The following is a 57,671-nucleotide window of genomic DNA, read 5'->3' on the forward strand; positions in this document are numbered from 1 at the left end:
CACGCAGCCAGGACTCAAGCACCTCCAGGTCACCCTCACGCACAACCAGTCCAGGAGCAGGTCTATTCGCCATACCCCCATCATCCTAAGCACCAACCACAAAACAACTAACGACACGCGACACTAGTTGGGACCGGAGTGGGGCAGGGGGTCTGGTGACATCAATTCGGCTGCGTGAGCTCCGCTGGAAATCTGGCAGATCACCTCACGTGAATCCCTCTGGGGTCGACCTGTTGCGTTAACCGCGGGATGTCGGGGGAGGCCGGCGATCTCAGACTGTGGATAAAGAATGTTATCCACAAGGTGGAAAGGTCGGGTGTGCTTGAATGGCGGTATTCTTGCATGATGATCGCATGGGAATCCGATACTACGCATATGCAGTTGAGGCGGACAGGATCGACGACGCTATCGAGTGTCCCTCGATGTTCCTGTCCTGCGATCCTCTTGCCGACGCCTGGGGAATGGAGGCTGGTGTGATGTCCGGGCCGGCCACCATGAAGCAAGTGGTCCCGAAGAGGGACATGCTCTATCTGGACAAGGCCTGGGATGGGCTGCAAGAACTTACTCGAGCTGAGAATAATGGTGGAGAGCGTCGCCCTTCTTATCGCATGTTTGAAGGGAGGGTGCGCATGGTCGGGCCGGAGTGGGAGCCGTGGATCAGAGTGCTGAGGCCTGAGGAGATGAGGGGGATCAGCTGGGATCTGAAGTTGTTGTGCCAGGAGGAGGGGGCGTCGATATCGAAGCGCAGTCACGGGGGAGGATCTGAAAAGAGCATGTCATACCTCGGCAGATATCTTCAGGAGGCCTGCCGATTTGCTGAGGGACTTGTCGAGGACGGGCGCGGTATGGTCTACATGATTGGCTGACAAGTGTCGCGTGGGCCAGTGGCCACTGGTGTTGCTGCCAACAGTTGTGGGTGGCTGGTTGTGTCGACGCCTGCTTGACTCGTGCCAGCTCAGTTAACGGGTTGTGAGTTGAGGTGACGTACGCGAATTGATGTATCTGTTGAGGTGGAGGTGGAGTCTGGGTGGGCTGGAAGGTAGGTTGCCGGTGAACTCGTATCAGGCGTGTCCGCGCTTATTCTTGCGCTTCGACAGGTATCGGCGTTTCCTGCGGCGGTAACGCCGGTGCGTTTCGGTGAGCAGGGTGAACAGCTCCTTGTGGGGGACGGAGAGTCTCTGCGGAATCGCGATCGTCCATCTCTTTCGAGAAGGGAAGATCATGTACCTTTGGCGGGCGATCGGGTTCGAGTGAAGAAACTCGTCGTGCTGCTCCTTGCCGAAGGATGTGAGGTGATATGCGAGAACTTCGGGATGGTATATGCCGCCACTCGAAAGTGTCCGACTCTCGATCTTCTCGATGTCGGGCCACTCGGTTCGCTCGATGATGCCGCCGTCCTTGTTCTCGATCCTCAGTTCCTGGAATGTGAGGACCAGCCGAATCCCCTGGGAGAGCTGTCGGTAGGCTACTAATGTGGTCAGGCCGAAGAATCCTGTGCATACGATGCCGCAGATCGCAAGAGTGACTCCCTCTTCGGGGTTGCTGCTTTCTGATGCGGAAGTGATGATCATGGCGAGGCTGATCAGAAAGAATGCGAGAAAAAGTGTGATGAGTAAGGTGAGTCGGGTCTTCGAGGAGGGGGTGATGAGGGTGCCGTCGCGCTCCAGCCTCTCGATGAGCTGTGCCACGCGGTCCTCTCTGCGCTCTCGTGGTGACAGCATCCGTCCGGCTTCTCCTCTGTGCTCCGACGTCGGAACCGATGCTGCCACCCCGGGCGGGCGGTGCCCCGGCGCCCACCAAAAAGTGATCTAGATTACGATCCAGGCTGTCTAATGTCCGTTCCGACGGACGAAAGTCGCACCTGCCTATAGTCTTCCCGCCACTGGACATCAGATGTCAACGATGACGTCGGCCGTGGCACGTGTCAACGAAGAAGGTGCACAACCCCATGACCACCACAGCCTCCCCGGGCAGCAAGGTCTCCTCCCCGGGCAAGCAGCCCAGCCCGCAGGCGCGCGCCGCAGCCCGACGCTACGCCACGGTCCTGGCTCTCATCGCCACCCTCGGCCCGTTCTTCTACGGCTTCGAGGGCATGGTCCTCAACGGCGCCATCAAGGCCGTCGGCAGCGAGTTCCACCTCGGTGAGCTCGCCAAGGGCGTCGCCGGCAGCGCCGGCATCATCGGCGGTCTCATCGGCGCCGTCCTGGCCGGCCGTATCTCGGACAAGATCGGCCGCAAGACCACCCTCATGTGGGTCGGCCCCTTCCTCGCCTTCGAGGCGATCTGCGGTGTCTTCAGCCCCATGCTCGGCTCCTACGGCTACCCCTTCCTGCTCCTGTGCCGCGTCATCGGCGGCATCGGCTTCGGCGCCGCCACCACCGTGGCCCCCGGCTACGTCGCCGAGATCGCCCCGGCCGACATCCGCGGCCGCCTCATCGGCTTCCGCCAGCTGTCCATCATCCTGGGCCTGTTCTTCGCCGGCCTCATCAACGTGGCCGTCACCCGCGCCGCCGGCGGCGCCGGCAAGGAGCTGGCCCTGGGCCTGCAGGCCTGGCAGTGGATGTTCGCCTGCCTCATCATCCCGGCCGCCTTCTACATCATCTTCACCACCTTCATCCCCGAGTCGCCCCGCTACCTGGTCTCGGTGGGCCGCCGCGAGGAGGCAGAGAAGATCCTCGTCAAGGTCACGGCCGACCCCGACCCCGCCGCCCGCGTCCAGGCCATCGCCGACTCCATGGGCGCCGACGGCGCCGTCAAGATGAGCGTCGGCCAGATCTGGGCCTCCCAGTGGCGCGGCCTGGTCCTGGTCGGCATGGCCATCGCCGCCTTCCAGCAGCTCACCGGCATCAACGGCGTCTTCTTCTACTCCAACACCCTCTTCGGCGCCGTCGGCTTCACCGAGGACATGGCCCTCCAGCAGACCCTCATCATCACCGCCTTCAAGGTCGTCGGCGTCGTCAGCGGCATCCTCCTGGTGGACAGGATCGGCCGCAAGCGCATGCTCATCTACGGAGGGACCCTCATCTTCCTGTCCCTGGCCGTCGTCGCCACCGTCTTCACCATCGCCCCGATCGTGGACGGCAAGCCCGACATCGCCGCCAACCCGACCCTCGGCTTCGTGGCCGTCGCGGCCCTGTGCACCTTCATCCTCGGCTTCACCTCCTCCTGGGGCCCCATCTTCTCCATCGTCATGGGCGAGATGTTCCCCAACCAGATCCGCGGCGGCGCCATGTCCCTGGCCTCGGGGGCCGACTTCCTGGTCAACTTCCTCGTCGTCCTGTTCTTCCCCTACCTCATCGTCTGGTCGCCGGCCGGCACGTACTGGATCTACTGCGCCTTCGGCGTCCTGGCCGTCATCTTCACCGCCCGCTACCTCCACGAGACCACCGGCACCCAGCTCGAGGACGTCGACAAGGTCGTCTCCAAGTGACCCGCCCGGTCACCCAAGGACCACGAAGACAGAAAGGAACTCTCATGACGACGACGTCGAGCCCTCAGGCAGCTCAACCCGCTCAGCCCGCCGAGTCCGCCGAGCCCGCAGGGCCGGTCGAGGGCGCCCAGCCGGCTCGCCCGGCCCGGGACATCCCCGACAACGTCCGCAACGTCCTGGTCATCATGACCGACCAGCACCGCACCGACACCATCGGCTGCCTGGGCAACCCCCACGCCCGGACCCCGGTCATCGACGCCATGGGCGAGAACGGATTCGCCTTCACCAACTGCTACACGCCCACGGCCATCTGCACCCCGGCGCGCGCCTCCCTGCTGACCGGCAAGCTGCCGCGCAAGCACCAGGTCCTGGCCAACCCGGAGTGGAACATCGCCTACCAGACCGCCATCCCGCTGGGCACCTGGACCTACACCCAGGCCCTGCGCGACCACGGCTACAACGTCGGCATCGTCGGCAAGTACCACTGCGGCCCCAACCTGCCCGACCAGTTCGGCATGGACGACGACTCCTACTGGGGCGCCGAGAACCCCGTGGGCAACGAGAAGTACGTGGCCTGGCTGGAGAGGAACAATCTCCCCCCGGTCAAGGCCCACGACCTGTGGCGCGGCAAGCTTCCCGGCAACCGCGACGGGCACATCATCGCCGCCCGCCTCGACCAGCCCGAGGAGGCCACCTTCGAGCGCTTCCTGGCCGACCGCGCCATCGAGAAGCTGCGCGAGTACGCCGCCGACTGGAGGAAGGACTCCAAGCCCTTCAGCCTCGACGTGCACTTCTTCGGGCCCCACCTGCCCTACTTCCTGCCCGACGAGTGGTTCGACCTCATCGACCCCGAGACCGTCACCCTGCCGGAGAACTTCGGGGACTCCCTCATCGGCAAGCCCCCGATCCAGCAGAACTACGCCACCTACTGGTCGACGTCGTCGTTCACCAATGAGCAGTGGAAGAAGCTCATCGCCGTCTACTGGGGCTACGTGGCCATGATCGACTTCGAGATCGGCCGCATCATGGACGTGGCCCGCGAGCTCGGCGTCCTGGACGACACCGCCGTCTTCTTCTGCGCCGACCACGGCGAGTTCACCGGATCCCACCGGATGAACGACAAGGGCCCGGCCATGTACGACGACATCTACAACGTCCCCTTCATCGCCCACATCCCGGGCGTGTCCACGGTGGGGCGCTCGGACGCCTTCACCTCGCTCATCGACCTTCCGGCCACCGTCCTGGACATCGCGGGACTCGACCCCTCCCTGGTGGAGGACGGCCGCTCGATCGTCGACCTCACCCGGGGCCAGGAGGTGCCCGGCTGGCGCGAGAACATCGTCTGCGAGTTCCACGGCCACCACTTCCCCCTCCAGCAGCGCATGCTGCGCACCCGGGACTTCAAGCTCGTGGTCAACCACGAGTCCATCAACGAGCTCTACGACCTGCGCGTGGACCCCGCCGAGATGAACAACGTCTACACGGTGCCCGTCTACGACCAGATCCGCCGCGAGCTGGCCACCGAGCTCTACCGACAGCTCCGCGAGCGCGGAGACCACTCCTTCGCCAAGTGGATGGCGGCGATGACGGACTTCGACATCCCGCTGGTCAACACCGCGCGAAGCGACCTGGACAAGGTGCTCAGCGACTGAAGGCCGGTCACGGCCGCCCTCAGCCGCCTTGCGGCACCTTCGACGCCGATCCCCGGCGGGCCCACCTCCCTGCACCGGGCCCGCCGGGAACGGTGGAACCGCCGCTGCCGCCCGAGCGGCACTCGATCATCTTGACCATCCCGACCACCACGCCCAGTACGACCTGACCGACACGAGGAGGATGCGACATGGACTACCTGGCCACCCTGGCCCCCTCGAGCCTGGAGGAGAGGATCGTCCAGGCCCTGGCCTCCGGCCCGGCCACGCGCAGCGAGCTGTGCACCCGCCTGGACGTCTCGCGCACCGTGCTGGGGCGCGCCCTGACAGAGCTGCGCCGGGACGGGGCCGTGCGCGTCGTCGCCCACCGCTCCCACGAGGAGGGGCGGGGCCGGCCCGTCGAGCAGCTGGGCCTGGCCGAGCGCATCGCCTGCGCCGTCGGCCTGCACATCTCCCGCACCGCTGCCGGCGGCATCGTCCTGGACCGCAAGGGCGAGGTCCTCGCCTCGGTCCTGACCCCGTTGTCCTTCACCGGCTGGCAGGAGCCGCTGGGCCGGCTGTGCCGGGACCTCAAGGACAGGGCCGACGACGACGGCGTGGACATGTCCTACGTCTCGCGCATCGGCGTCGGCCTGCCCGTCCCCGTGGGGCGGGGGACCGGCCCGGGAACCGCCCTGGGCGAGGACCTGTTCAGCTCCGTGGAGCAGATCGTCTCCCCCTACTGGAGCGGCTCGCTGCTCGTGGACAACACGATCCGCATGACCGCCCTGGCCGAGGCCCGGTGGGGCGCGGGGCAGGGGGCGCCCGAGCAGATCTACGTCCACCTCGGGGGAGGGGAGGGCGCCTGCGTCATCGTCGCCGACCGCATCGGCGGCGGCAGCACCGGGTACGCCGGTGAGCTCGGGCATGCCACCGTCCCCGGCGGGACGCGCCCCTGCCAGTGCGGCAGGACCGGGTGCCTGGAGACCCTGGCCTCGGCCCCCGCCGTCGTCCAGACCGCCGGGGCCACGGACCTGGCCGGGCTGCGCCGGATGCTCGACGACGGCGCCCCCGCCGCGCGCTGCGCCCTGACCGAGGCCAGCCGGGCCGTCGCCCAGGCCTGCGCGACGGCGGTGCTGCTCATGAGCCCCGGACGCATCGTCGTCGGCGGCGAGCTCGTGGCCGCATGCCCCGAGATCGTCCCCCAGATCGCCACCGACATCGCCGACCGGCTCGTTCCGGGGACCGGATGGTCCGTGGAGGTCGTCGCCGCCGGCCTCGACGGGCTCGGCCCGGCCCGCGGCGCCGCCGGGGCCGCCGACTCCTACGTGACGGCCTGCCTGGAGGAGGCCAAGCGCCGCCAGAGGAGCTTCGGATGAGCACCGTGGCCCTCCCGATGCCCACGGTCCGCCCGGCTGGGCGTGACGAGGCCGCGTCGTCGGGGCCACGGCTCGCCCCCACCCCGCACCTGGACGCGACGGCCCTGCCCGGGGCGGGACCCGCAGCGGGGCCACTGAACCGACGCCGCCTGCCCCTGTCCGTCGTCGCCAAGCCGACCGGCGCCGCCTGCAACCTGGACTGCCAGTACTGCTTCTTCCTGTCCAAGGAGCTGCTCTACAACATCCCCCGTCAGCTCATGAGCGAGGAGACCCTGGAGCGCTACGTCGCCGAGTACCTGGCCGCCAGCGCCGACGGCGAGGTCACCATGCTCTGGCAGGGCGGCGAGCCGACCCTGCGCGGGCTGCCGTTCTTCCGCCGGCTCATCGAGCTGTGCGAGACCTACCGGCGCCCCAGCCAGAGGGTGGTCCACGCCCTGCAGACCAACGGCACCCTCATCGATGAGGAGTGGGCGTCCTTCCTGGCGGACAACGACGTCCTCGTGGGCGTGTCCATGGACGGGCCGCCGGCCATGCACGACTCCTACCGGCTCAACCGCGGCGGGCGCGGCACCCACTCCATGGTGCTGCGCGGCTGGAGGCACCTCGTGGCCGCCGGCGTGCGCCGCAACATCCTGTGCACCGTCCACGCCGCCAACCAGGACCACGGCGCCGAGGTCTACCGCTATTTCCGCGACGAGCTGGGCGCCACCCACCTGCAGTTCATCCCGATCGTCGAGCGGGTCGAGCCCGAGCAGCTGGCCGCCGCCGAGGCCGGCTGGCGCACCGACACCGGCGCCCGCCTCCTCTACCGGCAGGCCGGCAGCTCGGTGACCTCCCGCAGCGTCGACCCCCGGGCCTACGGCCGGTTCCTCTCGGAGATCTTCGACGAGTGGGTGGCCGCCGACGTCGGCCGCGTGTTCGTCCAGGACTTCGACTCGGCGCTGTCGGCGATGTTCGGCATCCACCCCACCTGCGTCCACGCCCCCGAGTGCGGCAACAACATGGCCATGGAGTTCAACGGGGACGTCTACGCCTGCGACCACTGGGTCGAGCCCGAATGGAGGCTCGGCAACGTCACCGACGAGCCCTTCGCCGACCTGGCCGGCACCCCCACGATGCGGCGCTTCGCCACCAAGAAGAGCGCCCAGCTGACCGACCAGTGCCGACGCTGCCCCGTGGTGCAGCTGTGCTGGGGAGGGTGCCCCAAGGACCGCTTCACCCGCTCGGTCGACGGCCAGGAGGGCCACAACTACCTGTGCGCCGGGTACGGTGCCTTCTACTCCCACATCACGCCCGACCTGCTCGCCATGGTCCGGCTCCTGGGGGCGGGGCGCGCGCCGGCCGAGATCATGGACCCGGGCACCAGGCGCTCCCTGCGGCCCGAGGAGGAGTAGAGGAACGTGTCCGTGCTCGCCTCTGTGCTCACTGCCCTGGCCGTCGGGGTGCTGGTCGGGGTCGTCGTCGGCGCCCTGGGGGCGGGCGGCGGCATCCTGTCGGTGCCCGCCCTGGTCTACCTGCTGGGACAGGACCCGCACGACGCCTCCGCCGGCTCCCTCGTGGTGGTGGGGCTGACCGCGATCGTCTCCCTCATCGCCCCGGCCCGGGCCGGTCGGGTGCACTGGCGCGACGGGCTGACCTTCGGGCTCATGAGCGTGCTCGGGGCCCTCGTGGGATCCCGGGCCTCCGTGGCCGTGAACGGCACCGTCCTGCTGACCCTGTTCAGCGCGATGCTGGCGGTGGTGGGCGTGATCATGCTCGTGCGCGGGCTGCGCTCACGCAGCGGCCCCGACGGCGGTAGTGGCGACGGCTGCGATGGAGGGGGAGGGGCGGCGGCCCGGCGCGGTCTGCTGGTCATCGCGGGCGCCGCGACCTTCACCGGGTTCCTCACCGGCTTCTTCGGGGTCGGCGGCGGGTTCATCGTCGTGCCGATGCTCGTGCTGGCCCTGGGCTTCCCGATGAAGGAGGCCTCCGGAACCTCGCTGCTGGTCATGATCATCGCCTCCGCGGCCGGCCTGGCGGCGCGGGTGGGGACGCACTCGAACGTGGACTGGCCCGTGGTCCTGGTCTTCGCCGCGGCCTCGATGGCGGGAGGCCTCCTTGGCGGGCCGCTGACGAGGCGTGCCTCGGCGGCGACGCTGACGACCGTCTTCGGCGTCCTGCTCCTGGGCGTGTGCGCCGTGACCGCCTACGACCTCCTGACCGCCTGAAGGCGCTGCGTGTCGTCGTGCTGCGCAGGCCGGTTACCGAGACGAGTCTGTCCTATATGACGCGATACGTTATACACTGAGTGTGTGGTCAGGACGTTCGGCAGCAAGGACACTGAACGGCTCTGGCACAGGGAGCGAGTCCCGTCGATCGACTCTCGGATACAACGGACTGCCTTGAGCAAGTTGCGTCAAATCGCATCTGTGCACTCGGTTGACGAGTTGCGGGTGCCGCCGGGAAATCGGCTCGAGATGCTGAAGGGAGATCGAGCCGGCCAGTACAGCATCAGAATCAATGACCAGTGGCGGATCTGTTTCATGTGGACGAACGCCGGGGCGGAGGAGGTCGAGATCGTTGACTATCACTGACCAGAGCAACAAGCTGGCTCCTATTCATCCGGGGGAGGTTCTCATGGAGGACTTCATCAAGGGGTTCGGCATTACCCAGAATAAGCTGGCCGTCGCTATTGATGTGCCGCCGAGACGTATCAATGAGATCGTGCATGGTAAGCGCGCGGTGACTGCTGATACGGCGTTGCGGCTTGGCAAGTACTTCGGGGTGTCTGCGCAGTTCTGGTTGAACCTGCAGACTCAGTATGACCTCGACGTTGCGGAGGATCGCCTTTCAATGCAGATTGATGCCATCACTCCCTTGCGTGTGGCCTGAGCGTCGACATGTCGCAACCTGTGTGGATCGGCCTATCTGTCGAAAAGGCGTGGCAGCATCGGTGGTGATGCTGACGACCGTCTTCGGCGTCCTGCTCCTGGGCGTGTGCGCCGTGACCGCCTACGACCTCCTGAAGGCGCTGTGAATGGAGGATAAGACGCGTTTGCCGCTACTAGATCCGTGTGTTTGCTAAGCCACTTGAACTCGCTGATCGCCTGTCACATACTCAATCGCCAAATTCCCACCAACCGCCTCCAGGTATCTGCGGATAGTGCCGATCTTCGAGTCGTCAAGGTCGCCGCGTTCGATCTTTGAGACCTGCCGCTGACCGACTCCGATGCGATCCGCTAACTGTGCTTGAGTGAGTCCGGCCTGCTCGCGCAGCTCGCGTAAGCGGTATGCGCGGATCTCGGTGCGCATGCGCTCTTTGTGGGCCTCGATCTGGTCTCGGCTCACCGGGTGGGAGTCTAAGAACTCTGTGATCGTCATGGGCATTGTGGCTACTCTCCTCTCAGTGTGTGCAAGTGCTCGTCGAACAAGTCATCGGCTATGGGGATGTTTTGCTTGTACCAGCGGGCGGCCAAGGCGAGGTCCTTGTTCTTCCAGCAACTCGATGGCCGCGACCACCTGCGCCTGTGAGTTGCTGTCCAGTGAAGCCAGCCACGCTGCAACCAGCTCGATGTCAACACTCCACACGCCGACATCGTAGCACCTGTAGGGTCTAAGAGCGGAGTGCGCTCGGTACGTCTACCTGTTGTCTGGCAGCATCGGTGGCATGAGCAGTGAGTCGGCATCCGAGCGGACCAGCACCTACGACGTCGTCGTCATCGGCGGCGGACCGGCGGGGGAGAACGTCGCCCAGTACGCCACCGAGGGCACCGACCTGACCGCGGTCCTCGTCGAGGGGGAGCTCCTGGGCGGCGAGTGCTCCTACTACGCCTGCATCCCCAGCAAGGCCCTCCTCCTGCCCATCGAGGTCGCGGCGGCCTCCACGCACCTCGGCGGACTGCGCCCCGCCGAGCTGACCGCACCGGATCTGCTCGCGCGCCGAGACGAGTGGGTCTCCCGGTACGACGACGCCGGCCAAGTGCGCTGGGCCGAGAGCTCCGGCATCGACGTCGTCCGCGGATGGGCGCGCCTGGCCGGCCCGCGGCGGGTCGCCGTCCAGACCCCGGAGGGTGAGTGCGTGCTTCAGGCCCGGCGCGCCGTCGTGCTGGCTACCGGAGCGCAGCCCGTCGTGCCCGCGCTCCTCCGGGGCCTCGAGGCCTGGGACTCGCGCGACGCCACCGGCGTGCAGGAGATCCCGCAGCGGCTCATCATCATCGGCGGCGGGGTCGTCGCCTGCGAGGCCGCCACCTGGATGTCCGCCCTGGGCAGCGACGTCACCATGCTGGTACGCGGCCCCCGTCTCCTGTCGGCCGCCGAGCCCTTCGCCTCACAGATCATCGAGGAGGCGCTGGCGGCCCACGGCGTCACCGCCATCACCGATGCCCAGGTGACCGGCGCCGAACGGGTGCAGGCGCGCGAGGCCGGGCTCGGTCGTATCCACGGCGGCCCGGTGACGATCAGCTGCGCCGGCCGAAGCATCGAGGCCGACGAGATCCTCATCGCCACCGGCCGCCGCCCCCTCCTGGACGGCATCGGCCTGGAGACCGTCGGCCTCGAACCCGACGACGTCCTGGCCGGTCGCCTGCCCGACTGGCTCTACGCCGTCGGCGACGCCGGCGGGGAGGCGCAGCTGACCCACACGGGTAAGTACCGGGCGCGCGTCGTGGGGGAGTCCATCGCCGCCCTCGCAGCCGGCCGCGAGCCCGAGCCCGCGGTCGAGGACGTCCCCGTCCCGCAGGTCGTCTTCACCGACCCCCAGGTCGCCGCCAGTGGTCTGACTGAGCAGCAGGCCCGCGACGCCGGACACGACGTCGTCACCGCCCAGGTCGGTTACACCTCGGCCGCCGGTGCGGCGCTCCTGCGCGATGACGCCCACGGCGAGGCCAAGCTGGTCGTCGACCGGCAGACCGGCACCATCCTGGGGGCAACCTTCGTCGGCCCGGGCGCGGGCGAGCTCATCCACGCCGCCACCATCGCCATCACCGCCGACGTTCCGGTCCGCCGGCTGCGCCACGCCGTGCCCGCCTTCCCCACCGCGAGCGAGATCTGGCTACGGCTCATCGAGTCCCTCCCCAGCGAGGTCCTCCACCGTCCCGGTAAGGGGTGACGTCAAGGCCTCAGGGCATGACTGAGGGACAATCGGTGCGTGCGAATCACCGGTATCGACCACGTCGTCCTGACCGTCCGCTCCATCGAGGCGAGCATCGACTTCTACTCGCGGGCCCTGGGTATGGAGGTGGTGACCTTCGGCCAGGGGCGCACGGCACTGCGGCTCGGGGACCAGAAGATCAACCTCCACGCCGCGGACGACCCGATCGCCCCGCATGCCGCGCGGCCCGCCCCCGGAAGCGCGGACCTGTGCCTCGTCGTCGACGGCGCCATCGAGGAGATCCTCGCGCATCTCGTCTCCGAGGCGATTCCTGTCGAGCTCGGTCCCGTCGACCGGACGGGTGCTCGCGGCCCCATCCGCAGCATCTACGTGCGCGACCCCGACCAGAACCTCGTCGAGCTCTCCGTCTACCAGCCCCGTTGAGGCGTGCTCGAGCCCGGTAAGAGCCTATAGGCTGAACCGCTTCGAGCTACCGGGATGATTGAGGCCGAGAGGGAACGGCTCGTACCGGCGGGGAGATCCGGGTGTCGAAGCGTGTGCTCGCCAGCCGACGCTCCGCCCAGGTGATGGTGTCCAGCACCGCGTGGGCCGTGTAGGCCCGCACCCCCGTACCGATCGACTCCGTCGTGAGGATGCCGGCCGCTCTGAGCGTCTCCAGGCCTCGCGTCGCCGCCGTGCGCGATACGCCGTAGACCTGTGACACCGTGGTAATCGTGAGGATCGGGGTGGCAGGCAGCCCATCAAGAATCCGAGCCGCAGCCGAGTCAGCGCGCGGACGGCGGCCCGCGTTCTCCTGCCTCGCCCATGACTCAAGCGCATCTGCCCAGTCGGATCGAACGTCGTCGAGCTCGGATGAGATCTGCTCGGCCTGATCGCATGCCTGTACGGCGGCTTCGAGGAAGAAGGAGATCCAGGTGTCATAGCCTCCCGGCTCGGCGCCTACAAGGCTTCCGAGCCCCCGGTAGGCCGACAGTGCGTCGACGTACTGATCGCTCAGTGTCGACAGGACCAGGCTCACCGGTAATGCCATCGCAGGCAACAGCCCGCGACGCGCAAGCACCGTGTGGATGAGCGCCCGACCTACTCGGCCGTTGCCATCCGTGAACGGGTGGATCGTCTCGAACTGTGCGTGGACGAGCGCCGCCTGAATGAGAGGGGGCGTGTGTGGCTCCATTGAGATACTGCACAAGATCCTCAACCAGGTCTGGAACCAACTCCGGCGGCGGGGGAACGAAGTCGGCCTCAAGGGGGTGGTAGGAGGAGCCTCCCACCCAGTTCTGAGCCGTGCGGATCCCATGGTGCTCCGGCGAGTCGGACAGGAGGCTGCGATGCAGTGTCAACAGCCGACCGGTGGTTACCGGCGGTGCATCGCTCAGATCCTCGACTGCCGCGCGCACGAGAGTCACGTTGTTGGCGACGGCACGTGCCTGCGCGCTCAGCCCCCTGACCTCTTCCCGCTGGCCCAGCTCCGCCAGAGCAACCTTGTGAGCTGACGGCGCGATTCCCTCGATCTGCGATGAAGCGATTGCCTCGCTGCGCAGGAGGAATCTCGATACCGCAGCCATGGCGGGTGATGTATTGACTGCGCGCACCCGAGCCTCGGCCTGAGCGGCCAGCGCCTCAGTGCCCGGGCTTAATGCCAGGCTGGACCCGCTGAGTGGTTCCGGCACGTAGGCCCGGTACTCGCCGGACCTGCGGTCTCGACGCCTCAATCCGCTGCTGTGCGGGTTGTCCCAGTGACGGCTGATCCATGTGCCCACCATGTTCTCCTTAACGTGTCACCCACGCTCTCTCTATGACACCTTAGTCTCTAAGGTGTCATAGGGGTGCGGGAAGTGCAACGTTAGCGACCGGAGAGGGTTTGCTGGTCGAGGTGGAGGCTTGGGCACGGTTGCCGTGAGGAACCTCGCGCAGTTCTGCATTGAGTGCAATGCTGCACTGAGTGCAAGATGGGTCTGTGACCGGAACCGACCTTCGCGCCTCCCATGCGCAGCGCACCCGCGCCGCCATCCGGGCCGCCGCCCTGACCCTGACTCGGGAGCGCGGTTACACCGCCATGACGGTCGACGACGTCGCCTCCCTGGCGGGTGTCTCCCGGCGCACCGTCTTCAACCACTTCTCCTCCAAGGCCGACCTGCTCGTCATCGGTCCTGAGGCTCCCGAGCCCCAGGCCGTCGAGGCCTTCATCAACGGCACCGGTACCCTCCTGGAGGACCTGGGTGCCCTGCTGGCCTCCGGCACCGAGGTCGTCGAGTCCGAGCGCGGCTGGCTTCTGGCCTTCCCGGAGATCGTGCGTGACAACCCCGAGGTCGAGCGCGCCATCCACGAGCGCCTGCGCGCCACCGCCGACTCCTTGGCCTCCGCCGCCTGCCGCCGCCTGGGAACCGGGCCCGGCGACCCGCGCGTCCGCGCCGTCGTCGCCCTGGCCATGGCCATCCAGCGCAGCGCCATGGACCTGTGGTCCGGGCGCACGCACCCCTGGGAACGGGGCGGTCAGGAGTCTCCCGAGACCCCCGAGTCCTCTGAGCCCCCCGCCGTGCCAGGCCGGTGCCCCGAGGGCCGGCTGACCGACGCCGTCCAGGCCATGACCCGGGCCATTGCCGACGTCGTCGCTCAGGCTCCGCCCAGTGGCCCAGCCTCCGGTGTTGCCGGCGCCGCCGGTGGGCCGCCGTCGGACTCGCCGGGTTAGCCGTACGGCGCTCCTTCAGCTTCTTCTCCTGTCAGTCTTACCCGCCTACCTCACCCGTAAAGGCATATCTGTGACGCAATCCGTGACTCGAAGCGCTACGACGCCGGCACCCGCCGGCACCGCCCTCCACGAACCGGGAGCCGACTTCCACCCCGACCACCGCTTCTGGGCGGTCTATGCCTCGCTCCTGGTCGTCATGTTCCTGTCCGCCATGGACCAGACGATCGTGGGCACCGCCCTGCCCACCATTGTGGGTGACCTCGGCGGCGCCGCCCACATGGCCTGGATCCTGACCTCCTACACCCTGGCCATCACTGTCGGCATGCCGGTCTACGGCAAGCTCGGCGACCTCGTGGGCCGCAAGAACCTCTTCCTGGTGGCCATCGCCCTGTTCCTGATCGGCTCGGCCCTGTGCGGCACCGCCACCACGATGACCCAGCTCATCATCTACCGCTTCATCCAGGGTCTTGGCGGCGGCGGCCTCATGATCTCCTCCCAGGCGATCACCGGCGACCTCATCCCGCCGCGCGTGCGCGGCACCTACATGGCCCCCATGGGCGCCATGTTCGGCATCGCCTCGATCCTGGGCCCCATCGTCGGCGGCTGGCTGACCGACTCCGTCTCCTGGCGCTGGACCTTCTGGATCAACCTGCCGCTGGGCATCCTCGCCTTCATCGCCATCGCCCTGGTCCTGCGCCTGCCCAGCAGCCGCCTGGCCAGCCCCATCGACTGGTGGGGGCTCTCCCTCATGAACGCCGGCGCCGTCGCCATCGTGCTCATGGCCACCTGGGGCGGCAACCAGTACGAGTGGACCAGTCCGGTCATCATCGGCCTGGGCGTCGTCGGCCTCGTCTGCTGGGGGCTGTTCGGTCTGGTGGAGATGCGCGCCGTCGACCCGATCCTGCCCTGGTCGATCCTGACCAACCGCACCTTCATCGTCGCCACGGTCGTCGGCATGCTCGCCATGGGCGGGATGATCGGCGTCCTGAGCTACCTGCCCACCTACCTGCAGATGGTCTACGGGTACTCGGCCACCGCCTCCGGCCTGCTCCTGGTGCCCATCACGATCGGGATGCTCCTCTCCTCGATCCTCTCCGGCGTCCTCGTCTCGCGCACCGACCGTTACAAGATCTACCCGGTCCTGGGGCCGCTGATCGCCGCCGGCGCCTCCTTCTGGCTCTCGCGTCTGTCGACGACGTCGCCCGTCTGGGAGGTCTCGGCCGCCACCTTCGTCGTAGGCGCTGGCATCGGTATGTTCTTCCAGCTCCTGGTCACCGTGGTGCAGAATGCCGTCGAGGCCCGGCATCTGGGCACGGCCACCAGCGGCAACAACTTCTTCCGCGAGATCGGGGTGTCCCTGGGCGCTTCGCTCATCGGTGCGGCCTTCTCCTCGGGCCTCACCTCCAACCTCGCCGAGCGGATCGGGGAGCTGGCCCGCAGCGCCGACCCCGCTGTGCTCGCCTCACTGGCCCAGTTCCGCGAGGCGGACACCTCCTCGCTCACACCGGCCTTGGTGAGCCGGCTGCCCACTGCCCTGCACGACGCCGTCGCGAGCTCCTACGCCGACGCCCTCCTGCCGATCTTCGCCTGGATGATCCCCCTGTTCGTGGCCACCTCCGTCATCGCGCTCTTCCTGCCGGAGGTGCCCCTGTCCCAGAAGACCGGGATGGAGCAGATCGCTGAGGCCGAGGGTGACACCGAGATCAAGGCTGAGTCCAGTGAGCTGGCGCAGCAGGGCCCGGAGCCGGCGGGGGAGCAGGTGGATCAGAAGCCGGCGGCCGACGCAGGATGATGAGCCCGTAAGCGGGCGTCAGCACTGCGACGAAGCTGAAGAGGAAGTACTGCGTGAACATCACCGTCGAGAGCGTCATGAAGATCAGGTAGACCATCCCGGCTCCCGCCCCCACCAGCACTTTCGAGGTTCTGTCCCCGGGGAGCCAGACCAGCAGCGTCCAGGCGAGTGCGACGCCGCCGCACAGCGCGGAGACGGGTGCCACCACGAACTCCTCACGCAGCTGCGGCGACCAGGTCGTCGCCGCGAAGCCGATGGCGGAAACCCCTGCCAGGAGCGCAGGCCCGCACGTGCTGATGGTGGTGGAGGGGCGGCGTCCTGAGACCCACAGGGCGACCGCCGCAACCAGGGGGATGAAGGCGATATACGCGCTCGCGGCCCCCGCAGCCCGGTCTGCGACCGCCCAGGCGACCGCCCCCGCCCCGACGACGACGGCGCTGACCGCCAGGAGCCGGATCCACGTGATCCTGCGATCGGACAGTCGCCTCACCCCGTCCGGCAGGCTCAGTACGGGGTGAGGTCCCGGCGGGTACGAGTCCGGTGGAGCCATCGGATACGGGCCGAGAGCGGGTCGAAGGCGCGCGCTGACGATGAGAGGGATGATCATCGCGATCTGCGCAAACCCGAAGAACGTGATGGACAACCAGATGAGAGGCGAGGCCAGTGCCCCGATCACGAGCCCGACGACGGCGCGCAGCCCGGGCTCCATCCTCCTGCAGGCGGACAGGCCGTCGACGAGGACTCCCACAGTGGTTGCTCCCAAGGTGCAGAACACGAGGAGGAACGCCAGCGTGACGTGGTCACTCGACTGGTTCTGGGCGCCCGGGTCCGCAGTGAGCTCATCGATCACGCTCAGGACGGCTACGGCTCCGCCGGAGATCAGCGCGAGCGCCAAGAGGAGAACGGCGCGCACGGCGTGCTGCGGGGTCACTGCGGCCCGTTCCCGTAGAAGGCTGATGAAGCCGACCGCCAGGAGGAAGCCGACCAGGTAGGACAGTGCGGCCTGGATGAAGAACGGAGAGTCCCCCACCCATCTGGGCAAAAGAGCCGAGGCAAGCATGAGAGCTATCGAGCCGATGTAGATCACGGCTGCCAGAATGCCGCACCGCAGCGCCGTTCTGCGGTCGAGCCGGGACCCGAGACGCCCCCTCATGGTGTATTCCTCATGGGTGAAGGCTTCCTGAACGCGGACGGCAGAAAGGATGACGGACGTCGGGCCCTTCCCTGGAGAACGCTCGTGATCCCGGGTGCTCCGGGGAGTCGGCATGACGAGGGCGGCGGGAAAACGGTGATATCGGTTGCGTCGGTGGCCGGCGGGGTCCTCTGCGCCCAAGGACGAGGGACAGGGCTATAAGGACGACGGAGATGACGATGATCGGGATCGGGATGAAGATCGTGATCCCGGTCGCCACCACGGCGGGAGTCCCGGCCACGGCCGCGGCCGCGGCGCGCGGTAACGCGGATAGCCGTGTGCGTAGGCTGAGGACGCCGTCGACCACGACTGCTGCAGCGAGTGCCCCGAGGACGCCGCAGGTCACAAACAGCGGCATATCCAGACGACCGAATGCCGGAACGGGGGCGCCGACGTCGGCGGCCCCGAAGGCGACCGCCCACGCGACTGCCGCGACCGTGGCGACCCCGTAGGCCAGCATCGCTACCACCGCAGCGGTGAAGGCATGAGGTGCCGGAAGCACTCCGCGCTCACGTGCGATCCCCAGGCCGCCGGTGATCGCGATCGCCCAGGGCATGGTTGTCACAGCTGTGTGCACCCAGGTGAGGACGTCAGCGGCGCCGCCACCTTCTACTCCTGCCGAGACTGGGATGATGATGAGTACGAGCCTCGCCAGTTCCAGCAGGCATGCCGCGATCCCGCACCACAGGGCTGTCCGGACTCCCAGTCTGGCCCCCATGACGTGGATGAGTACCATCCATCGCCGCCCTGCTGTCGGGCGGTTGCGCGCTGACGGCTTCCCTTGTGATGAAGGCGAACCTGACACGCTGGGCATTATATGTCCGAGCGGACGATATATCGACGGGGTTATCGACGGGGTTAGGGCGCAACAGCGTGAGACTCTGAAAAGAACGGGGCAGAGAGGTTGGTCCTGCTCCGGTCTTCCTGACAGAATCGGAGCCGTCCCGCGGACCGTCCGACGTCGTTGTCGCAGCCGGGTCCGCGGCCCCGCGACTCCGTCCGCCCTTCCTCAGAGGAGCCTCCATGCCGTCCGAGCACACCCCCGTGCCCTCCATCGACTCGTTCACTGGCTCGTCCGCCGCGCTGTCCACCGACACGGTCTCGCTCAACCCGAACCCGCTGGTCCAGGCCCTGGGCAAGCCGGCCGAGGACTTCACGCGCGCTGACATCATCCGCTTCGTCGCCGAGCAGGGCATCACGATGCTCAACCTGCGCTACGTCGGCGGAGACGGGCGGCTCAAGGAGCTGAACTTCGCGATCCAGTCCGCCGCGCACCTGGACCGGATCCTCACGATGGGGGAACGGGTCGACGGGTCCTCCCTGTTCGACGTCGTCGAGGCCACCAGCTCCGACCTCTACGTGGTTCCCCGGCTGCGCACGGCCTACCTCAACCCCTTCACCGAGCAGCCCACCCTCGACATCATGTGCGGCTTCTACGACGTCGAGGGCAACCCGCTGGCCAGCGCTCCGCAGCAGGTCCTGCGCCGTGCCCAGGAGACCCTCGAGGCCGAGACCGGCTGCCGGCTCGAGGCGCTGGGTGAGCTCGAGTACTACCTCTTCTCCGACGTCGACGAGCTCTTCGGCGTCGAGGAGCAGCGCGGCTACCACGAGGCCGCTCCGTTCTCGAAGTGGTCCCGGGTCCGCAGCGAGGCGCTCGGTCACCTGGTGCGCATGGGCTGCGCGGTCAAGTACGCCCACGCCGAGGTCGGTAACTTTGTGGCCGACGGGCGCCAGATCGTCCAGCAGGAGATCGAGTTCCTGCCCACCGACGTCTCCCGGGCCGCCGACCAGATGGTCCTGGCCAAGTGGGTGGTGCGCGAGGTCGCCCACGCCCACGGCATCGAGGTCTCCTTCTCCCCGAAGATCGCCGTCGGCCAGGCCGGCTCCGGCATGCACTTCCACACCCGTCTCATGAAGGACGGTGTCAACCAGTTCTCCGACGGCTCCTCGCTGACCGATGTCGCCCGCCGCGTCATCGGCGGCTACCTGTCCCACGCGGCCTCACTGACCGCCTTCGGCAACACCGTGCCCGTCTCCTTCCTGCGGCTGGTGCCCCACCAGGAGGCCCCGACGGCGATCTGCTGGGGCGACCGCAACCGCTCGGTCCTCGTGCGGGTGCCGCTGGGATGGCAGAACCTCGACGACCGCATGTTCCGCGACGCCAACCCCGGTGCATCGCCCGTGGGCGAGCTGCCGGGGGACTCCCAGACCGTGGAGCTGCGCTCCCCGGACGGCAGCGCCGCCATCCACCTGCTGCTGGCCGGCATCACCGTCGCGGCGAGGATCGGGCTGACCGAGCCGGGCATGCTGGAGTACGCGGGCGAGCGCTACGTCAGCGGGGACGCCTCCAAGATCGAGGGACTCGACCAGCTGCCGGTCTCCTGCGCCCAGGCGGCCGAGCGCATGCTCGCCCAGCGCGAGGACTATGAGGCCTTCGAGGTCTTCCCCGCGTCTCTCATCGACTCCTGGGCAGCCGGGCTCGTGGCCCTGGGGGACGCCGACCTGCGCGAGGAGATCGCCGACGCCCGCATCCAGGTCGAGGACCTGGTGGCCCGGTACTTCCACGTCGGCTGAGTGCAGTCGGGGCGGGCTGCTGATGGAGAGGGGGGCTCAATCTGTCACGAATGGCGACTTTTAGGTGGTCGCCGCAGGGAGGTACCCCGAGCTTCGCGGTATCTGCGCAGGTAGTGGCTCTGAGGCGGTGGTGCTTGGTCTTGAGCCCCCGAGTAAAAGTCTCCCGGAGGTGACGCGGCTCGCTCGGTCGGACGGAATGATCCGAGAACTCTCATAGTTGAATATTGCATGAAAGCATTCGGGTTCCTCAGCTTCGGACACTACGGACACGGTCGCGGCCCAGGCGACCCCGACGCCGGCCAGGCGCTCAAGGACGCCGTCGAGATAGCGGTCGGCGCCGACGAGATCGGCGTCAACGGCGCCTACTGGCGCGTCCACCACTACGCCCGCCAGGCCGCCGCCCCCATCCCGCTGCTCTCCGCGGCCGGTGCCCGCACCAAGCGCATCGAGGTCGGTACCGGCGTCATCGACATGCGCTACGAGAACCCGCTCTACCTGGCCGAGGAGGTCGCCGCCCTCGACCTGCTCACCGATCAGCGCATCGCCATCGGCATCTCCCGCGGCTCGCCCGAGCAGGCCCGGCGCGGCTGGGAGACCTTCGGCTACGTCGGCAGCGCCGACCCGCGCGGGGCCGACGTCGCCCGTGCCCACACCACCCAGTTCCTCGACGCCGTCCGGGGCGTCCCGCAGGCCGACCTCGACACCTCCGGCGGCATGGCCCCCGGCGCGAGCTCGCGCCTGCGCATCGAGCCTCACGCCCCCGGCGTGGACCGTCGCATCTGGTGGGGCGCCGGCTCGCGCGAGACCGCCGAGTGGACCGCCCGCCAGGGCCTGAACCTCATGAGCTCGACCCTCCTGACCGAGGCCACCGGCGAGGGCTTCTCCCACCTCCAGGCCGAGCAGATCCGCCGCTACCGCGAGACCTGGAAGGAGTCCGGCCACGACTGGACTCCGCGCGTGAGCGTCTCACGCTCCATCTTCCCGATCGTCTCCGACGTCGACCGGAAGTTCTTCGCCCTGCGCGGCGAGGACTCCCGCGACCAGATCGGCATCATCGACGGCCTGCAGTCGACCTTCGGACGCACCTACGCCGCCGAGCCCGATGTCCTCGTCGAGCAGCTGGCTCAGGACGAGGCGCTCCACGCCGCCGACACCGTCATGCTCACCATCCCCAGCCAGCTCGGCGTCGACTTCAACCTCCACATCCTCCAGGCCTTCGCCGAGCACGTCGCACCGGCGCTGGGATGGCAGCCCAACACTGCTGGACCGGTGACGGGCTACTCCCTGGAGGATTAGCGCTCCGACGGCGGTCGGCCGGGACCCTCCGGCCGACCGCGGTACGGTTCCCTCATGGCCAGTTCTGAGGAGGCGTCCCGCCTGATCGCCTGGACGGAGCGCCATCAGGTGGCCCTCTACCTGGGAGCGCTCGCGGGTGGAGTCGCTGTGGGACTGGCGGCGCCCGCGGCGCGAGGCGTCCTCGAGGCGGCCATCACCCCGGTGCTGGCGGCGCTGCTCTACGCCACCTTCCTCGGCGTGCCCTTCACCCGTCTGCGGACCGCCTTCGCCGACGCCCGGTTCATGACGGCACTCCTGGTGGTCAACTTCCTCGTGGCACCGACGGTGGTACTGCCCCTGTCCCGCCTGGTGGCCGATGAGCCCGGCCTCCTGGCCGGCACCCTCCTGGTGCTCCTGGCGCCCTGCGTCGACTACGTCATGGTCTTCACCCGTCTGGCCGGCGGTGCCTGGTCGCGCACCCTGGCCGCCTCGCCGGTGCTCATGCTCGTCCAGGCCCTCGTGCTGCCCCTGTGGCTCGCACTCGCCGCCGACGGCCCCGGCCCCCAAGGCAGTGGCATCAGCTGGTGGCCCTTCGCGCAGGCTTTCCTCGTCATGATCGCGCTGCCCCTGGGGCTGTCAGTGCTGACTCAGCGGGCGGCCGAGGGACCGTCCATGATGGCGCGCTGCTCCAGAGCGGTCGCCACGACGGCGACATCCCTCATGGTGCCGCTCATGATGGCGACCCTGGCGCTCGTCGTGGCCTCGCAGGTTCCCCAGGTCGTCTCCCGTCCCGACGTGGTCGTGCGGGTCGTTCCCCTCTTCGTGGTCTTCGCCCTCATCATGCCGGTGGCCGGCGACGTTGTTGGTCGTCTGGCCCGCCAAGAGCGCCAGGAGCGGATAGCCCTCGCCTTCTCCGCGACCACCCGCAACTCACTGGTGGTTCTCCCACTGGCCCTGGCTCTGCCCGATTCGATGGGAATGGCTCCGATCGTGGTTGTCACTCAGACTCTGGTGGAACTCATTGTCATGGTGATTGGCGTGCGCCTGGTTCCCCGCCTCGTTCGCTGAACGGAAGCACGGCCGAGCCGACGAGGTGGGTGGTCTCCCGGTCATCGGATATCGGATAGGTCGGCTAGCAGGGGCGCTATCGAGATCGAGAGCGTGCCGATATTGCCGCGATACTGCCACGATATTTCCCCGATACCACTGCGATACTGCCGTAAGCCGCCGACGCGGTCGGAGGCGGAAAAGGGATGCGCACCGGTGGACCGCCTCATGATCGGCCTGATGAACCCGTCCGGTGATGACACGGCCTGTGGGGCCCGGATGACTCCGGGCCCCACAGGCCCCTGTCGTTGAGGGTGGCATCGCCCTGGATTCCCATAGATCCAGGAGGACTCACCCTCCTTCGCCGGAGCGGCTCGCGCCGGGCTCCCTATCAACCCGAGCGGCCTCGAAATCCGATCGGTCATCGGGCTCCCCAACCCTCGCGACCAGTTCCGTCCGGCGGCAGACACAATGTAACCCGCCGCTCCTGTGGGTGCACTTCAATATATCTGAAAGTTGCCTGAGAACTTACTCGACGTATTTGTTCTGTATTCATGAGATTCTCTGCGGGGGCTTTGGTGTTATGCAGTCGATGCCGTCTCTCGTGGCGTTTTTACACGCATAAGCGGTTCCACTGTTTTTCCTCCGGGTTGTGCGATCACTGTTTCTCGGCGCCCATTACTGTTGGTTGGTGAGGCGTGAAGGGGCTGACGTCAGACAACTTCGCCGAGAGGCTCGAGACGTTGTCGTGAGATGACGTGCTGTGATCAGTGAAAAGATGCACATCACGACTGGGCGGTACACCCGTGTAAGCGGTCAGTTACGGCAAATTTTCAGACCCTGTCTCGGAAATGGGGTGTATTGTTCAGCCGTCCAACCGTCAATCAGCGGGCGGAAGGTGAGGATCACCCGTCTCGCCACGCCGGCCGCCGTCGCGCCCCGATCTCTTCAAGGAGCACTTGACTATGCCACAGGTCACCGGAGCCACCCACGAGGTGGGCGTGGACCAGCTCTTCTTCTCCACCACTGACGCGCGCGGCGTCATCCGCCACTCCAACAACGTGTTCATCGAGCTCTCCCGGTACCGACGCGATGAGCTCTCCGGCGCCCCGCACAACATCATCCGCCACCCGGAGATGCCCGGCGGCGCCTTCAAGGCCATGTGGGACACCCTCAAGACCGGTAGCCCCTTCGCCGCCTACGTGCGCAACCTCGCCGCTGACGGCAGCGAGTACGACGTCTTCGCCACCGTCACCCCGCTGTCCGACGGCGGCTACCTCTCAGTGCGTACCCGACCGGTGTGCACCGACCTGTTCGACACCGCCTGCGCCATCTACCGTGACGCCCGCGGCGTCGAGGACCGGGCCATCGCCGACGGCGCCAACCGGCGGGCCGCGGCCGAGCAGGGGCTCGGTCGCATCGCCGAGCTGCTGGCCGGAGCGGGCCTGTCCTCCTACGAGGAGTTCCAGAACACGGCCCTGCCCGCGGAGGTGGCGCGCCGCGAGGAGCTCTCCGAGGGCATCCCGGTGCGCCCCGGGGCCACCGGGAACCTGCGCGTCATGCTCGACTCGGTCACCACCATCGCCGCCGGGCTCGACTCCTGGATGGCCGGCCAGCAGCAGCTCGCCGAGCTGTCGGCCTCCCTCAAGGCCGCCGGCAAGGGCCTGACCCAGACCTTGGAGGACCCTCGCCTGAGCCCCGAGCGGATCGCCGCACTGGATCGCTCCGACCCCCGGGTCAAGCCCCTGGCCGACCTGCTGGACCTGTGGATCCAGATGCAGGGGCTCGTCAGGCCACTGGTCGCCCGGCTCGTCGACACCCTGGCCCAGCTCGACACCAACGGCGCCCGGACCCGTTTCCGCATCGCCCTGGCCCGCCTGCACGCCACCATCACCTCGCTGTTCACCGTTGAGCTCATCGACGGCGTCGGCGACCCGCAGTACTCGGCCGAGGCCATTCCCGACCTCATCGAGTCCCTCAATGACGGCATTGCCGAGATGGAGCGCCAGGCCCATGCGCACCACACGCTCGCGGCTCAGGCGGTCGCCTACATCGGCGAGGCCAGCCGGATGATGACGATTCCCAACCAGCTCCTCATGCTGTGGACCGGTTCGCCGGCCTCGACCGACCCCGCCCTGCCCGCCGCGGCCGCCGAGCTGTCCGCCGCGGCCTCCGGCGTGGTCGAGTCCGTCGGCCATCGCCTGGCCGAGCTCGATGACCTCGCCGCCCGCTGCCAGACCATCGACGTCGCCGACGGCGCCGCCGACCTGCGCGGAGCCCTGAGCGCCTTCACGGCGGCGGCCAGCGCCGTCGCCCCACGCTGATACCTGGGACCGAAGGGTCCGGCGAACCGCGGGTCAGCGCCGGTCGGCGCGGGTTGGCCCGGGGTGGCTCGGACCCGGAAAGGCGCCGGTCGGGTGAACCCTCGCGTTCACCCGACCGGCGCCGTTGTTGTGCTGGCAGATGCCTGCCGGTGCCTGGTCGATCTCAGTGCCGGCCGGGGTCGGGGTGCGGATCCTGCGGGCCTTGCGGACTCAGGGGAGCCGTTCCGGATCCACCCATGGGCCCGTCCTCCTGCCCGGCCGGCGGGGTGTACCCGTACGAGACGGGCTGCTGCTCTCCCGCGGGAGCCGGAGTGGAGTAGGCGGCCTCGGACGCCGTCGGACCGGCCGGTCCAGCGGGGACCGGGACCGGGGAGGCCCAGCGCAGCTCGTTGCGGGGAGTCTCATAGCTCACGCCAGGGTAGCGGCCGAACTGCTCCTCACTGGGCACGCTCGTGGTGGTGGACTCCAGCACCGAGAGCATCTGCTCCGGCGTCGGCCAGGAGTCGGACCACCCGCTGCCACTGGGAGCCGAGGGTGGGAACCAGGCGGTCGACTCCGGCGGGCGGATCATGATCCGCCCGGGACGGCTGCGGTCGCGCAGGGCATGGGCGCGCCAGGTGTTGATCGGGTGGCTGGAGAGCCAGTTGCTCAGGTGGAGCCAGAAGCCCTTCTCACGCGTGGCGCGATCGGCCAGGGCATGAGTGTTGACCTCGGCCCCCAGGTACTTGCCGCCGGCGAGTACCCCCATGGCTCCGGACACGCCCTGAGGCGCGTTGGCGTAGCCGTGGTTGTCCGCCGTGTACTCCTGGGCCCGCGAGAAGGCCTGCCCCAGGAAGGGGACGTAGCCGACCAGCTGGGAGAAGATGAGACGGAAGTAGGAGACGTGACCGGCGGCGAGGTGGCCGACCTCGTGGCCGATGATGAAACGCAGCGCCTCGGGGTCGCGGGCCTGCCCGCCGATCTCGAACAGGTCGGAGTAGACGGCGACGAAGCGTCGGAATCCGTGGCCGGAGGCGAAGGCGTTGATCTGGCCGTTGCCCAGCACCACGTAGGCGTCGGGGACTCGCCGCAGGCCGAACTCCCGGGCCGCCTCGACCACCATCCGGTACCCCTCCGGGAACTGGGTGGGGGACATCTGTACCGAGCTCGCCCGCAGCTGGGCGTACATGATGGCGCGGACTGCCCACACGATGAGGGGCACGAGGGGAATCACCAGCAGTACCTGGGACAGGGTGCCGCCGTCCAGGAACTGGCTGCGGACCTCGGCCTCCAGGCCGGTGGCGTTCGAGGAGCCGGCCAGCCAGCTGATGACCACGAACCACATCCCGTAGCCCATCAACGTGGTCAGGACAGCGGCGATGAGCAGAGGAATCTCAGCGGGGTGACGCAGACCCCGGATCCCGGCAATGCCGTGAACGGTCGCGCCGTTGAGGATCCGGGGTCGAGCAGGAGCCCCGGTCGACGGCGCAGGGCCGGAGGGATCGGGGACGGTGGACGGAGCAGGTGGTTGCATGGTGGCAACTTAAACGACTCGCCCCAGGATCCCTCTCCTGCCACAGGAGGATCTTCGCCACGCCCTTATCCGCCATGTGGTGGGAAAAAGTCGCCTTCTCCTCCGACGGATTGCGCCGCTCGGTGGGGTCTCCGGCGGCGGTCCCGGCCTCTGACGCGAGCGTGGGCGAGGCCGTAGGCTCCTGCCGTGCCGCACTCCGTAGCCTCTCCTTCGCCGTCCCCCTCCTCCTTGCCGGCCTCCTGGCCGCAGCCGCCCTCGCTGTCCGGGCACCTGGATCACGAGGTGCCCTGGGGGATGCAGATCGCCGTGCGCTACGACAAGGTCCACCCGCCGCGGCGCATCGACGTCGCCGAGGCCGCCGCCCGCGCCGTCGTCGCCCTCCTGGCCGCGCCCGCCTCCGCGCCGGGCGGGCCATGGAACCAGGCCGTCGACTACTGGCGTGACGGACGCATCCGCAAGCTCGTGCGCCGCGCCCGCGGCAAGCGATGGGATGAGGTCCAGGACATCGACGGCGTCACGGTCACCCAGGACGGTCCGGTCGGCTGGGGGCGGGCGGCGGCGCGTGCCTTCGTGCCCGGACCGGTGCGCCCCCTGCCCGGGGCCCTGGCCAAGACCCAGGTGGAGGGCACCCACTTCCCGTCCGGCGACGAGCTGCCCCCACCGCCGGCCGCGATCACCGCGCGCGTCGCGAAGGACCCGGCCGCGGCCAGCGAGATCGCGCTGACGGCGGCGTCGGCATCCACCGGGTCGCTCGTGACGATCGAGGCCACGCCCCTGCACGAGATGACCTCGGGAAAGCTCGCCGCCCAGTGCGCTCACGCCGCCCAGCTGGCCTGGGAGAGTCCGGCCATGCCCTCCGCCGTGCGGCGGGCGTGGGCCGAGGACGGCTACCGGGTGCGCGTCGTCGTGCCCAGCCGGGAGCAGTGGGCCTCCACCACCCGTCCCGTCCACGTCACCGACGCCGGCTTCACCGAGCTCGACGGCCCCACGGAGACCACCCGCGCCTTCTGGTGAGTGCGGGGTTCTGAAGAACGACGGGACCACCGACGCCCCGGGTGCTCAGACGTCGGCGGGGGAACCCGAGGGCTAGCGCGCCTTCTTGGGCTCCGGGGTCCCCCGGAACACCCACAGGCGAATGAACACGTAGAGGTAGATGCCCTCGCAGCAGGCCGAGATGACGCGCGCCAGCTCGGCGTTGACCCCGAACCAGTGCAGCAGCGAGGACAGCCCCAGGATGAAGATGACGTACTGGCTGACAAGGCCCACCGTGTAGCCCGCCCCCTGCTCGACGACGTGCCCGTGGGATTGGAAGTTCAGCCAGCGGTTGAGCAGGAAGGAGTAGGCGCCGGCGATGGCGTAACCGACCGTGACGGCCACCGGGTAGTACCAGTGCAGGTGGTTGTAGAACACCCACAGGCAGCTGATGTCCAGGATGAAGGCCGAGCCGTTGATGATCGCGTAGCCGATGAAGGTCACCGGCAGCCGGCGGCGCACGAAGCCCGGCAGGACGGAGTGGATCGCGGTGATGAGGCGCAGGAAGACCTCGGGGGCGCGCCTCGCGCCGGAGACGGGCGACTGGGCGGAGGACGATGCAGACTCAGTCTCGGTGGTGGTCTCGGGGGCCCGGCCGTCCGCCGTCGTTCCTGCCATGAGGTGTCCTTCCCTGATCGCTGGTGTCAGGGGGAGTCTTCCCCGCGGGCGCCGGTCAGGCAAGTTCCCACAGGCGGATGGGACGCCGAGCCGTCTCATCCTTCCGGAGGAGCGGCGGCCTGTGCCAGGGTCTGGGACACCTCGCGGCGCAGCAGATCGCCGCCGGCATCGGCCGGATGGTGAATAGTGCGCAAGCCCACCTCATGGGCCGCGGCGATATTGGTGGCGCTGTCATCGACGAACAGGGCCTGATCGGCCTGCACCCCGGCCAGTTCCAGCAACCGGTGGAAATAGGCGGCATCGGGCTTGGCCACCCCCAGGGTGCACGAGTAGCCGTCGATGTCGCACAGGCCGTCATAGCCCAGGTGCTCGCGCATCCAGGCTCGGCGCTCCCACTGCTGGTTGGTGGCCAGGACCGTGGTGTAACCGGCCCGGCGCAGGTCTCCCACCAGCTGCCAGGCCAGCGGGTCGGGTGTGGCCCGGTGCCACATCTCCAGCAGGTCCGATGCGCGCAGCTCCAGCCCCAGAGTCTCCACCACCCGCTCCAGCAGCTCGGTGAGGGTCTCCCGGCCCGCCAGGGCATCGGCCTCCCCATCGATGACGGCCTGGGCGAAGGCGGGGCCGCCGCCGCGGGTCAGCGCCTCGTCCCACGGGGTGCCGATGAGCTGAAGGACGCCGTCGGCATCGAGCAGGACGGCGCGCACGGGCGTGGACGAGGCGGGCGGGATGACGGGCTCAGAGGTACTCACACCCCGATCCTGCCCTACTCGGCTTGACCGTGGGGCCGGACATCCGGGACAGCTGACCGGGACACGGCACGCGCCGGTGACAGACTGGGGGCATGACCGATGCCGCCAGCACGCCCGCCAGCTCCTCGCCCAGCCTCCGCTCCAGCTCCCCCTCCCACTCCCTCGACGGGTCCACCGGTGACGCCGGTGCGATCCTGCGCGACGAGGACGCCTACACCGACTCGCTCATCGACTTCGTGACCGCCTCGCCCAGCTCCTACCACGCCGCCGCAGAGGTCGCCCGGCGCCTGGAGGCGGCCGGCCTCACCCGTGCCGAGGAGACCGTCTCCTGGCAGGCCGGCCTGCCCCGGCGCGGCTACGTCATCCGCGACGGCGCACTCGCCGCCTGGATCCTGCCCGAGGCCCTGGCGCCGGGAGCGGGCCTGCGCATCGTCGGCGCCCACACCGACTCCCCGGCCCTCAAGCTCAAGCCCGACGCCGCCCTCGTCCGCTCCGGCTGGCAGCTCATCAACGCTGAGGTCTACGGCGGCCCCCTGCTCGCCTCCTTCCTCGACCGCGAGCTGGGCCTGGCCGGGCGCCTGACCACCCGCGACGGCGCCGTCCACCTCGTGCGCACCGGCCCCATCGCCCGCGTCGCCCAGATCGCCCCGCACCTGGACCGCAGCGTCAACGACACCCTCCGCCTGGACCGGCAGACCCACCTGCTGCCCCTGTGGTCGCTGGCCGGCCCCGACTCCGCCCCCGACGCCGTCGAGACCTACCTGTGCGAGCTCGCCGGCATCGACCCGGCCGAGCTCGCCGGCCACGACGTCCTCACCTACCCCACTCAGGCCCCCGCCCGCTTCGGCCGCGACGGTGAGTTCCTGGCCTCCTCCCGCCTGGACAACCTCTCCTCCGTCCACGCCGGGCTCGTGGCCCTCGAGGCGCTCGCGGCCGCGGGGGCCGAGCCGGCCGAGCCCGTCATCCTGGTCGCCTTCGACCACGAGGAGGTCGGCTCGGCCACCCGCTCCGGGGCGGGCGGTCCCTTCCTCGAGACGCTCCTGCGGCGCCTCGCCCGCGTCCTGGGGGTCGATGGCGACGACGTCGAGGCCCTCCTGGCGCGCTCGACCTGCGTGAGCGCCGACGCCGGGCACAGCGTCCACCCCGCCCACGCCCACCTGCACGACCCGGCCGTCCAGCCGCTCATCAACCACGGCCCCCTGCTCAAGATCAACGCCCAGCAGCGCTACGCCACCGACGCCGTCGGGACCGCGATCTGGGCGCGGGCCTGCGCCGCGGCTGGCGTGCCCAGCCAGGACTTCGTCTCCAACAACGCCGTCCCCTGCGGCTCCACCATCGGCCCCATCACCGCCACCCGGCTGGGAATCACCACCGTCGACGTCGGCGTGCCCCTGCTGAGCATGCACTCGGCCCGCGAGATGGCCGGCGTCAAGGACGGCCCCTGGCTCGCCCGGGCCCTGCACGCCTACTGGCTGGGGGCCTGAGCACGATGGGAGGACGCGCGGCCGGAGAGCCGGACTCGCCGATCCGCGCCGCGGGCGTGCGCGGCCCCGCCCCCTGCCCCTGCGGCAGCGGGCGCACCTACGCCCAGTGCTGCGAGCCCCTCCACGACGGCGCCCCGGCGCCCACTGCCGAGGCCCTCATGCGCTCGCGCTACACGGCCTTCGTCGTCGGCGACGAGGACTACCTCTTCCGAACCTGGCACCCGCGCACCCGGCCCGAGGGCCCCTACTGCCACCCCGGCACACAGTGGACGGGGCTGACCATCCACGAGACCGTCGGCGGCGGGGCCGACGACGAGACCGGCGTCGTGGAGTTCACCGCCTCCTACCGCGCTGGGGATGGGCACGGGGCAGTCGTGGCCGACGCCCTCCGTGAGCGCTCCTGCTTCACCCGCCGCGCCGGCCGCTGGCTCTACCTCGACGCCGTCGGATAGCTGCGAGGAGAGCCGGAGGCGCTGCGAGAAGAAGGGCGGGCGCGCATCGAGGACTGCGTTGTCCCTCCAGGACGTACTTCTCCCGCAGACGACTGGGGTTTGGCCTCGTCGTCTGCGTCAAGGCGCAGTCCTCGCGGGAAAAGTAAGTTCTCGAAGGACTGCGATGCTCGGTCCTGGCGTCCTCAGTGCCAGGTGCCGCGCCAGTACTGGATGGGCCAGGGGGCCTCGTCCCAGGAGCGCGCCCCCAGGTCCGCCGCCCAGCGCAGCGGCAGGTAGGGGTCGCGCAGAGCGGCCCGGCCCACGGCGACGGCGTCGACCTGGCCGGTCACCAGCGCCTGCTCGGCCTGCGCCGCCTCCTCGATGAGCCCCACGCCCACCACCGGGACACCGGTCCCGGCCACCGCCTCCTTGACCTGCTGGGCCAGCGGCAGCTGGTAGCCGGGCCCCACCGGGACCGCGGCGGGAACGTTGCCGCCGCTGGAGACGTGCAGGACCTCGACCCCGGCCTCCACCAGCTCGCGGCCGAAGGCGGCGGTCTCCTCACCGGTGACGCCGCCGTCGGCCCAGTCCGAGGCCGACAGGCGGATGTCGAGGACCGTGTCCGGCCCGATGGCCTCGCGCACGGCCCGCACCACCTGAAGCGGGAAGCGCTGACGGTTCTCGGCGCTGCCGCCGTAGGAGTCGGTGCGCCGGTTGGACAGGGGCGAGCGGAACTCGTGAATGAGGTAGCCGTGGGCTCCGTGGATCTCGACGAGGTCGTACCCGGCCTCGACGGCGCGGCGCGCGGCCGCGGCGAAGGCCTCCACCAGTCGGTCGATCCCGGCCTCGTCCAGCTCGGTGGGGACCGCGTGATCGGGGTAGGGGATCGCGCTGGGGGCCAGCAGCTCCCAGCCCTCCAGGGTTCCGGAGCGGGCGCCGGCGACGTTGGGGCGCCACGGCGCGGTCCCCGACTTGCGGCCGCCGTGCCCGATCTGGATGCCGGCGATCGCCCCGCCGGCGTGGATCGCCTCGACCAGGCGGCGCTGGCCGGCGGCCTGCTCATCGGACCACAGCCCCAGGTCATTGGGGGACAGGCGCCCCTCGGGCGTCACGGCCGTCGCCTCCACGATGACCGTTCCGAACCCGCCCACCGCGCGGCTGGCGTAGTGGGTCACGTGCCAGTCGGTGACGACGCCGTCCTGCGCCTCGACCGTGTACATGCACATGGGCGGCAGCCACAGGCGGTTGCGGGCTCTCAGCCCGCCGAGGGTCATCGGCTCAAGAATGCGCGGTGTGCTCGAGGTGCTCATGGCCTCACGCTACTCTCCCGACCACCCGGCAGACATGGGGCGGGAATCACCCGTGCGAACCGATCATCGAACCCATAGGCTCCCGGGCGTGAGCTCGCGCCCCGTCCCCAACCCTGTGCAACGGCCCGTCCCCGTCTCCGGCTCCGTACAACGGCCCGTCCCCGTCTCCGGCTCCGTACAACGGCCCGTCCCCGTCTCCGACCCTGACCACCGGCCCGCCCCCGTCACCCACGGGCCCGACGACGTCGCCCTCGTCTTCGAGAGCGGCGGCATGCGCGGGGCCTACACGGCCGGCCTGGTGCGCGTCATGCTGGAGGCCGGCCTCTCCTTCCCCTGGGTCGGCGGCATCTCCGCCGGTTGCACGAACACCTGCAACTTCGTCTCCCGGGACACCTGGCGCACCCGCGAGGCCTACCTGGGCCTGACCACCGACCCCAAGGCCGGCGGATGGGGCAGCTTCGTGACCGGCAAGGGCTACTTCAACTCCGAGCACATCTACCTGCACACCTCCGCGCCCGATGAGTCCATCCCCTTCGACTGGGACACCTTCGCCGCCTCACCGGCCACCGTGCGCCTGGGCGCCTTCCGCTGCGACACCGGCGAGGAGGTCTACTGGGGCCTGGAGGACATGCCCACCATGGGCGACCTGCTGGTACGGGCCCGGGCGTCGTCGTCGATGCCGGTGCTCATGCCCATGGTCGAGGTCGACGGCGCCCCCTACGTCGACGGCGCCGTGGGACCCACCGGCGGGTTCGCCGTCGACGCGGCCCGCGCCGACGGCTACGACAAGCTCCTCGTGGTCATGACCCGCCCCGAAGGATACCGCAAACCGCCCATGCGACGCCACGAGATCGAGGTCCTCCAGCGGCTCTACCCCCGCTATCCGGCCCTCGTCCAGGCCGTCATCGACCGGCCCGAGAACTACAACCGCACCGTCGACGAGCTCGAGGAGCTGCGCAGCCAGGGCCGTATCTACCTCTTCCGGCCCGAGCGCATGCCCATCGCCAACGGCGAGCTGCGCTACGACCGCATCGTCACCGCCTTCGAGGCCGGCCTGGCCCAGGCCCGCCGCGAGCTGCCCGCCATCGAGGCCTTCCTGGCCAGCTGAGGTCAGTTGAGGTCAGTGCGGTAGGGCGACGCCGTAGCGGGCGATGTCCTGGCCGGCGTCGAAACCGAAGGTGGTGATCGGGGGCACCGGCCGGCCGCCGTCGAGGGCCCGGGCCAGGAGCATCAGGACGTGGCGCTCGTGGGGCGGGACCAGGTCGGGCAGTCCGGTCAGCGGGAACCAGCGCAGCCCGGCGTTCTTGGCCGGCTCACGCACGACCGGCGTCCCGGCCCAGGTGCGCAGCGTGAAGAACAGGTCGATGCGCTGCTCCAGGGCCGCACCGCCCAGATCGTTGGTGCGGTGCATCGCCGTCAGCGGGGCGAGGTCCTCGGCGGCCGCGCCGACCCCCAGCTCCTCACGGGTCTCGCGCAGGGCCGTCTCGACGACGCTCTCGGCGGCCTCGACGTGACCCGAGGCGCCGCAGGCCCAGTGCCCGTCCATATAGCCGGTGCCCTGCCGCAGCTGGAGGAGCACCTGGGTCGCGGCGCTCGTCGATCCGCTCGCCTGCCCGGTCCGGCCGGCGGAGGCGCCGGCGGCCGGACGCAGGAGGTAGACGTAGGCTGCGGGAACGAGGGTGAAGGAGTGGACGGCCATGGCGGCCACCGTAGACCAGGTGGGACCGAACGCGGACCAGACATGGACCAGACTCGGACCAGACTCGGACTGGGAGTGGTTCTGAGGAGAATCGGCCGGGATACCGATGGTGAGAATTCATGAAACCATCAGGAAATTGGGTAATGCTCCGACATAGTCAGTCATCAATGGCCGTCCGTGGAGCTCGCGGCGCGCCCCGTCGCGGAAGCGCTGAGAATTCACCCTTGCGGTTACGCTGCCGGTTCGGCATCGGGCACCTAGGCTTCTACCTGGGGAGATGGAAGACTACGGGACCAGCCCGTGGACCCGACGTCACTGCCGATCGCCAGCCGTCGACACGATCAATGATGACCGATGCCGACCCGAGCATGACCGACGCCCCACTGATGACGCTGCCTGAGGAGGATCCGATGCAGACCAGCCTTACTCGGCTCACGGCCGACGACGGAACGCGTCTGGTCGTGCACATCTGGCTGCCCGAGTGGCTCATCGACGGCTCCCTGCTGGTGGCCGACGCCCCCGACGACGCTGCCGGGGTCCGCACCATGGTGAGACCGCACCCGCAGATGACCGGCGCGGCCCGTCCCCGCGGCATCATCCTCATCTCCCACGGCATGGCCGAGCACGCCTCGCGCTACGCCCGCTTCGCCGCCTCGGCCGTGGAGGAGGGCTACGCGGTCCTGGCCGAGGACCACCGCGGTCACGGCGCCACCGCCGCCCCCGACGGCTTCGGCTTCGTCGCCGAGCAGGGTGGCTGGGACACGGTCGTGGCCGACATGGGCACCGTCCTGGACGCGGCCCGGCGGGCCTGGCCCGGCATCCCGGTCTTCCTCATGGGTCACTCCTGGGGATCCTTCCTGGCCCGGGACCTGGCGGCGCGCCGCGGCGGCGAGCTGGCCGGCCTCATCCTGCTGGGGACCGGTGCGGGCACCGGCGCTCTGACGCGGCCCGCGGCGGCGATCTGCGCCGGGGAGTCCCGGCTGCGGGGGCCGCGCCATCCCTCCCGGCTGCTCAATGCGCTCGCCTTCGGCCCCTACCAGCGCCACTTCGCCCCCAACCGCACCGAGGCCGACTGGATCAGCCGCGACACCAAGGAGGTCGACCGCTACGTGGCCGACCCCTGGTGCGGATTCGTGTGCGCCTCCAGCTTCTTCCACGATCTTGTGGCCGGGCAGGGCACCGTCAACACGGCCTCCCACGCCGCTGCGGTGCCCGCGGGACTGCCCATGCTCCTGGCCTCCGGCGACCGGGACCCGGTCGGTGCCATGGGGCGGGGTGTCCAGCGGGCCGCCACCCTCTACCGCCGCGCCGGCGTGCGGGAGGTCTCCGTCATCCTTTACCCGGGCGGGCGCCACGAGCTCCTCAACGAGACCAACCGGGACCAGGTCACCGGAGACATCCTTACCTGGATCGACGGACACCTGTGACAACTGTGAGAACCACTGACTGATCGCGGGTGCGAGGCCAGGGAAGCCCTCATTCGTTGTAGGTATCCTACAAACCATGGTGTGGCGCTTCGGCGGGATCCGGTCGTTCACGACACCGGCGGTACCCGTAGGGTTGAGCCATGGTCACCAAACCCTCCACTCCTGCTGCCGACGGCGTCGCCCTCAGTCCCGCACTCGTCCTCGTCCGCGAGGCGGGCCTGGTCCTGGCCGGTACGGCCGCCCTGATCCTCGTCGGACAGATCGCCATCCCCCTGCCCTTCACCCCCGTGCCGATCAGCATGGGCACCTTCGCCGCCCTGGGCGTCGGCGCCGTCCTCGGATCGCGCCGCGGCGCCCTGTCCGCGCTGCTGCTCGGCGCCCTGGCCGCCGTCGGCGCCCCGGTCCTGGCCGGCTGGAGCGGCGGCGTCGTGGCCACCTTCGGCTACGTCGTCGGCTACATCCTCATCGCCGCCATCGCCGGGCGCGCCACCGCCGTGTGGTCGCACCACTCCGGGTCGACGGCCTCTCGAGTCGCCATCGGCGTCGCCCTCATGCTGCTGGCCTCCGCCTCGGTCTACGTCCCCGGCGTCATCTGGCTGAAGATCGCCACCGGCGCCAGCTGGGGCGCCGCCCTGAGCATGGGCCTGGTCCCCTTCATCGTGGGCGACATCCTCAAGTCCCTGGTCGCCACTGGTCTGCTGCCCGTGGGCGGCAGGCTGCGCTGACGATCCCGCACCGGTTCCGACGCCGCCCTGAGCGTACGGATCCGGTGGAGATCCGCCCTCCCGCGTGCCCCGTCGAGTCCCCGCTCGGCGGGGCACGCGGGCCTTAAGGCTCGGATCGGGTCCGGTCGACGCGGGTTAGAGTGCCTGCATGAGTCAGCCCGAAAGGCGGGCCCTACCGGTTTTGTCCGTCATGGACATGGTCCCCGTCAGCGCCGGACACGGCCGCACCGACGCCCTCAACGACATGATCGCTCTCGCTCGAGCCGCCGACGTCGCCGGCTACGAGCGCTACTGGCTGGCCGAGCACCACGGCTCCTCCACCTACCTGTCGTCAGCCACCATCGTCCTCATGGGGCAGGTCCTGGCCGCCACCGAACGCCTCAGTGTCGCCTCCGGCGGGATCATGCTGCCCAACCACGCCCCGCTCGTCGTCGCCGAGCAGATCGGCACCCTGGCCACCCTCTACCCCGGCCGGGTCGACCTGGGGCTGGGGCGCGCCCCGGGCACGGACCGGCGCACGGCCGCCGCACTGCGCCGCGGGGCCTCCGATCCCCGCCGCTTCGCCGAGGAGATCCTCGAGATCCTCACCTACCTCGGTGACGAGCCCGCACCGGGGCCCCATGCGGTCCCCGGCTCCCTTCTCCTGGGTGCCGCCGGTGCTCCCGACGACGCGGCCCAGGACATCGAGCCCAGCGGTCCCCGAGTCAGGGCGATCCCGGGCGAGGGCACCCACCCCGGCGTGTGGGTGCTCGGCTCCTCGGTCAACGGCGCCCGCGTCGCCGGTCGGCTCGGACTGCCCTTCGCCGTCGCCTCGCACTTCGCCCCGGTCCAGGCCGAGGCGGCGATCGCCACCTACCGCTCCGTCTTCGGCTCCCGGTCGGAGGGGACTGGGGGAACCCAGGGCGCTCCACGGGTCGCGGCCGCCATCAACGTCATGGTGGCCCCCAGCGAGGACGAGGCGCGCCTCCTGTTCAGCACCGCCATGGCCGCCGCCGCCCGCATCGTCGGCAACCGCCCCGGGCCCCTCGACCCGCCCACGGCTGACCCGGAAGCCTGGCGGGCCCATGCGCCGGGCAAGGAGGCGGCCGTTGAGTCAGCCATGTCCCTGTCCTATGTGGGAACGGCCGACGACGTCGCCGCCCGCCTGCGTGAGCAGGCCGAACGCTGGGACCTCGACGAGATCCTCGTGGTCACCCACGCCCATGACCCGGCCCTGAGACGCCGCTCCTACGAGTTGCTCGCCCACGCCTGGCACGCCTGAGGCGGTCATTTTCCAGACTCTCCTACATGTGACCAACATGTCGACTCTGTTTCCTTGTTGGACGTAGGATCTCCGCTCATGAGCGACGCCTGAGCACCTCGTGTCGCCATACGTCCCATATCCCAGTGACGATCCCAGTCAGTTCCATGCCCCATGGAGGTCGCATGAACAACGCCCTGACAGTGTCGCGCCGCAGCTTCGGACTCGGTGCGGCCGCCCTCGGCCTGCTCCTGGCCTCAGGATGCTCCCGCGCCTCGGGCTCGGCTGGAGGCGGCCTGGGCAGCGGCAGCGGCAAGCTGACCCTGGCCTACAACTCCGACGGCCCTCACAAGACCTGGGCCGAGGCCGTGTGCCACTCGGTCTCCAACGTCCTGGGCATCACGATGGAGCCCCTGCCGGTGGCCCAGTTCTCCGAGATGCGCTCGGCCATCACCGATCACACCCTCCTCGGCGTCTTCCGCTCCGGGTGGTCGGCCGACTACCCCTCACTGGAGAACTTCCTCAACGCCACCTTCCAGACCGGCGCCGGCGCCAACGACACGCAGTACTCCTCGAAGACCTTCGACGATCTGCTGGCCCAGGCCGCCGCTGCCACCGATCCCGAGACCGCCCACGGCTACTTCCGCCAGGCCCAGACCCAGCTCTTCGCCGACCTGCCCGGCATTCCGCTGTGGTACCAGAACGGGTTCGGCGGCTACTCCCGCAACGCCTCCAACGTCGACTTCAACTGGACCGGCACCCCGATCTACGAGGAGGCCAGCTCCAGCGCCAACGGCGGCGTCATCCTGTCCAACCTCTCCGAGCCGCAGAACTCCCTGCTGCCCACCAACACCAACGAGTCCAACGGCGGACGGATCCTCGACCTGGTCTTCGCCGGTCTGGTCCGCTACGACAAGGACGGCAACGTCATCAACGAGGTCGCCTCCTCCATCGAGACCACGGACAACCAGCACTACACGATCACCCTCAAGCCGGGCTGGACCTTCTCCGACGGCAGCCCGGTGACCGCCGACTCCTTCATCAAGGCCTGGAAGTTCGGAGCCCTGCTGTCCAACGCCCAGCTCGGCTCCTCCTTCTTCGAGCGGATCAAGGGGTTCTCCTATGACGAGGACTCCGAGCTGACCGGACTGACCAAGGTGGATGACCTCACCTTCACGGTCGAGCTGACCGCCCCGGCCTCGGACTTCAAGATCAGCCTGGGCCACTACGCCTACTACCCGATGCCCGAGTCCGCCTTCGCCGACACCAAGGCCTACGGAGCCAAGCCCGTGGGCAACGGTCCCTACCGGCTCGTCTCCTGGGACCACGACAGCAGGATCGTCCTGGAGCCCAACCCCGCCTACGCCGGCGGGCGCACCGTGGCGAACCAGGGCATCACCTTCAAGCTGTACACGAGTATTGACTCGGTCTACAACGACCTGCTGGCGGACGCCCTCGACGTCATCGACGCCATCCCCGACGCCTTCCTGCCCGTCTTCCGCGAGCAGCTCCAGGGGCGCGCCATCAACAAGCCGGCCGCCTACTTCCAGGGGCTCGCCATCGACGTCACCCATGAGCACTGGAAGATGGACGAGGAGGGCCGCGCCCGCCGCGCCGCCATCTGCCGGGCCATCGACCGCAACCTCATCTGCGAGAAGCTCTACTACGGCACGCGTACACCGGCCAAGGACTTCACCGCCCCCACCGTCGAGGGTTGGACCGCTGAGGTACCGGGCAACGAGGTCCTCACCTACGACCCCGACGAGGCCCGGCGCCTGTGGGCGCAGGCCGAGGCCATCTCCAAGTTCTGATCGGGAGGAACAAGTAGACATGCTTCGTTACGTCGCACGCAGGCTGCTGCAGATGATCCCGGTGTTCTTCGGGGCCACGCTGCTCATCTACGCGATGGTCTTCGCCCTGCCGGGTGACCCGATCGCCGCACTCGGGGGCCAGCGCACGCTCAGTCCCGAGGTCATCGAGCAGATCAAGGCCAGCTACCACCTCGACAAGCCCTTCATCGTGCAGTACCTGCTCTACCTCAAGGGGCTGTTCACCCTGGACCTGGGCCAGTCGCTGCGAGGAACCGAGTCCGTCCTGGACGTGCTGGTGCGGGCCTACCCGATCACCATCAAGCTCTCCCTCATGGCCCTGGCCTTCGAGGCCGTCGCCGGCATCGGCTTCGGCCTCATCGCCGGGGTGCGCAAGGGCGGCTGGTTCGACGCCACCGTCCTGGTGCTCTCCCTGGTGGTCATCGCCGTGCCCACCTTCGTCATCGGCTTCGTCCTGCAGTTCATCATCGGGGTCCGCCTGGGGTGGCTGCCCGTGACCGCAGGCGAGAGCCCCGGATTCACCGAGCTCCTCATGCCGGCCATGGTGCTGGGCGCCGTCTCCTTCGCCTACGTGCTGCGCCTGACCCGCACCGAGGTCGCCGAGAACCTCACCGCCGACCACGTGCGCACCGCCCGCGCCAAGGGCCTGAGCGGAGCCCGCGTCATGATCGTCCACGTCCTGCGCAACTCCCTGGTCCCGGTCGTCACCTTCCTGGGCGCCGACCTGGGGGCCCTCATGGGTGGCGCCATCGTCACCGAGGGCATCTTCAACATCAAGGGCGTGGGAGGCACCCTCTACTCCGCCATCATCCGCGGCGACGGCCCCATGGTCGTGTCCTTCACGACCGTGCTCGTGCTCGTCTTCATCGTCTCCAACCTCCTGGTGGACCTGCTCTACGCCGCCCTGGACCCGAGGATCCGCTATGCCTGAGAACCCTGAGAACCGTGAGGACACTGCGTCCTCCACGTCGTCCCCTGCGTCATCCGTGTCGCCCTCCGCCTCGTCCTCCACCGTGCGCCCGGGGCAGGAGCGCTTCGTCAGCCAGGACGACGAGATCGGCCTGGGCGCCGTCGACGCCGTCGCCGACGAGTCCGCCCCCGCCTCCGTCTGGCTCGACGCCTGGAGGCAGCTGCGCCGTCGCCCCATCTTCTGGGTGGCCTCACTGCTCATCGCCGTCGCCGTGCTGTTCTCGCTGGTCCCCGGCCTCATCGCCCCGCGCGACCCCGGCTACTGCACGCTGGTCAACTCCTACCAGGGGCCCTCCTGGACCCACCCCTTCGGCTTCGACATCCAGGGCTGCGACATCTTCGCCCGCACCGTCCACGGCGCCCGCGCCTCGGTGAGCGTCGGCATCTTCACCACCCTCATCGTGGTCCTCATCGGCTCGGCCGTCGGGGCCCTGGCCGGCTTCTTCGGCGGGTTCTTCGACGCCCTGCTCTCGCGCGTCACAGACATCTTCTTCGCCGTGCCCTTCGTCCTGGCCGCCATCGTCGTCATGCAGATGTTCCGCAACGACCGCTCGATCCTCACCGTCATCCTGGTCCTGGCCCTGTTCGGCTGGCCTCAGATCGCCCGCATCACGCGAGGCTCGGTCATGAGTGTCAAGAACGAGGACTACGTGACCGCCTCGCGGGCCCTGGGATCGGGGCGCATGGCCATGCTGCTGCGCCACGTCATGCCCAACGCGGCCGCCCCCATCATCGTGACCGCCACGGTCGAGCTCGGCGTCTTCATCGTCTCGGAGGCCACCTTGAGCTTCCTGGGCATCGGGCTGCCCGCATCGGTCGTCTCCTGGGGCGCGGACATCGCGGCCGCCAAGGACGCCCTCAACAGCCACCCGAGCGTCCTGCTCTTCCCCGCCGGCGCGCTGGCCCTGACCGTGCTCGGCTTCATCATGCTCGGCGACGTCGTCCGCGACGCCCTGGACCCGAAGGCCCGCAAGTGACACCCACCAACGCACCCTCAGCGACCAGCGCCCAGGCCACCGCCCCGGCCCGCTCCGACAAGACCTTCGCCCCCGCGGCCTCCTGGGACGCCGCGCGCGACCCGCTCCTGGAGATCACCGACCTCGAGGTCGCCTTCCGCTCCTCGACCGGGCTCGTCCCGGCCGTGCGCAAGGCCGGGCTGACCCTCTACCCCGGTCAGTCCGTCGCCATCGTGGGGGAGTCCGGCTCGGGCAAGTCCACCCTGGCCCACGCCGTCATCGGGCTGCTGCCCGGAACCGGCCGGGTCACCGGCGGCACGATCCGCTTCCAGGGGCGCGACATCACCCACCTGCGCCCCCAGGAGCTCACCTCCCTGCGCGGCTCCTCCATCGGCCTGGTTCCCCAGGACCCCATGTCCAACCTCAACCCGGTGTGGTCCATCGGCTTCCAGGTCAAGGAGGCACTGCGGGCCAACGGCCTGGCCGGCGTCGCCGACGACCGCCTCGCCCACCTCATCGCCGAGCACGCCGAGCACGCCGACGAAGCCGGGAAGGACACCGAGAAACCGGTCCCGTCCGCCGGCGGGCGCATCGACGTCGACGAGCAGGTGGCCCTCCTGCTGGAGCAGGCCGGACTGCCCGAGGCCTCCCGGCGGGCCAAGCAGTACCCCCACGAGTTCTCCGGCGGCATGCGCCAGCGCGCCCTCATCGCCATCGGCCTGGCCGCCCGCCCCGACCTGCTCATCGCCGACGAGCCCACCAGCGCCCTGGACGTCACCGTTCAGCGGCGTATCCTCGACCACCTCCAGACCCTCGTGCGCGAGCTGGGCACCGCGATGCTCTTCATCACCCACGACCTGGGGCTGGCCGCCGAGCGCGCCGAGCACATCATCGTCATGCACCGCGGCCGCGTCGTGGAGTCCGGGCCGAGCCTCGAGGTCCTCCAGGACCCCCGCCACCCCTACACCCAGCGCCTGGTCAAGGCCGCGCCCTCCCTGGCCTCGCGCCGCATCGAGTCCGCCCACGCCCGCGGCATCCAGGTCACCGACGACGAGCTCCTGGGCGCCAGCCTCGGGTCGACCTCCACCGAGGAGATCCTGCGCGTGGAGCACCTCACCAAGGTCTTCGAGGTCCGCGGAGCCAAGGGAGACGACAAGACCCTCACCGCCGTCGACGACGTCACCTTCGGCATCCGCAAGGGCACGACGACGGCGCTCGTGGGCGAGTCCGGGTCCGGCAAGTCCACGGTCGCCAACATCATCCTCAACCTCATCGACCCCACCTCCGGCAAGGTGTTCCACGACGGGGTGGACCTGTCCACCCTCGGACCCAAGGAGCTCTTCGCCCTGCGGCGCATCATGCAGCCGGTCTTCCAGAACCCCTACGGCTCCCTGGACCCGATGTACTCGATCTTCCGCGTCATCGAGGAGCCGCTGCGGGTCCACGCCATCGGCACCGGCAAGGAGCGCGAGGAGCGCGTCGCCGAGCTGCTCGACATGGTCTCCCTGCCGCGCTCGGTCATGCGGCGCTACCCCCACGAGCTCTCCGGCGGTCAGCGCCAGCGCGTCGCCATCGCCCGGGCCCTGGCCCTCAAGCCGGAGATCGTCGTCCTCGACGAGGCGGTCTCGGCCCTCGACGTGCTGGTCCAGGCCCAGATCCTGCGCCTGCTGTCCGACCTGCAGGCCGAGCTGGAGCTGACCTACCTGTTCATCACCCACGACCTGGCCGTCGTGCGCCAGATCGCCGACGACGTCGTCGTCATGGAGCACGGCCGGATCGTGGAGTCCGGCGCCGCCGACCAGCTCTTCGCCGCACCGCGCCAGGACTACACCCGCGAGCTCATCCGGGCCGTCCCCGGGGCGGGCATCGACCTCTACAGCGACGAGACGGCGGGCAAGGCGGCGGAGGTGTGAACGGCGGGCATGATGCGCCGGTGCCCACCGTCACGCCCGCTGCCACGCCCGCTGCAACGCCCACCGTCACGCCCACCGTCGTCATCCGCTCCCTGCCGGCCCGCCTCGGGACCGCCCTCATCGCCGTCGCCGCCCCGGCGATGGCCCTGACGATCGGGCTCGCCGACGGCCCCGCCCGCGGCCTGCGCGCCCTGGTCTGGGCGGGGGCGCTGGCCTTCCTCACCTGGCTGCTGTGGTGGGCCCCGCAGATCACCCTGAGCCCGCGGGCCCTCACCATCCGCAACGCCTGGCGCACCCACGTGCTGGGGTGGGGCGAGGTCGAGATGTGCCGCACCCGCTGGGGCCTGTCCGTCATCACCCCCGACGACGTCGAGGTCAGGGCCTCGGCCGCACCCCGCCGCGGCGGCATGGCCGAGTCCTTCCGCCGGCGCCAGGCGCAGCGCGAGCGGCAGGACAGGCGAGATGGGCTGCGCGCGTCCGAGCCGGTCCCGGCGGTGCGTCCGGAGTACCTGACGGGGGAGGGGATCCACCGCACCAACCTCGACACCGGCGACGCCGGAGCCCTCATCACCGCCTACGCCGAGCAGGTGCGTGGCCGCCCCGGTGAGCCGGCAGGTGACGCTATGGCGGGCACGGGGCCTGGCACAGGGCCGACCACGGTGGTCGGCGTGACCAGCAGCCTCAACCGGTCGGTCGCCGTCGTCGCCGGAGCGCTCGCCGTCGCGATCGTGGCCGTCACCGTGCTCGTGTGACGGGTCCTGCGGCGGCTCCTGCGGCGGCTCCTGCGGCGTCCTCAGGGACGACCGGGCCGGTGACACGATCGTGAGTGGGCGCACAGACGAGGTGTTGGCCCGGACATGGCAGGCCAGGACCGGCGTCCTCTACTCTTTCCCTGTTTCATGCCCCTAGTGGCCGGTGCCGTGAGCGGCGTCCGGCCCACGGCGTCCCCCACCGGAAGAAGTACCCCTATGAGCGTGCGCCAGGACCTGCGTAACGTCGCCATCGTCGCCCACGTCGATCACGGCAAGACCACCCTTGTCGACGCCATGCTCTGGGAGGCGGGCGCCTTCGGGGCCCGGGCCACCGAGGAGAACACCGCCGAGCGCGTCATGGACTCCGGTGAGCTGGAGCGCGAGAAGGGCATCACGATCCTGGCCAAGAACACCGCGGTCCACTACGCGGGGCCCGCCGCCGTTGACGCAGGCTGCCCCGAGGGCATCACCATCAACGTCATCGACACCCCCGGGCACGCCGACTTCGGTGGCGAGGTCGAGCGCGGGCTGTCCATGGTCGACGGCGTCGTCCTCCTCGTCGACGCCTCCGAGGGGCCCCTGCCCCAGACCCGCTTCGTGCTGCGCAAGGCCCTGGCCGCGAACCTGCCGGTCATCCTCGTGGTCAACAAGGTGGACCGCCCCGACTCCAGGCTCGACGAGGTCGTGGCCGAGTCCACCGACCTGCTGCTGTCCCTGGCCAGCGACCTGGCCGACGAGCACCCCGACATCGACCTCGACGCCGTCCTGGACGTCCCCGTCATCTACGCCTCCGCCAAGGCCCGCCGCGCCGGCATAGAGGCCCCCGCCGACGGCGAGCTGCCCGCCAGCGAGAACCTCGAGCCGCTCTTCCGCACCATCATCGAGCGGATCCCCGGCCCCTCCTACGAGGAGGGCGCGCCCCTGCAGGCCCACGTCACCAACCTGGACGCCTCGCCCTTCCTGGGACGCCTGGCGCTGCTGCGCATCCACAACGGCACCCTGCGCAAGGGCCAGACGGTGGCCTGGGCCCGCCACGACGGCTCGCTCGCCTCGGCCCGCGTCTCCGAGCTCCTCGTCACCGAGGGCCTGGACCGCAAGCCCGCCGAGGAGGCGCACGCCGGCGACATCGTCGCCGTCGCCGGGATCGAGGACATCACCATCGGCGAGTCCCTCGTGGACCCCGAGGACCCGCGCCCCCTGCCGCTCATCACCGTGGACGACCCCGCCATCGCCATGACCATCGGGATCAACACCTCCCCGATGGCCGGGCGCACCAAGGGCGCCAAGGTCACGGCCCGCCAGGTCAAGGACCGCCTGGACCGCGAGCTCATCGGCAACGTCTCCCTGCGGGTCCTGCCCACCTCCCGGCCAGACGCCTGGGAGGTCCAGGGGCGCGGGGAGCTGGCGCTGGCCATCCTCGTGGAGCAGATGCGCCGCGAGGGCTTCGAGCTGACCGTCGGCAAGCCCCAGGTGGTCACCCGCACCATCGACGGCAGGCGCCACGAGCCCATCGAGCGCATGACCATCGACGTCCCCGAGGAGTACCTGGGCGCCGTCACCCAGCTCATGGCCGCCCGCAAGGGCCAGATGGAGACCATGACGAACCACGGCACGGGCTGGATCCGCATGGAGTTCCTCGTGCCGGCCCGCGGCCTCATCGGCTTCCGCACCCAGTTCCTCACCGACACCCGCGGCACCGGCATCGCCTCCTCCATCGCGGAGGGCTACGCCCCCTGGGCCGGTCAGATCGTCTCGCGCACCACCGGCTCCCTGGTCTCCGACCGGGCCGGGGCCGTCACCGCCTACGCCCTCATCCGCCTGCAGGACCGCGGCAGCTTCTTCGTCGAGCCCACCCAGGAGACCTACGAGGGACAGGTCGTGGGGGAGAACCCCCGCGGCGAGGACATGGACGTCAACGTGGTCCGCGAGAAGCAGCAGACCAACATGCGCTCCTCGACCGCCGACACCTTCGAGGCCCTTGTGCCGCCGCGCCGCCTCACCCTGGAGGAGGCCCTCGAGTTCGCCGCCGACGACGAGTGCGTCGAGGTCACCCCGGACGCCGTGCGCATCCGCAAGGTCATCCTGAACTCCCAGGAGCGCTTCCGCGAGAACGCCCGTCGTCGTCGCGCCGAGGCCTGAGAGGAACCACCACCCATGAGCCAGTCCGTCAACCGCGGGGAGAAGTCTGCCGCCTCCGCCGCCTCTCCCGAGGTCGTGGAGTCCGTCGAGCCCGTCGCGTCCGCTCAGCCCGACGACGCCGCAGCCCCTCCTGCTGATGCCGCAAGCCCCGACGACACCCCGACCGTCAACCTCGATGATGACTCCCATGGCTCCGAGGCCGGGCCGGTCGAGGCGCCCGACGGTGAGACCCGGGGCGCGCAGTCGCCCGCCGAAGGGGCTCAACCTGTCACCGACAGCTCCGAGGGGGAGTCGACTGAGGAGACGGCTCAGGGCCCGGAGGAGAGGGAGAACCCGACCGTGGCCCCGAGCGAGCCCGCGGCTGAGACGCCGGCGAAGCAGCCGGCCGAGCCGCAGACGACCTCCGACCCCGGTGAGACGGCTCCTGACACGATGCCGACGGTTCGGCTGACCGGCTCCCTGAGCCGGCCCGCAGACGGTGCCGGAGCCGAGAAGACCTCGGCACCGCCGCAGACCGAGGCCTCTGCCGATGAGCGGGACGACTCTGTCGATCCTGAGCCGGGTTCTGCTGAGTCGGTGGCCGCTGAGCCGGTAGCGACGCCGGCGTCGGTGGACGTCGTCGACGAGGCCGCCACCCCGGCCGAGGCCCTCTCGCCGTACGACCTCACCGGGGCGGATGCTCGGACCGCGGCCACTGCCGAGCCCGGTGAGCGCGCCGCACGGAGCCCGCAGTCCGAGGGGATGCCGCCGTCGATCGCCCCGAAGAGCCCGGCCGCTGCGTCGTCCGCCTCTGCGCAGTCTCAGTCCGAGCCCCAGCCGGAGGCCGCCGTCGTAGCCGATGCTGCCGAGCCCGCCGGGGTCTACCTCGAGCCGACGGGTGAGGCCGCCTTCCCGGCCGCCCTCCCCGAGCCCGCCACCAAGGCCGAGAAGTCCAAGAAGCCTGGGAAGGCTGGCAAGTTCGCGACGAAGACCGACGAGGCGGCGGCAGGACCGACCGCCTCGCGGCGTCGGCGCCTCATCCCCGCCGCCTGCGCGGCCGGAGCCGCGGCCTTCCTGCTGGCCTGGGGCGGCATCGCCTGGTGGACCACCCAGCACATCGCCTCGGGGACCAGCGTCTCCGGCGTCGACGTCTCCGGCCTGGGCCCCAAGGAGGCGCGCGCCCGCGTCAGCAAGGGCGTGGGCGACCAGCTCGCCCAGCCGGTCACCCTCACGGTGGGGCAGGGCAGCTCCGAGCTCGTGCCCGCCGGCTCGGGCGTCTCGGTGGACACCGACGCCTCGGTCAAGCGGCTCACCGGCTTCACCCTCAACCCCGTCACCCTGGCCCAGCGCCTGAGCGGCCAGCGCACCGACGCCGTCATCCGAGTCGATGGCACCACCCTGCGCGGCGCCCTGGAGGACCGGGTCGACACGATGGCCAACGGAGCGGTCTCCGCGACCGTCACCCTGGAGGGCACCAGGCCGGTGACCACGCCCGCGAGCAACGGCGTCGGCCTCGACGTCGACGCCTCGGTCAAGCGGCTCACCGGCTCCTGGCCGCTGGGGCAGAAGACCATCGCCATGCCCGAGGGCACCGCGGTCCCCGCCATCACCGACGAGGAGGCCACGACCTTCGTGGACGGTACGCTCAACCCGCTGCTCGCCAGCGGGCTGACCGTCGACGGCGCGGGAGCCGGTGCGCAGGGCCAGAGCGTGGGCGGAGCGGCCGCGGCCTTCTCCCCCCATGACACCGCCGGCATGCTGCGGATCTCCTCCGAGGGCGGCACCCTGAGCGCCACCTTCGACCCGACCGCGCTGCACGACGCCGTCGTCGCCAGGATCGGCCAGGTCGAGACCCCCGCCCAGAACGCCACCTGGAGGATCGACGGCTCCGCCGCCGGGGCGCCCGGGGCCCGTCCGCAGTACGTCCCCTCCGCGCAGGGCAAGGTCATCGACACCGCCGCCCTGTCCGAGAGCCTGCTCAAGGCGGGCACCTCCGCCACCGACGTCGCCGGGCGGACCGTGGCCCTGCCGATGGTCGTCGCCGAGCCGACGGTGACGACACCGCAGAACGAGTGGGGCATCAGCGAGCCGATCGGCGAGTACGCCACCCCCTACAACAGCGGGGACGTGCCGCGCACCCAGAACCTCACCCGCGGCGCCGAGCTCGTCAACGGCACCGTCGTCAAGCCCGGCGAGGTCTTCTCCCTGGAGCAGACCCTCGGCGAGGTCGACTACGACCACGGATTCGCCGACGCCGGCGTCATCTCCAACGGCCAGCACGTTGACTCCCTGGGCGGTGGGCTGAGCCAGGTGGCCACCACCGTGTTCAACGCCGGCTTCGAGGCCGGTATGGATGACACCGAGCACCACGCCCACCAGTACTACTTCGACCGTTACCCGGCCGGGCGCGAGGCGACTTTGTGGACCGGCAGGCTCGACGTGAAGTTCACGAACTCGACCTCCAGCTCGGTACTGGTCCAGGCCTGGCTGGACGGCGAGCAGATCCACGTCCGGCTGTGGTCCACCAAGTACTACGACGTGTCCATCACCTCCTCGGAGCGCTTCAACTTCCGACCGGTGTCCACCGAGCGCAAGTCGGGCCCCGGCTGCGAGCCCTACTCGGGCGGCAACCCCGGCTTCGACATCACCGTCACCCGCACCCGCAAGCACGACGGCAAGGCCCTGCCCGACGACGTGCTCACCACCCAGTACGCCGCGGACAACAACATCGTCTGCTCCTGACGCGGTCCGACGCCGAAGTCCTCGTCTTCGTCCCCGATGGATTGAAGGCCGGGGCGGTGAGGGTGATTTTGTCCAAATGGGACGACTTTGACTCGGCCGCCAACCGGTTTCGAACGAGCGCAACGCTCTGACCTGCGCAGACGTGAAGAGCGTTGTGGAGATCGGACGTCAAAGTCGTCCCTCCTGGACACTTTTCGGCCGGCACCACGTCGGATCGCGGTCGCACCGCGAGGTCTCGCCCGAGGCGTTCCCCACGGCGCGGTCTTGGCGACTGAGGACGGTGTTACCTGCGACATTCGCGCCGCGGCAGTGACGTAATCGTGCTGCGACAACCCCGAGTTTTCCGCGTGCTGACGGCCACTCTTCCGCCGCTTGGGTCTATGGGCCCTGGAGGACCATACTTGCCCCGACCCCGCCATCCGCGCGGGAGGTTCCCCGGAGAAGAAAGGACACTGCTGCTATGACGTACGTCATTGCCCAGCCCTGCGTTGACGTCAAGGACCGTGCTTGCGTCGACGAGTGTCCCGTCGACTGCATCTACGAGGGTGAACGCAGCCTCTACATCAACGCCGACGAGTGCGTCGACTGCGGGGCCTGCGAGCCCGTGTGCCCCACCGAGGCGATCTTCTACGAGGACGATGTTCCGGACGAGTGGGAGGACTACACCCGCGCCAACATCGACTTCTTCGAGCTCAAGGGGCTGGGCTCGCCCGGCGGTGCCCAGAAGACCGGCGCCCAGGACTACGACGACCCCATGATCGCCGCCCTGCCCCCGCAGAATGACGAGTGGAAAGAGGCCAACGGCTACTGAGCCGATGGCGCGGGGCCACGTAGCCCAGCCTCCTTCTCCCCCGGCTGATATGAAGGAGCCCCGTCGTGCCAGGGCTGCCTTCAGTGGACGGGCCCCGTCGGTATCGAGGAGGCTTGTCGTGCCCGAAGTCACCGAGCACACGTGCATCTACCTGCCGGACCTCCGCCCCGCCAGAGGCCGGAGCAGCCGTCCTGGCGTGGTGTCATTCGCCTGCGCCGGCCTTGGATGGGGTGCGTCCCCGGGATGGCGCACTGAGCTCTACCTCAGAGCATGCGGCTGGGCACGCGCCCGGGAGATCCTTGACTATGACACGGAGGATGAGGACATCCCGTTGTGGGATGAGCTCTTCGCCCGTATCCCCGAAAGCAGGCGACGTGAAGCGGTCCGGTCGGCCTTTGACGATCCCGATGCGCTCATCGTCCCTCCTCCCGCCTGCTCGGAGCGGGGTGGCAGGAGCGCTGCTGGGGGCTCCGGTTGGAGCTACGGCGTCCGTGCGGTGAGAGACGAGAGTGAGAGTGGCAGTGATGCCTGGTCGGCGCCGCAGGTGGTGGACATGGCCCGTTCTCTCGCCATGGGGGGACGTCTTGAGGCCTCCCGGCTCGCTGCCCGTGCCCCTCGGGCGCGGTCGGTGGGCGACCTCGTCTATGCCGACGCCCTCGACGCCGCTGCCGTGAAGGTGCTGGAGTCCGTGACCACTATCGAGACGGCTTCGCTCCACTGGGTCTCCGCCTCCATGGCGCGCCTGGCTATGGATGCTTCCCAGGATCTCCCCGCAGCCACCGGGCAGGATGCTCCCGCTCCTTCCGGTCTCATGGTTCTGGCCGAGCCCCTGCCCGCATGGAGTACCGCCCTCGTGGGAGGCCTGGCTCTGTGCGATGGCCCTCGTACCAATATCCCTTACATCGAGGCCGTCCCGGTTGATGCCCTTGCCTGGCAGCTGTCGCCTCCTCGTCGAGGTCGGAAAGCGCGTCTGACTATTGAGCTGTTCTGCCGGTCTTCTCGGCTGCCCTTGCCGGTCCGTGGTCTCCAGTCCGAGTCTCTTGCCTCCTTCGCCCGGATCAGCAGCCGCCTGCCCGTCATCTTCGCCGGTACGGTCGGGACTGGTCCCGACGGTGAGGATCTCGGTGCCGCACACGTCGGCGTCCTGTCCTGGCTCCAGGCCGCATGGAGCCTCATGTCCGACCCCGGCATCGTCCAGACCTCCATGATCCCTGAGGGCCATCCCGCTGAGAAGGGTGCCGCTGGGAGCCGCGAGGCTGACGGCGGTAATCGTGTCGCCGTCGTTGATCTGCATCCCGATCGCCACAGGTTCTTGTCCGTAACCCGGCACGAGGGCGACGTCGAGCCTGATGGGTCTCATCAGCATCCGGTGAGAAGTCACGTCGTACGCGGTCACTGGGACCTCCAATCCCATGGAACACCGTCTCCGCTGGGCCGTCTTCAGTGGGTTGACGACCATGTCTGCGGGCTGCCCGGTACCCCACTGGTGGCGCGCCCTCATGTCTGGGCCTGGCGCCACCCCTGAATCGCGGGGTCGGGGCGGGGCGGCGCGGATGACGCACCCCCTCATCGGGGGTGGAGGCGCACCCGGCGAGTGAGGAAGAATCGGCGTCGTGAGCACCAGCGCGACACCCGAGACCCTCCCCAGCCCCCACCTGCCCCGCCGCCCCGCCCTGCCCGACTTCCCCTGGGACTCGCTGACCCCCTACCGGCAGCGCGCCGCCGAGCACCCCGACGGCGTCGTCGACCTCGCGGTGGGAACGCCCGTCGACCCCACCCCCGAGATCGCCCGGACCGCCCTGTCCGCGGCCGCCAACGCCCCCGGCTACCCGACGACGGTCGGCGCCCCCGTGGTGCGCGCCGCCATCATCGAGTGGATGGAGCGCCGCCGAGGCGTGGCCGGCCTGGGCGACGAGGAGGTCATCCCCACGATCGGCTCCAAGGAGTCCGTGGCCCTCCTGCCGCTGCACCTGGGCGTGGGCCCCGGTGACCTCGTCCTGCACCCGCGGGCCGCCTACCCCACCTACGACGTCGGCGCCCGCCTCGTGGGCGCCACCCCCGTCCCCGTGGACACCGACGCCGACCCCGACACCTGGGAGGTCGCCGACGACGCGCGCGTTGCCGTCGTCTGGCTCAACAGCCCCGGCAACCCCGACGGGCACGTCCTGAGCGCCGAGCAGATGGCCCGGATCGTCGCCTGGGCCAGGGGACGCGGCGCCGTCGTCATCTCCGACGAGTGCTACGCCGAGCTCGCCTGGGACTCGCCGTGGGACTCCGAGCCGATCCCCAGCCTCCTGGACCCCCGGGTCGGGGGAGCCGCGGGCCGGGCGGGTCTGCTCGCCCTGTACTCCCTGTCCAAGCAGTCCAACCTCGCCGGCTACCGGGCGGCCTTCCTCGCCGGGGACGCCGCCCTCGTGGCCGCGGTCACCGAGGTGCGCAAACACACCGGGATGCTCGTGCCGACGCCGGTCCAGGCCGCGCTCGTGGCCGCCCTGGGCGACGAGGCGCACATGGAGGTCCAGAAGGAGGTCTACCGGGAGCGCCGCGAGGTGCTCGTGGAGGCCACGGCCGCCGCCGGGCTCGTCAACGACCCGGCCTCCGTGGCAGGCCTGTACCTGTGGCTCAAGGGGCCGGACTCGATGAGTGCCTATGACCTGGTCGCGGCCTTCGCCGAGCTCGGCATCGTCGTGGCCCCCGGCGACTTCTACGGCGAGGCCGGGGCCGGCCGGGTGCGTATGAGCCTGACCGACACCGACGAGCGCGTGGAGGCCGCCGCGCAGCGCCTGCGCTCCGCCGATGCCGCCGCTCTCTTCGCCGGCTGAGCCGCCCACAGCCATAGTCTCCTCATAGTCTGAGTTCAACCTGCTCTTAGGTTCATAGGACAGGCTCCTCAACATGAGTTCATTCATTAGAACATCTCGCCGTGCACTCCTGTCCGCCGGAGCCGTTGCGGGTGCAGGTCTTGCACTCGGTGCGTGCTCATCGAAAGCATCCTCCGTGACAACCACGTCCTCCGCCGCATCATCCTCATCAGCGGGAGGCTCGACGACGTCGAACGGGTCGAATGCCTCCTCCAGTACGAGCACCTCGGGCCAGGTGCCGACGATCGATGAGCTCACGCCTCTGGCGTCCTCCTTCACCCAGTCCTCCTACAGTGACTCGGAGACCGGGAAGTCCTTGCCGTTCAACATCTTCCTGCCGGAGGGGTACGACGCCTCGGGGAGCTACCCGCTCGTGCACTTCATCGCCGACGCCTCCATGGTGGGCGGCGAGGTGACCGCACCGCTGAGTCAGTACGGGGCGCTCATCTGGGCGCACCGGGTCACCCAGGACCTCCACAAGTGCGTGGTCGTGGTCCCGTGCTACCCCGAGGTCGTCCTCGACGACCACGACGGGTACACCACGACCGACTGGATGGACGTCACCCGTCGGTTCGTTCCCTGGCTCCAGCAGCAGTACGCCATCGACTCCAGCCGCGTCTACGGGACCGGTCAGTCCATGGGATGCATGATGCACATGGTGATGGCGGCTCAGGATTCGACGATGTTCTCGGCCTGCATGTTCGTCGACGGCCAGTGGGACCCCACTCAGCTGACTGGCCTGGGCTCGGCCACCTGGGTCTACCAGGTCGCCGGCGGTGATGACCGGGCCTTCGCCGGGCAGCAGGCCGTCAAGGAGATGCTGACCTCCGCCGGCGTCGACTTCGCGGTCGCGCCGCAGGAGTGGGACGCCACGGCGTCGGCCTCCGAGCTCGACGAGCAGACGAAGGCCCTGTTTAGCCAGGGCAAGGCGCGCAACTTCTCCGTCTTCAAGGCCGGTACCGTCATGGAGGCCAACCCCACAGCCAGGATGGAGCACATGGCCTCCTTCGAGCCCGCCTACAAGCTGACCGGGATGCGCACCTGGCTCCTGGACCAGAAGAAGTAGGTGTCCGTCGGGTCTCCTGGGGCATCGAGGCCGTTGCTCGGCGTCGGTCGCGAGGCTGTTGATAAATTTATCAAGCTTTGTCGGGAGGCGGAACGTCGGATGGGACGGTGAGGCTTCGGCGTGCTGTGAGTCGGACCAATGAGACGACGGCGTGACAGCACACCCCGTACAGTGTGCGCTGGGTCCGCCGGACACCCCCGTGGGCCCAGGCCTCGCCGTCGCGATGCGCGCGGCCCCGAGCCCCAGGAGACATGATGACGAGCACCCCCATCCCCGCCGCGGCCCCGGCTGAGCAGACGGAGCCCACGCAGCCCGGCGCCGTCGACGGCCCCGGACTGCTGAGCGTCGACGACAAGAACCTTGAGCTGCCGCGCACTCGGGCGACCGACGGCGCCGACGGCCTGGGCGTGTCCAAGCTGCTGGGCTCCACGGGCGTGGTGACGCTCGACCCGGGCTTCACCAACACGGCGTCGTGCACCTCGCAGATCACCTACATCGACGGCGCCGCCGGGATCCTGCGCTACCGCGGCTACCCGATCGAGGAACTGGCCAAGTCCTCGACCTTCCTGGAGGTCGCCTACCTCCTCATCAACGGCGAGCTGCCCGACCGCGAGTCCTTCGAGCGCATGCAGCGACGCATCTCGCGCCACCGCCTCCTGCACGAGGACTTCCGCAGCTTCTTCACCTCCTTCCCCTCCTCGGGCCACCCGATGGCGATCCTCCAGGCGGGGATCGCGGGCCTGGCCACCTACTACGAGGACACCCTCAACCCGCACGACCCCTACGAGCGCGAGCTCGCCACCGTGCTGCTGCTGGCCAAGATGCCCACGATGATCAGCTACATCGCCCGGCGCGCCATCGGGCTGCCGCTGCTCTACCCGGACCCGCAGCGCTCCTATGTCGAGGACTTCATCCGCCTGACCTTCGGGATGCCCTACCAGTCCTACGACATCGACCCGGCCGTGGTGCGGGCCCTGGACATGCTCCTCATTCTGCACGCCGACCACGAGCAGAACTGCTCGACCTCCACCGTGCGCCTCGTGGGCTCGGCCGACGCCAACATGTACGCCTCCGTGGCCGCGGGCGTGGGGGCCCTGTCCGGCCCGCTGCACGGCGGGGCGAACGAGGCGGTCCTGCGCATGCTGGACACGATCCAGAGCTCGGGGATGAGTACGGCCGAGTTCGTCCGCAAGGTCAAGGACAAGGAGGACGGCGTCCGCCTCATGGGATTTGGCCACCGGGTCTACAAGAACTATGACCCGCGCGCCGCGATCGTCAAGGAGACCGCCCACGACGTCCTGACCCGCCTGGGCTCCGACGACGGCGACCGCAAGCTCGAGATCGCCATGGAGCTGGAGGAGACGGCGCTGCGCGACGACTACTTCGTCTCCCGCAGCCTCTACCCGAACGTCGACTTCTACACCGGGCTCATCTACCAGGCGATGGGATTCCCCACGAAGATGTTCACGCCCCTGTTCGCGCTCGGGCGCCTGCCGGGCTGGATCGCCCAGTACCGCGAGATGATCGCCGACCCCGCCAAGCGGATCGGTCGGCCCCGTCAGGTCTACGACGGCTCCACCGAGCGCCACTACGTGGCCATGCACCGGCGCAAGCACGACGACGGCCAGTACCCGGCCACCCGCGCCGGCGTGCCCAGCCTCGACCGCGTCACCAGGGTCTGAGGCTCAGGTCCTCAGGGCCCTCGTGGCCGATTCGGACATCGTTGGGGGTGCCGGACAGGCCGTCGCGTTCCTTGTGGGCTCCTGCCGTGGTGGTCGACGTCGTAGACCCGGCGGTCTGTAGTAGGGAACTGGGGCTACGGCTCCGCCGGTCGCTTCCGGGCGCCCACTCCACGAGGTCCGGGTGGTACTGGCCGGGGTTTAACCGCACTGCACGTGCCTCCGGACCACGTGGAGTACCCCCATGCCCTGGCCAGTAGCACCCCAGTCTCATGCAGTATCGGTGGGCTCCACGACGATAGCGGCACTCCGCTGTCTCAGCGCCTCGACGTCGTATCCGCGCTCCGCCTCATCGGCCCACTCTTGGATCATCTCGTCGGTGACCGGTACGCCATCAATGGTTTCCATACGACAAGTGTCATACGAAATGCCCGTCTGGCCTCACCGTAACTGTCGTGGAGAGTTCTGGGGCCTACAGCCTGGTCAGGTCGATCTTGCCCATCTGCAGGATCTTCTCGCGCGTGGCGGCGTCGGCCATGAGCTCGGCGATGTTGTGGGGGACGACCTGCCAGGAGACGCCCCAGCGGTCGACGCACCAGCCGCAGCGCTCGGCCTCGGGCACAGCCGACAGCCCCGCCCAGTAGCGGTCGATCTCCTCCTGGTCGCGGCAGGAGACGATCATGGAGACCCCGGGCGTGAAGGTGAAGTCGTGGAAGGTCCCCGAGTCCATGGCCGACATCCAGGTGCCGCGCAGCGTGAAGTCGGTGAACATGACCGCTCCCGCCTCCATCGGCCCGCCCTCCTCGTAGTGGTACAGGGCTCCGCGGCGGGCGTCGTCGAACAGGGTGATCCAGGCGTCTGTAGCCTCCTCGGCGTTGGCGTGGTTGGTGCCGCCGAACATGAAGGACGGGATGACGAAGGGGCGCGGCTCGCCAGCCGGGTCGGTGAGCATGAGCTGCCAGGTCATCCCGAAGCGGTCGCTGACCCAGGCGTAACGCGGCGAGAAGGGGTACTCGCCCAGCTCCATGAGCACGCCTCCGGTGGAGAGCCGCTCGTAGAGCTCATCGAGGTAGGCCCGGGCCAGGTCCTCGCCGCCGAACAGCAACGGGTCGAAGTTCAGGATGCAGCTGATCGACGGGTTCGGGGCGTACTGGTCGTCGCCGTTGATGAGCGAGAGCCGAAAACCGTGGATGCTGACCGTGGCCGCGAGCCCGGGCACCTGCTCGACGACGGAGCCCTCGCGGAAGACGTCCGCGTAGAACTGGGCGGCCTCGGCGGCGGTGCCGTCGCACCAGACGGCGGGGGTAATGAGCTGATCCATCCGGTCACCGTACCGCGATCGCACCGGGCGGTGGGGTGCCGCTCCTAGAAGAGCGGCACCCCACCGACGGAGAGACCGAACAAGCCGAGAGATCAGGTCCTGATGGCGGAGACGATCACGAGGTGATCCTGCGCCGATAGTGGAGGACTGTGGCGCCGGTGAGCATGCCGAGAATCGCCAGGGCCGTCAGCCTGATTCCGTTGGTTCCCGTATCGGATAGGGCACGGTGTGAGGCGGTGGTGGTCGGGGCGGCGGTGGGTGCCTTGGTGGGCTCAGGAACGACGGGCGGCGTGGGTGCCGAACCGCCACTCGGGACGGATGTGGGTTGCGCGCTGGGGCTTCCGACGTCCGGCGGGCAGTTCTCGCCAACGACGCAGACGCCGGGCTTGTCCTGGGTGGGGAAGCCGGGATCGGGATCACAGGCATCGCCAACACCGTCATTGTCGTAGTCGGTCTGCCCCCAGTTGTTGACATCGGGGCAGTTGTCCCGGTTACGTGGTGTGTTGTCGCCATCGTCCGTGATGTCGACCTGCGTGGTGGCGACGGAGGTCTGGCCATCGGACTGGGTGACGTGTAGGCCGATGACGCCGCTGAACTCCTCGGTGAAGATGTGGCTGATGCGTGGGGACGTGCCGGTCTCCTCATAGGTTCCGTCGCCGTTGAAGTCCCATTCGTAGGAGGTCAATGACCCTGATACCGCGTGGGAGGCCGTGGCGTCGATATCGACGGAGTCTCCGACCTTGGCGACGTAAGGGCCTTGGATCCAGGCGAATGGCTTGTTGAGCTCGCTGCTGATGGCTTTGTTGACGAGATCGCTGACCTGGTCGGGAGAAGAAGCAACGGCGGTGGTACCGGTGGAGGAGGTGACTAGGGTCTGGAAATCGCTGGAGTTCAGTTGTCCGGTATCAATGCCGTATACGCTGACCGGATCCACTTCGTACGCGGCCTTGGCGACGGAGGCTGCGGTGTATCCGGTTTCTGGCTCCGGATCCCGCGGTGGCGCGTCACCGATGACGACGACGATCTTCTTGACCCCGTTGCGCCACTTCATATTGACGGCCTGCATCACGCCGCTGTAGACGCTAGCATTGGTGTTGCCGATATTTCCCCCATCATAGGTTAATGAACCCAATCCTGTATCCAACGTAGATATATCGGAAGTGAAGTCGACGTCGGTTCGGGCCATATAGTTTTTGGGATCGTACTGGGGATGATCTTTATAGTCGACGAGCGCGAAACGATAAGATAATGCCTTTTTGCTCGTCTCTTCGGCTATCGAATGGATCTTCGATCGGACTGCCTCGACATTATTGCTCATTGAGCCCGTGGAGTCAACAACAAATGCTATATCTATATCCTCGCCATTACTTTTGGGGTTCTCGATAGACGGAATTCCAATTTTGGCTTCTATGAGTTTTGCTATCTCTTCGTGTCCGATTAGATTTGGGTGGTAAAATTCGTTTGGGTCCCAACTCGTCTTGGCTTGAGTGTTCCCAAGGCGATCTTTTTGTCCTTCTGTCTCAAGAAATTCGTTGATCCAACGGTGGGGATTGACGAGAACATATGAAGGATCTGGCTCATGGCCGTTGAAGGAATTGACAACCCCATCTACGTAGGTTACCTTCAGGCTTGGGTGTGAATTGTTCCATTCAGAAGTGAGGTCGGATTGAATAGATGTTGCCGCGTCGCTCAGTCCCCTAACTGCCGCGCCGGCGTTGTAGGAGTCCGTCCATAATGCATGGGAGTCCCTGAGGGTGAAATCGTCTTTGGATGATAATCGAGGATAGCCTACAATTACCACCTGGGCGTTGTCGTCTAAACGGTCGTCAATCGCCTGAAGAATGTCGAGGGTTTGTTTCTTTACTTGCGGCAACTTGGAATTGGCGTCATCGATCTTTTGTCGACAGGTGGCAGGATCCCTCATTCCGACCATAAAGCATTGTGTCACAATGTCGGAAAAGTTCACATCGTTCCCACCGATAGTGAACATCACTAAATTGGTGTTCG

General features: G+C 69.0%; 47 protein-coding genes (1 of these 47 running past the window's edge). 35 read left to right on the top strand and 12 right to left on the bottom strand.

The window, feature by feature from the left end:
• Positions 1-353 precede the first annotated feature (353 nt).
• Complete coding sequence (locus HCR68_RS09840; protein ID WP_167149035.1) at positions 354-866, top strand: DUF1877 domain-containing protein; 513 nt, start codon at positions 354-356, stop codon at positions 864-866.
• Positions 867-1,061: 195 nt separating this feature from the next.
• On the opposite strand, the gene HCR68_RS09845 is transcribed toward HCR68_RS09840, so the two are convergent.
• Positions 1,062-1,688, bottom strand: a complete 627-nt coding sequence (locus HCR68_RS09845) for a hypothetical protein (protein WP_167149038.1) — start codon at positions 1,686-1,688, stop codon at positions 1,062-1,064.
• Between the two features lie 260 nt (positions 1,689-1,948).
• Here HCR68_RS09845 and HCR68_RS09850 point away from each other — a divergent pair, with 260 nt between their 5' ends.
• The 7 genes from HCR68_RS09850 (at position 1,949) to HCR68_RS09880 (ending at position 9,308) form a co-directional block, all read left to right on the top strand.
• A complete protein-coding gene (locus HCR68_RS09850; protein WP_167149040.1) occupies positions 1,949-3,430 on the top strand; it encodes a sugar porter family MFS transporter in 1,482 nt (493 codons plus the stop codon).
• A gap of 44 nt (positions 3,431-3,474) precedes the next feature.
• Positions 3,475-5,082, top strand: coding sequence for a sulfatase-like hydrolase/transferase (locus tag HCR68_RS09855; RefSeq protein WP_208320575.1), 1,608 nt, complete (start codon positions 3,475-3,477; stop codon positions 5,080-5,082).
• Between the two features lie 188 nt (positions 5,083-5,270).
• Positions 5,271-6,437, top strand: coding sequence for an ROK family transcriptional regulator (locus HCR68_RS09860; RefSeq protein ID WP_167149041.1), 1,167 nt, complete (start codon positions 5,271-5,273; stop codon positions 6,435-6,437).
• On the top strand, positions 6,434-7,831 hold the full coding sequence (locus HCR68_RS09865; RefSeq protein WP_208320576.1) for an anaerobic sulfatase maturase: 1,398 nt from the start codon (positions 6,434-6,436) through the stop codon (positions 7,829-7,831). The genes HCR68_RS09860 and HCR68_RS09865 overlap by 4 nt, the downstream gene beginning before the upstream one ends.
• Before the next feature lie 12 nt (positions 7,832-7,843).
• The gene (locus tag HCR68_RS09870) at positions 7,844-8,644 is read left to right on the top strand and encodes a sulfite exporter TauE/SafE family protein (RefSeq protein ID WP_167149043.1); all 801 of its coding nucleotides are present in this window, start codon (positions 7,844-7,846) and stop codon (positions 8,642-8,644) included.
• Between the two features lie 84 nt (positions 8,645-8,728).
• Positions 8,729-9,010: a type II toxin-antitoxin system RelE/ParE family toxin gene (locus HCR68_RS09875; protein WP_167149044.1), complete on the top strand. Its 282-nt coding sequence runs from the start codon at positions 8,729-8,731 to the stop codon at positions 9,008-9,010.
• A complete protein-coding gene (locus tag HCR68_RS09880; protein ID WP_167149045.1) occupies positions 8,997-9,308 on the top strand; it encodes a HigA family addiction module antitoxin in 312 nt (103 codons plus the stop codon). The genes HCR68_RS09875 and HCR68_RS09880 overlap by 14 nt, the downstream gene beginning before the upstream one ends.
• A 189-nt stretch (positions 9,309-9,497) precedes the next feature.
• Here HCR68_RS09880 and HCR68_RS09885 read toward each other — a convergent pair whose 3' ends face one another.
• A complete protein-coding gene (locus HCR68_RS09885; RefSeq protein WP_208320577.1) occupies positions 9,498-9,797 on the bottom strand; it encodes a helix-turn-helix transcriptional regulator in 300 nt (99 codons plus the stop codon).
• Between the two features lie 286 nt (positions 9,798-10,083).
• Between HCR68_RS09885 and HCR68_RS09895 the strand changes: the two genes are divergently transcribed.
• Positions 10,084-11,523, top strand: a complete 1,440-nt coding sequence (locus HCR68_RS09895) for an NAD(P)/FAD-dependent oxidoreductase (RefSeq protein WP_167149048.1) — start codon at positions 10,084-10,086, stop codon at positions 11,521-11,523.
• Positions 11,524-11,562: 39 nt separating this feature from the next.
• A complete protein-coding gene (locus tag HCR68_RS09900; protein WP_167149050.1) occupies positions 11,563-11,949 on the top strand; it encodes a VOC family protein in 387 nt (128 codons plus the stop codon).
• A 46-nt stretch (positions 11,950-11,995) separates the two neighbouring features.
• Here HCR68_RS09900 and HCR68_RS13975 read toward each other — a convergent pair whose 3' ends face one another.
• On the bottom strand, positions 11,996-12,544 hold the full coding sequence (locus tag HCR68_RS13975) for a hypothetical protein (protein ID WP_243859045.1): 549 nt from the start codon (positions 12,542-12,544) through the stop codon (positions 11,996-11,998).
• A gap of 939 nt (positions 12,545-13,483) precedes the next feature.
• On the opposite strand from HCR68_RS13975, the gene HCR68_RS09910 reads away from it, so the two are divergent.
• Positions 13,484-14,215, top strand: coding sequence for a TetR/AcrR family transcriptional regulator (locus tag HCR68_RS09910; RefSeq protein ID WP_167149052.1), 732 nt, complete (start codon positions 13,484-13,486; stop codon positions 14,213-14,215).
• An 82-nt stretch (positions 14,216-14,297) separates the two neighbouring features.
• Positions 14,298-16,007 (top strand): MDR family MFS transporter, encoded by a 1,710-nt coding sequence (locus HCR68_RS09915; RefSeq protein ID WP_167149054.1) that lies wholly within the window; start codon positions 14,298-14,300, stop codon positions 16,005-16,007.
• On the opposite strand, the gene HCR68_RS09920 is transcribed toward HCR68_RS09915, so the two are convergent.
• On the bottom strand, positions 15,919-17,037 hold the full coding sequence (locus tag HCR68_RS09920; RefSeq protein ID WP_167149056.1) for a hypothetical protein: 1,119 nt from the start codon (positions 17,035-17,037) through the stop codon (positions 15,919-15,921). The genes HCR68_RS09915 and HCR68_RS09920 overlap by 89 nt on opposite strands.
• A gap of 1,185 nt (positions 17,038-18,222) precedes the next feature.
• Here HCR68_RS09920 and HCR68_RS09925 point away from each other — a divergent pair.
• The 4 genes from HCR68_RS09925 (at position 18,223) to HCR68_RS09940 (ending at position 24,419) form a co-directional block, all read left to right on the top strand.
• Entirely contained in the window at positions 18,223-19,773 is a 1,551-nt protein-coding gene (locus HCR68_RS09925; protein WP_167149058.1) for a glutamine synthetase family protein, read from the top strand.
• A 228-nt stretch (positions 19,774-20,001) separates the two neighbouring features.
• Positions 20,002-21,069, top strand: coding sequence for an LLM class flavin-dependent oxidoreductase (locus HCR68_RS09930; RefSeq protein WP_167149060.1), 1,068 nt, complete (start codon positions 20,002-20,004; stop codon positions 21,067-21,069).
• Between the two features lie 54 nt (positions 21,070-21,123).
• A complete protein-coding gene (locus HCR68_RS09935) occupies positions 21,124-22,116 on the top strand; it encodes an arsenic resistance protein (RefSeq protein ID WP_167149062.1) in 993 nt (330 codons plus the stop codon).
• 944 nt (positions 22,117-23,060) lie between these two features.
• A complete protein-coding gene (locus HCR68_RS09940) occupies positions 23,061-24,419 on the top strand; it encodes a PAS domain-containing protein (RefSeq protein WP_167149064.1) in 1,359 nt (452 codons plus the stop codon).
• Between the two features lie 163 nt (positions 24,420-24,582).
• Here HCR68_RS09940 and HCR68_RS09945 read toward each other — a convergent pair whose 3' ends face one another.
• Positions 24,583-25,854: a M48 family metallopeptidase gene (locus HCR68_RS09945; protein ID WP_243859044.1), complete on the bottom strand. Its 1,272-nt coding sequence runs from the start codon at positions 25,852-25,854 to the stop codon at positions 24,583-24,585.
• 264 nt (positions 25,855-26,118) lie between these two features.
• Here HCR68_RS09945 and HCR68_RS09950 point away from each other — a divergent pair, with 264 nt between their 5' ends.
• The gene (locus HCR68_RS09950) at positions 26,119-26,946 is read left to right on the top strand and encodes a peptidyl-tRNA hydrolase (protein ID WP_243859039.1); all 828 of its coding nucleotides are present in this window, start codon (positions 26,119-26,121) and stop codon (positions 26,944-26,946) included.
• 72 nt (positions 26,947-27,018) lie between these two features.
• Here HCR68_RS09950 and HCR68_RS09955 read toward each other — a convergent pair whose 3' ends face one another.
• A complete protein-coding gene (locus HCR68_RS09955; RefSeq protein ID WP_167149068.1) occupies positions 27,019-27,582 on the bottom strand; it encodes a GtrA family protein in 564 nt (187 codons plus the stop codon).
• A 95-nt stretch (positions 27,583-27,677) separates the two neighbouring features.
• Positions 27,678-28,331, bottom strand: a complete 654-nt coding sequence (locus HCR68_RS09960; RefSeq protein WP_167149070.1) for an HAD-IA family hydrolase — start codon at positions 28,329-28,331, stop codon at positions 27,678-27,680.
• A gap of 92 nt (positions 28,332-28,423) precedes the next feature.
• Here HCR68_RS09960 and HCR68_RS09965 point away from each other — a divergent pair, with 92 nt between their 5' ends.
• Together HCR68_RS09965 and HCR68_RS09970 are read left to right on the top strand one after the other, a co-directional pair.
• Positions 28,424-29,815 (top strand): M18 family aminopeptidase, encoded by a 1,392-nt coding sequence (locus HCR68_RS09965; protein ID WP_208320580.1) that lies wholly within the window; start codon positions 28,424-28,426, stop codon positions 29,813-29,815.
• A gap of 5 nt (positions 29,816-29,820) precedes the next feature.
• Complete coding sequence (locus HCR68_RS09970; protein ID WP_167149071.1) at positions 29,821-30,267, top strand: YchJ family metal-binding protein; 447 nt, start codon at positions 29,821-29,823, stop codon at positions 30,265-30,267.
• A gap of 182 nt (positions 30,268-30,449) precedes the next feature.
• Here the strand turns inward: HCR68_RS09970 and HCR68_RS09975 are convergent, their stop codons facing one another.
• Positions 30,450-31,556: a tRNA-dihydrouridine synthase gene (locus HCR68_RS09975; protein WP_167149073.1), complete on the bottom strand. Its 1,107-nt coding sequence runs from the start codon at positions 31,554-31,556 to the stop codon at positions 30,450-30,452.
• Between HCR68_RS09975 and HCR68_RS09980 the strand changes: the two genes are divergently transcribed.
• On the top strand, positions 31,531-32,664 hold the full coding sequence (locus HCR68_RS09980; RefSeq protein ID WP_243859040.1) for a patatin family protein: 1,134 nt from the start codon (positions 31,531-31,533) through the stop codon (positions 32,662-32,664). The two genes, HCR68_RS09975 and HCR68_RS09980, sit on opposite strands and share 26 nt — an antisense overlap.
• A gap of 12 nt (positions 32,665-32,676) precedes the next feature.
• Here the strand turns inward: HCR68_RS09980 and HCR68_RS09985 are convergent, their stop codons facing one another.
• Positions 32,677-33,255, bottom strand: a complete 579-nt coding sequence (locus HCR68_RS09985) for an NUDIX domain-containing protein (RefSeq protein WP_167149075.1) — start codon at positions 33,253-33,255, stop codon at positions 32,677-32,679.
• A gap of 410 nt (positions 33,256-33,665) precedes the next feature.
• On the opposite strand from HCR68_RS09985, the gene HCR68_RS09990 reads away from it, so the two are divergent.
• From HCR68_RS09990 to HCR68_RS10060, 15 genes are all read left to right on the top strand, one after another.
• Positions 33,666-34,682, top strand: coding sequence for an alpha/beta hydrolase (locus tag HCR68_RS09990; protein WP_167149077.1), 1,017 nt, complete (start codon positions 33,666-33,668; stop codon positions 34,680-34,682).
• A gap of 140 nt (positions 34,683-34,822) precedes the next feature.
• Positions 34,823-35,407: a biotin transporter BioY gene (locus HCR68_RS09995; RefSeq protein ID WP_167149079.1), complete on the top strand. Its 585-nt coding sequence runs from the start codon at positions 34,823-34,825 to the stop codon at positions 35,405-35,407.
• A gap of 148 nt (positions 35,408-35,555) precedes the next feature.
• On the top strand, positions 35,556-36,668 hold the full coding sequence (locus HCR68_RS10000) for an LLM class flavin-dependent oxidoreductase (protein ID WP_167149081.1): 1,113 nt from the start codon (positions 35,556-35,558) through the stop codon (positions 36,666-36,668).
• Positions 36,669-36,832: 164 nt separating this feature from the next.
• Positions 36,833-38,458 carry an ABC transporter substrate-binding protein gene (locus HCR68_RS10005; protein ID WP_167149083.1) on the top strand — a complete coding sequence of 542 codons (1,626 nt, stop codon included), beginning with the start codon at positions 36,833-36,835 and terminating at the stop codon, positions 38,456-38,458.
• A gap of 19 nt (positions 38,459-38,477) precedes the next feature.
• On the top strand, positions 38,478-39,407 hold the full coding sequence (locus tag HCR68_RS10010; protein WP_167149085.1) for an ABC transporter permease: 930 nt from the start codon (positions 38,478-38,480) through the stop codon (positions 39,405-39,407).
• Positions 39,408-39,462: 55 nt separating this feature from the next.
• On the top strand, positions 39,463-40,422 hold the full coding sequence (locus HCR68_RS10015; RefSeq protein ID WP_167149117.1) for an ABC transporter permease: 960 nt from the start codon (positions 39,463-39,465) through the stop codon (positions 40,420-40,422).
• Positions 40,419-42,314, top strand: a complete 1,896-nt coding sequence (locus HCR68_RS10020) for an ABC transporter ATP-binding protein (protein WP_167149087.1) — start codon at positions 40,419-40,421, stop codon at positions 42,312-42,314. Before HCR68_RS10015 ends, HCR68_RS10020 begins: the two co-directional genes overlap by 4 nt.
• Before the next feature lie 20 nt (positions 42,315-42,334).
• Positions 42,335-43,066 (top strand): hypothetical protein, encoded by a 732-nt coding sequence (locus tag HCR68_RS10025; protein WP_167149089.1) that lies wholly within the window; start codon positions 42,335-42,337, stop codon positions 43,064-43,066.
• 216 nt (positions 43,067-43,282) lie between these two features.
• Positions 43,283-45,205 carry a translational GTPase TypA gene (typA, locus tag HCR68_RS10030; protein ID WP_167149091.1) on the top strand — a complete coding sequence of 641 codons (1,923 nt, stop codon included), beginning with the start codon at positions 43,283-43,285 and terminating at the stop codon, positions 45,203-45,205.
• Positions 45,206-45,220: 15 nt separating this feature from the next.
• Positions 45,221-47,926, top strand: coding sequence for a VanW family protein (locus HCR68_RS10035; RefSeq protein ID WP_167149093.1), 2,706 nt, complete (start codon positions 45,221-45,223; stop codon positions 47,924-47,926).
• 460 nt (positions 47,927-48,386) lie between these two features.
• The gene (fdxA, locus tag HCR68_RS10040; protein WP_167149095.1) at positions 48,387-48,737 is read left to right on the top strand and encodes a ferredoxin; all 351 of its coding nucleotides are present in this window, start codon (positions 48,387-48,389) and stop codon (positions 48,735-48,737) included.
• A gap of 553 nt (positions 48,738-49,290) precedes the next feature.
• Positions 49,291-50,262: a hypothetical protein gene (locus tag HCR68_RS10045; protein WP_167149097.1), complete on the top strand. Its 972-nt coding sequence runs from the start codon at positions 49,291-49,293 to the stop codon at positions 50,260-50,262.
• Between the two features lie 88 nt (positions 50,263-50,350).
• Positions 50,351-51,559 carry a succinyldiaminopimelate transaminase gene (dapC, locus tag HCR68_RS10050; RefSeq protein WP_167149099.1) on the top strand — a complete coding sequence of 403 codons (1,209 nt, stop codon included), beginning with the start codon at positions 50,351-50,353 and terminating at the stop codon, positions 51,557-51,559.
• Between the two features lie 175 nt (positions 51,560-51,734).
• Entirely contained in the window at positions 51,735-52,664 is a 930-nt protein-coding gene (locus tag HCR68_RS10055; RefSeq protein WP_243859041.1) for an alpha/beta hydrolase-fold protein, read from the top strand.
• A gap of 254 nt (positions 52,665-52,918) precedes the next feature.
• Positions 52,919-54,346 carry a citrate synthase gene (locus HCR68_RS10060; RefSeq protein WP_167149103.1) on the top strand — a complete coding sequence of 476 codons (1,428 nt, stop codon included), beginning with the start codon at positions 52,919-52,921 and terminating at the stop codon, positions 54,344-54,346.
• Between the two features lie 267 nt (positions 54,347-54,613).
• On the opposite strand, the gene HCR68_RS10065 is transcribed toward HCR68_RS10060, so the two are convergent.
• The 3 genes from HCR68_RS10065 to HCR68_RS10075 form a co-directional block, all read right to left on the bottom strand.
• On the bottom strand, positions 54,614-54,751 hold the full coding sequence (locus tag HCR68_RS10065; RefSeq protein ID WP_208320581.1) for a toxin-antitoxin system antitoxin subunit: 138 nt from the start codon (positions 54,749-54,751) through the stop codon (positions 54,614-54,616).
• 64 nt (positions 54,752-54,815) lie between these two features.
• Positions 54,816-55,664 carry a VOC family protein gene (locus tag HCR68_RS10070; RefSeq protein WP_167149105.1) on the bottom strand — a complete coding sequence of 283 codons (849 nt, stop codon included), beginning with the start codon at positions 55,662-55,664 and terminating at the stop codon, positions 54,816-54,818.
• A 115-nt stretch (positions 55,665-55,779) separates the two neighbouring features.
• Positions 55,780-57,671 carry the 3' portion of a VWA domain-containing protein gene (locus tag HCR68_RS10075; protein ID WP_243859042.1) on the bottom strand. The gene runs 265 nt beyond the window's last position, so the window shows 1,892 of its 2,157 coding nt (coding positions 266-2,157); the start codon falls outside the window, past its right edge; its stop codon occupies positions 55,780-55,782.

Source organism: Actinomyces sp. ZJ308 (assembly GCF_011752065.1).
GTDB lineage: Bacteria > Actinomycetota > Actinomycetes > Actinomycetales > Actinomycetaceae > Actinomyces.

Excerpts from the sequence above, each read along its gene's own strand:
- HCR68_RS10010 (WP_167149085.1), top strand. The coding sequence starts at position 38,478 with ATGCTTCGTTACGTCGCACGCAGGCTGCTGCAGATGATCCCGGTGTTC.
- HCR68_RS09840 (WP_167149035.1), top strand. The coding sequence starts at position 354 with ATGGGAATCCGATACTACGCATATGCAGTTGAGGCGGACAGGATCGAC.
- HCR68_RS09985 (WP_167149075.1), bottom strand. The coding sequence starts at position 33,255 with ATGGCCGTCCACTCCTTCACCCTCGTTCCCGCAGCCTACGTCTACCTC.
- HCR68_RS09895 (WP_167149048.1), top strand. The coding sequence starts at position 10,084 with ATGAGCAGTGAGTCGGCATCCGAGCGGACCAGCACCTACGACGTCGTC.
- HCR68_RS09970 (WP_167149071.1), top strand. The coding sequence starts at position 29,821 with ATGGGAGGACGCGCGGCCGGAGAGCCGGACTCGCCGATCCGCGCCGCG.
- HCR68_RS09930 (WP_167149060.1), top strand. The coding sequence starts at position 20,002 with ATGAAAGCATTCGGGTTCCTCAGCTTCGGACACTACGGACACGGTCGC.
- HCR68_RS10000 (WP_167149081.1), top strand. The coding sequence starts at position 35,556 with ATGAGTCAGCCCGAAAGGCGGGCCCTACCGGTTTTGTCCGTCATGGAC.
- typA (WP_167149091.1), top strand. The coding sequence starts at position 43,283 with ATGAGCGTGCGCCAGGACCTGCGTAACGTCGCCATCGTCGCCCACGTC.
- HCR68_RS09995 (WP_167149079.1), top strand. The coding sequence starts at position 34,823 with ATGGTCACCAAACCCTCCACTCCTGCTGCCGACGGCGTCGCCCTCAGT.
- HCR68_RS09885 (WP_208320577.1), bottom strand. The coding sequence starts at position 9,797 with ATGACGATCACAGAGTTCTTAGACTCCCACCCGGTGAGCCGAGACCAG.
- HCR68_RS09940 (WP_167149064.1), top strand. The coding sequence starts at position 23,061 with ATGCCACAGGTCACCGGAGCCACCCACGAGGTGGGCGTGGACCAGCTC.
- HCR68_RS09965 (WP_208320580.1), top strand. The coding sequence starts at position 28,424 with ATGACCGATGCCGCCAGCACGCCCGCCAGCTCCTCGCCCAGCCTCCGC.
- HCR68_RS09850 (WP_167149040.1), top strand. The coding sequence starts at position 1,949 with ATGACCACCACAGCCTCCCCGGGCAGCAAGGTCTCCTCCCCGGGCAAG.
- HCR68_RS09860 (WP_167149041.1), top strand. The coding sequence starts at position 5,271 with ATGGACTACCTGGCCACCCTGGCCCCCTCGAGCCTGGAGGAGAGGATC.
- HCR68_RS10060 (WP_167149103.1), top strand. The coding sequence starts at position 52,919 with ATGACGAGCACCCCCATCCCCGCCGCGGCCCCGGCTGAGCAGACGGAG.
- HCR68_RS10035 (WP_167149093.1), top strand. The coding sequence starts at position 45,221 with ATGAGCCAGTCCGTCAACCGCGGGGAGAAGTCTGCCGCCTCCGCCGCC.
- HCR68_RS09955 (WP_167149068.1), bottom strand. The coding sequence starts at position 27,582 with ATGGCAGGAACGACGGCGGACGGCCGGGCCCCCGAGACCACCACCGAG.
- fdxA (WP_167149095.1), top strand. The coding sequence starts at position 48,387 with ATGACGTACGTCATTGCCCAGCCCTGCGTTGACGTCAAGGACCGTGCT.
- HCR68_RS10045 (WP_167149097.1), top strand. The coding sequence starts at position 49,291 with ATGGCCCGTTCTCTCGCCATGGGGGGACGTCTTGAGGCCTCCCGGCTC.
- HCR68_RS09980 (WP_243859040.1), top strand. The coding sequence starts at position 31,531 with ATGCGCGGTGTGCTCGAGGTGCTCATGGCCTCACGCTACTCTCCCGAC.
- HCR68_RS10065 (WP_208320581.1), bottom strand. The coding sequence starts at position 54,751 with ATGGAAACCATTGATGGCGTACCGGTCACCGACGAGATGATCCAAGAG.
- HCR68_RS09935 (WP_167149062.1), top strand. The coding sequence starts at position 21,124 with ATGGCCAGTTCTGAGGAGGCGTCCCGCCTGATCGCCTGGACGGAGCGC.
- HCR68_RS09855 (WP_208320575.1), top strand. The coding sequence starts at position 3,475 with ATGACGACGACGTCGAGCCCTCAGGCAGCTCAACCCGCTCAGCCCGCC.
- HCR68_RS09925 (WP_167149058.1), top strand. The coding sequence starts at position 18,223 with ATGCCGTCCGAGCACACCCCCGTGCCCTCCATCGACTCGTTCACTGGC.
- HCR68_RS10005 (WP_167149083.1), top strand. The coding sequence starts at position 36,833 with ATGAACAACGCCCTGACAGTGTCGCGCCGCAGCTTCGGACTCGGTGCG.
- HCR68_RS09975 (WP_167149073.1), bottom strand. The coding sequence starts at position 31,556 with ATGAGCACCTCGAGCACACCGCGCATTCTTGAGCCGATGACCCTCGGC.
- HCR68_RS10070 (WP_167149105.1), bottom strand. The coding sequence starts at position 55,664 with ATGGATCAGCTCATTACCCCCGCCGTCTGGTGCGACGGCACCGCCGCC.
- HCR68_RS09990 (WP_167149077.1), top strand. The coding sequence starts at position 33,666 with ATGCAGACCAGCCTTACTCGGCTCACGGCCGACGACGGAACGCGTCTG.
- HCR68_RS09865 (WP_208320576.1), top strand. The coding sequence starts at position 6,434 with ATGAGCACCGTGGCCCTCCCGATGCCCACGGTCCGCCCGGCTGGGCGT.